The organism is Nocardioides sp. Z21_20, from assembly GCF_059766585.1.
On sequence record NZ_JCBAJX010000010.1, the window covers coordinates 57418 to 110964 of the forward strand.

General features: G+C 71.9%; 59 protein-coding genes and 4 tRNA genes (2 of these 63 cut by a window edge). 26 read left to right on the forward strand and 37 right to left on the reverse strand.

Annotated features, from left to right (window positions below; genetic code table 11):
* Positions 1-450 carry the 3' portion of a potassium channel family protein gene (locus AC6EH9_RS15155; RefSeq protein ID WP_498424259.1) on the forward strand. The gene continues 183 nt to the left of window position 1, outside the view, so the window shows 450 of its 633 coding nt (coding positions 184-633); the start codon falls outside the window, past its left edge; it ends in the stop codon at positions 448-450.
* A 145-nt stretch (positions 451-595) separates the two neighbouring features.
* On the opposite strand, the gene AC6EH9_RS15160 is transcribed toward AC6EH9_RS15155, so the two are convergent.
* Together AC6EH9_RS15160 and AC6EH9_RS15165 are read right to left on the reverse strand one after the other, a co-directional pair.
* Positions 596-1198: a hypothetical protein gene (locus AC6EH9_RS15160; RefSeq protein ID WP_498424260.1), complete on the reverse strand. Its 603-nt coding sequence runs from the start codon at positions 1196-1198 to the stop codon at positions 596-598.
* Entirely contained in the window at positions 1195-2280 is a 1086-nt protein-coding gene (locus AC6EH9_RS15165; protein ID WP_498424262.1) for a hypothetical protein, read from the reverse strand. Before AC6EH9_RS15165 ends, AC6EH9_RS15160 begins: the two co-directional genes overlap by 4 nt.
* 756 nt (positions 2281-3036) lie before the next feature.
* On the opposite strand from AC6EH9_RS15165, the gene AC6EH9_RS15170 reads away from it, so the two are divergent.
* From AC6EH9_RS15170 to AC6EH9_RS15190, 5 genes are all read left to right on the forward strand, one after another.
* Positions 3037-3110: transfer RNA gene (locus tag AC6EH9_RS15170), tRNA-Arg, on the forward strand.
* 66 nt (positions 3111-3176) lie between these two features.
* A complete protein-coding gene (locus tag AC6EH9_RS15175; RefSeq protein WP_498424264.1) occupies positions 3177-3407 on the forward strand; it encodes a hypothetical protein in 231 nt (76 codons plus the stop codon).
* A gap of 65 nt (positions 3408-3472) precedes the next feature.
* Positions 3473-4573 (forward strand): YihY/virulence factor BrkB family protein, encoded by a 1101-nt coding sequence (locus tag AC6EH9_RS15180; RefSeq protein ID WP_498424266.1) that lies wholly within the window; start codon positions 3473-3475, stop codon positions 4571-4573.
* Positions 4574-4575: 2 nt separating this feature from the next.
* Complete coding sequence (locus tag AC6EH9_RS15185; RefSeq protein WP_498424369.1) at positions 4576-6081, forward strand: FAD-dependent oxidoreductase; 1506 nt, start codon at positions 4576-4578, stop codon at positions 6079-6081.
* A 78-nt stretch (positions 6082-6159) separates the two neighbouring features.
* Positions 6160-6351, forward strand: coding sequence for a DUF6767 domain-containing protein (locus AC6EH9_RS15190; protein ID WP_498424267.1), 192 nt, complete (start codon positions 6160-6162; stop codon positions 6349-6351).
* Positions 6352-6415: 64 nt separating this feature from the next.
* Here AC6EH9_RS15190 and AC6EH9_RS15195 read toward each other — a convergent pair whose 3' ends face one another.
* The 4 genes from AC6EH9_RS15195 to AC6EH9_RS15210 all read right to left on the reverse strand — a co-directional run bounded on the left by AC6EH9_RS15195 (position 6416) and on the right by AC6EH9_RS15210 (position 11103).
* A complete protein-coding gene (locus tag AC6EH9_RS15195; protein WP_498424269.1) occupies positions 6416-8677 on the reverse strand; it encodes a catalase in 2262 nt (753 codons plus the stop codon).
* 182 nt (positions 8678-8859) lie between these two features.
* On the reverse strand, positions 8860-9885 hold the full coding sequence (locus tag AC6EH9_RS15200) for an adenosine deaminase (RefSeq protein WP_498424370.1): 1026 nt from the start codon (positions 9883-9885) through the stop codon (positions 8860-8862).
* The gene (locus AC6EH9_RS15205) at positions 9882-10625 is read right to left on the reverse strand and encodes a DsbA family protein (protein WP_498424270.1); all 744 of its coding nucleotides are present in this window, start codon (positions 10623-10625) and stop codon (positions 9882-9884) included. The genes AC6EH9_RS15200 and AC6EH9_RS15205 overlap by 4 nt, the downstream gene beginning before the upstream one ends.
* Positions 10609-11103, reverse strand: a complete 495-nt coding sequence (locus AC6EH9_RS15210; RefSeq protein ID WP_498424272.1) for a MauE/DoxX family redox-associated membrane protein — start codon at positions 11101-11103, stop codon at positions 10609-10611. The genes AC6EH9_RS15205 and AC6EH9_RS15210 overlap by 17 nt, the downstream gene beginning before the upstream one ends.
* An 86-nt stretch (positions 11104-11189) precedes the next feature.
* Between AC6EH9_RS15210 and orn the strand changes: the two genes are divergently transcribed.
* Entirely contained in the window at positions 11190-11837 is a 648-nt protein-coding gene (gene orn / locus AC6EH9_RS15215) for an oligoribonuclease (RefSeq protein WP_498424273.1), read from the forward strand.
* Between the two features lie 46 nt (positions 11838-11883).
* Positions 11884-11959, forward strand: a tRNA-His gene (locus tag AC6EH9_RS15220).
* A 54-nt stretch (positions 11960-12013) separates the two neighbouring features.
* Here AC6EH9_RS15220 and AC6EH9_RS15225 read toward each other — a convergent pair.
* The 3 genes from AC6EH9_RS15225 to AC6EH9_RS15235 all read right to left on the reverse strand — a co-directional run bounded on the left by AC6EH9_RS15225 (position 12014) and on the right by AC6EH9_RS15235 (position 15020).
* Positions 12014-12328 (reverse strand): STAS domain-containing protein, encoded by a 315-nt coding sequence (locus tag AC6EH9_RS15225; RefSeq protein WP_498424275.1) that lies wholly within the window; start codon positions 12326-12328, stop codon positions 12014-12016.
* Between the two features lie 95 nt (positions 12329-12423).
* Positions 12424-12966 (reverse strand): GNAT family N-acetyltransferase, encoded by a 543-nt coding sequence (locus AC6EH9_RS15230; protein WP_498424276.1) that lies wholly within the window; start codon positions 12964-12966, stop codon positions 12424-12426.
* Positions 12963-15020: a penicillin acylase family protein gene (locus AC6EH9_RS15235; protein ID WP_498424277.1), complete on the reverse strand. Its 2058-nt coding sequence runs from the start codon at positions 15018-15020 to the stop codon at positions 12963-12965. The genes AC6EH9_RS15230 and AC6EH9_RS15235 overlap by 4 nt, the downstream gene beginning before the upstream one ends.
* Positions 15021-15091: 71 nt before the next feature.
* Between AC6EH9_RS15235 and AC6EH9_RS15240 the strand changes: the two genes are divergently transcribed.
* The 4 genes from AC6EH9_RS15240 to AC6EH9_RS15255 all read left to right on the forward strand — a co-directional run bounded on the left by AC6EH9_RS15240 (position 15092) and on the right by AC6EH9_RS15255 (position 19095).
* Positions 15092-16666, forward strand: coding sequence for a phytoene desaturase family protein (locus AC6EH9_RS15240; protein WP_498424278.1), 1575 nt, complete (start codon positions 15092-15094; stop codon positions 16664-16666).
* A 95-nt stretch (positions 16667-16761) separates the two neighbouring features.
* Positions 16762-16837 (forward strand) — tRNA-Lys (locus tag AC6EH9_RS15245).
* A 118-nt stretch (positions 16838-16955) separates the two neighbouring features.
* Complete coding sequence (locus AC6EH9_RS15250; protein ID WP_498424280.1) at positions 16956-18479, forward strand: MFS transporter; 1524 nt, start codon at positions 16956-16958, stop codon at positions 18477-18479.
* Positions 18480-18612: 133 nt separating this feature from the next.
* Positions 18613-19095: a hypothetical protein gene (locus AC6EH9_RS15255; protein WP_498424282.1), complete on the forward strand. Its 483-nt coding sequence runs from the start codon at positions 18613-18615 to the stop codon at positions 19093-19095.
* A 115-nt stretch (positions 19096-19210) separates the two neighbouring features.
* Here the strand turns inward: AC6EH9_RS15255 and AC6EH9_RS15260 are convergent, their stop codons facing one another.
* The 6 genes from AC6EH9_RS15260 to AC6EH9_RS15285 are packed head-to-tail and all read right to left on the reverse strand — an operon-like array spanning position 19211 to position 22320.
* The gene (locus AC6EH9_RS15260; RefSeq protein WP_498424371.1) at positions 19211-19510 is read right to left on the reverse strand and encodes a GroES family chaperonin; all 300 of its coding nucleotides are present in this window, start codon (positions 19508-19510) and stop codon (positions 19211-19213) included.
* Between the two features lie 35 nt (positions 19511-19545).
* Positions 19546-19794 (reverse strand): DUF3618 domain-containing protein, encoded by a 249-nt coding sequence (locus AC6EH9_RS15265; protein ID WP_498424283.1) that lies wholly within the window; start codon positions 19792-19794, stop codon positions 19546-19548.
* Positions 19795-19843: 49 nt separating this feature from the next.
* On the reverse strand, positions 19844-20608 hold the full coding sequence (locus tag AC6EH9_RS15270) for an energy-coupling factor ABC transporter ATP-binding protein (protein WP_498424284.1): 765 nt from the start codon (positions 20606-20608) through the stop codon (positions 19844-19846).
* On the reverse strand, positions 20605-21288 hold the full coding sequence (cbiQ, locus tag AC6EH9_RS15275) for a cobalt ECF transporter T component CbiQ (RefSeq protein WP_498424285.1): 684 nt from the start codon (positions 21286-21288) through the stop codon (positions 20605-20607). The genes AC6EH9_RS15270 and cbiQ overlap by 4 nt, the downstream gene beginning before the upstream one ends.
* Position 21289: 1 nt before the next feature.
* Positions 21290-21634: a PDGLE domain-containing protein gene (locus tag AC6EH9_RS15280; RefSeq protein ID WP_498424286.1), complete on the reverse strand. Its 345-nt coding sequence runs from the start codon at positions 21632-21634 to the stop codon at positions 21290-21292.
* Entirely contained in the window at positions 21631-22320 is a 690-nt protein-coding gene (locus AC6EH9_RS15285; protein WP_498424287.1) for an energy-coupling factor ABC transporter permease, read from the reverse strand. Before AC6EH9_RS15285 ends, AC6EH9_RS15280 begins: the two co-directional genes overlap by 4 nt.
* Before the next feature lie 90 nt (positions 22321-22410).
* Here AC6EH9_RS15285 and bcp point away from each other — a divergent pair, with 90 nt between their 5' ends.
* The gene (gene bcp / locus AC6EH9_RS15290) at positions 22411-22911 is read left to right on the forward strand and encodes a thioredoxin-dependent thiol peroxidase (RefSeq protein WP_498424288.1); all 501 of its coding nucleotides are present in this window, start codon (positions 22411-22413) and stop codon (positions 22909-22911) included.
* Positions 22912-22930: 19 nt separating this feature from the next.
* Positions 22931-23003: transfer RNA gene (locus AC6EH9_RS15295), tRNA-Leu, on the forward strand.
* A 97-nt stretch (positions 23004-23100) separates the two neighbouring features.
* On the opposite strand, the gene AC6EH9_RS15300 is transcribed toward AC6EH9_RS15295, so the two are convergent.
* The 6 genes from AC6EH9_RS15300 to AC6EH9_RS15325 all read right to left on the reverse strand — a co-directional run bounded on the left by AC6EH9_RS15300 (position 23101) and on the right by AC6EH9_RS15325 (position 27283).
* On the reverse strand, positions 23101-23685 hold the full coding sequence (locus AC6EH9_RS15300) for a 1-acyl-sn-glycerol-3-phosphate acyltransferase (RefSeq protein WP_498424289.1): 585 nt from the start codon (positions 23683-23685) through the stop codon (positions 23101-23103).
* Positions 23682-24314: an RdgB/HAM1 family non-canonical purine NTP pyrophosphatase gene (gene rdgB, locus AC6EH9_RS15305; RefSeq protein ID WP_498424290.1), complete on the reverse strand. Its 633-nt coding sequence runs from the start codon at positions 24312-24314 to the stop codon at positions 23682-23684. The genes AC6EH9_RS15300 and rdgB overlap by 4 nt, the downstream gene beginning before the upstream one ends.
* Entirely contained in the window at positions 24311-25060 is a 750-nt protein-coding gene (gene rph / locus AC6EH9_RS15310) for a ribonuclease PH (protein WP_498424292.1), read from the reverse strand. Before rph ends, rdgB begins: the two co-directional genes overlap by 4 nt.
* Before the next feature lie 36 nt (positions 25061-25096).
* Positions 25097-25438 (reverse strand): cupin domain-containing protein, encoded by a 342-nt coding sequence (locus tag AC6EH9_RS15315; RefSeq protein ID WP_498424293.1) that lies wholly within the window; start codon positions 25436-25438, stop codon positions 25097-25099.
* Between the two features lie 85 nt (positions 25439-25523).
* The gene (locus tag AC6EH9_RS15320) at positions 25524-26357 is read right to left on the reverse strand and encodes an ABC transporter permease (protein ID WP_498424294.1); all 834 of its coding nucleotides are present in this window, start codon (positions 26355-26357) and stop codon (positions 25524-25526) included.
* A complete protein-coding gene (locus AC6EH9_RS15325; protein ID WP_498424296.1) occupies positions 26354-27283 on the reverse strand; it encodes an ABC transporter ATP-binding protein in 930 nt (309 codons plus the stop codon). Before AC6EH9_RS15325 ends, AC6EH9_RS15320 begins: the two co-directional genes overlap by 4 nt.
* 131 nt (positions 27284-27414) lie before the next feature.
* Here AC6EH9_RS15325 and AC6EH9_RS15330 point away from each other — a divergent pair, with 131 nt between their 5' ends.
* On the forward strand, positions 27415-28581 hold the full coding sequence (locus tag AC6EH9_RS15330) for a sensor histidine kinase (RefSeq protein WP_498424298.1): 1167 nt from the start codon (positions 27415-27417) through the stop codon (positions 28579-28581).
* Positions 28578-29228 carry a response regulator gene (locus AC6EH9_RS15335; protein ID WP_498424299.1) on the forward strand — a complete coding sequence of 217 codons (651 nt, stop codon included), beginning with the start codon at positions 28578-28580 and terminating at the stop codon, positions 29226-29228. The genes AC6EH9_RS15330 and AC6EH9_RS15335 overlap by 4 nt, the downstream gene beginning before the upstream one ends.
* Positions 29229-29232: 4 nt before the next feature.
* On the opposite strand, the gene AC6EH9_RS15340 is transcribed toward AC6EH9_RS15335, so the two are convergent.
* Positions 29233-29988: an MBL fold metallo-hydrolase gene (locus AC6EH9_RS15340; RefSeq protein WP_498424302.1), complete on the reverse strand. Its 756-nt coding sequence runs from the start codon at positions 29986-29988 to the stop codon at positions 29233-29235.
* 140 nt (positions 29989-30128) lie between these two features.
* On the opposite strand from AC6EH9_RS15340, the gene AC6EH9_RS15345 reads away from it, so the two are divergent.
* A complete protein-coding gene (locus AC6EH9_RS15345) occupies positions 30129-31178 on the forward strand; it encodes an alkaline phosphatase family protein (RefSeq protein ID WP_498424304.1) in 1050 nt (349 codons plus the stop codon).
* 2 nt (positions 31179-31180) lie between these two features.
* On the opposite strand, the gene AC6EH9_RS15350 is transcribed toward AC6EH9_RS15345, so the two are convergent.
* The 10 genes from AC6EH9_RS15350 to AC6EH9_RS15395 all read right to left on the reverse strand — a co-directional run bounded on the left by AC6EH9_RS15350 (position 31181) and on the right by AC6EH9_RS15395 (position 40408).
* On the reverse strand, positions 31181-32008 hold the full coding sequence (locus AC6EH9_RS15350; protein ID WP_498424306.1) for a CheR family methyltransferase: 828 nt from the start codon (positions 32006-32008) through the stop codon (positions 31181-31183).
* Positions 32005-33093 (reverse strand): protein-glutamate methylesterase/protein-glutamine glutaminase, encoded by a 1089-nt coding sequence (locus tag AC6EH9_RS15355; RefSeq protein ID WP_498424308.1) that lies wholly within the window; start codon positions 33091-33093, stop codon positions 32005-32007. The genes AC6EH9_RS15350 and AC6EH9_RS15355 overlap by 4 nt, the downstream gene beginning before the upstream one ends.
* Positions 33094-33169: 76 nt before the next feature.
* Entirely contained in the window at positions 33170-34765 is a 1596-nt protein-coding gene (locus tag AC6EH9_RS15360; RefSeq protein WP_498424310.1) for a methyl-accepting chemotaxis protein, read from the reverse strand.
* Positions 34766-34832: 67 nt separating this feature from the next.
* Positions 34833-35276, reverse strand: coding sequence for a chemotaxis protein CheW (locus AC6EH9_RS15365; protein WP_498424313.1), 444 nt, complete (start codon positions 35274-35276; stop codon positions 34833-34835).
* 1 nt (position 35277) lies between these two features.
* Entirely contained in the window at positions 35278-37410 is a 2133-nt protein-coding gene (locus AC6EH9_RS15370; RefSeq protein WP_498424315.1) for a chemotaxis protein CheW, read from the reverse strand.
* Positions 37411-37511: 101 nt separating this feature from the next.
* A complete protein-coding gene (locus AC6EH9_RS15375; protein WP_498424316.1) occupies positions 37512-38105 on the reverse strand; it encodes a DUF3152 domain-containing protein in 594 nt (197 codons plus the stop codon).
* Between the two features lie 41 nt (positions 38106-38146).
* Positions 38147-39094, reverse strand: coding sequence for a PLP-dependent cysteine synthase family protein (locus AC6EH9_RS15380; protein WP_498424317.1), 948 nt, complete (start codon positions 39092-39094; stop codon positions 38147-38149).
* Positions 39095-39109: 15 nt separating this feature from the next.
* On the reverse strand, positions 39110-39667 hold the full coding sequence (locus AC6EH9_RS15385; protein WP_498424319.1) for an NYN domain-containing protein: 558 nt from the start codon (positions 39665-39667) through the stop codon (positions 39110-39112).
* A gap of 19 nt (positions 39668-39686) precedes the next feature.
* Positions 39687-39965, reverse strand: coding sequence for a MoaD family protein (locus tag AC6EH9_RS15390; protein WP_498424320.1), 279 nt, complete (start codon positions 39963-39965; stop codon positions 39687-39689).
* Complete coding sequence (locus AC6EH9_RS15395; protein ID WP_498424322.1) at positions 39965-40408, reverse strand: M67 family metallopeptidase; 444 nt, start codon at positions 40406-40408, stop codon at positions 39965-39967. The genes AC6EH9_RS15390 and AC6EH9_RS15395 overlap by 1 nt, the downstream gene beginning before the upstream one ends.
* Before the next feature lie 95 nt (positions 40409-40503).
* Here AC6EH9_RS15395 and gdhA point away from each other — a divergent pair, with 95 nt between their 5' ends.
* Positions 40504-41850, forward strand: coding sequence for an NADP-specific glutamate dehydrogenase (gdhA, locus tag AC6EH9_RS15400; protein WP_498424324.1), 1347 nt, complete (start codon positions 40504-40506; stop codon positions 41848-41850).
* 18 nt (positions 41851-41868) lie between these two features.
* Here gdhA and AC6EH9_RS15405 read toward each other — a convergent pair whose 3' ends face one another.
* Together AC6EH9_RS15405 and clpS are read right to left on the reverse strand one after the other, a co-directional pair.
* Complete coding sequence (locus AC6EH9_RS15405) at positions 41869-42453, reverse strand: DUF2017 domain-containing protein (RefSeq protein WP_498424325.1); 585 nt, start codon at positions 42451-42453, stop codon at positions 41869-41871.
* Entirely contained in the window at positions 42450-42695 is a 246-nt protein-coding gene (gene clpS, locus AC6EH9_RS15410; RefSeq protein ID WP_498424374.1) for an ATP-dependent Clp protease adapter ClpS, read from the reverse strand. Before clpS ends, AC6EH9_RS15405 begins: the two co-directional genes overlap by 4 nt.
* Before the next feature lie 187 nt (positions 42696-42882).
* On the opposite strand from clpS, the gene AC6EH9_RS15415 reads away from it, so the two are divergent.
* From AC6EH9_RS15415 to AC6EH9_RS15425, 3 genes are read left to right on the forward strand one after another with little or no spacing between them, the layout of a single operon-like run.
* Positions 42883-44121: a nicotinate phosphoribosyltransferase gene (locus tag AC6EH9_RS15415; RefSeq protein ID WP_498424375.1), complete on the forward strand. Its 1239-nt coding sequence runs from the start codon at positions 42883-42885 to the stop codon at positions 44119-44121.
* Between the two features lie 34 nt (positions 44122-44155).
* The gene (locus AC6EH9_RS15420; protein WP_498424328.1) at positions 44156-44731 is read left to right on the forward strand and encodes an isochorismatase family protein; all 576 of its coding nucleotides are present in this window, start codon (positions 44156-44158) and stop codon (positions 44729-44731) included.
* Entirely contained in the window at positions 44715-45494 is a 780-nt protein-coding gene (locus tag AC6EH9_RS15425; protein ID WP_498424331.1) for an enoyl-CoA hydratase-related protein, read from the forward strand. Before AC6EH9_RS15420 ends, AC6EH9_RS15425 begins: the two co-directional genes overlap by 17 nt.
* Before the next feature lie 24 nt (positions 45495-45518).
* Here AC6EH9_RS15425 and AC6EH9_RS15430 read toward each other — a convergent pair whose 3' ends face one another.
* Positions 45519-47417 carry a bifunctional metallophosphatase/5'-nucleotidase gene (locus AC6EH9_RS15430; RefSeq protein ID WP_498424334.1) on the reverse strand — a complete coding sequence of 633 codons (1899 nt, stop codon included), beginning with the start codon at positions 47415-47417 and terminating at the stop codon, positions 45519-45521.
* A gap of 186 nt (positions 47418-47603) precedes the next feature.
* Here AC6EH9_RS15430 and AC6EH9_RS15435 point away from each other — a divergent pair, with 186 nt between their 5' ends.
* Positions 47604-48833: an MFS transporter gene (locus tag AC6EH9_RS15435; RefSeq protein ID WP_498424335.1), complete on the forward strand. Its 1230-nt coding sequence runs from the start codon at positions 47604-47606 to the stop codon at positions 48831-48833.
* Here the strand turns inward: AC6EH9_RS15435 and AC6EH9_RS15440 are convergent.
* Complete coding sequence (locus tag AC6EH9_RS15440) at positions 48799-49341, reverse strand: DUF1697 domain-containing protein (RefSeq protein WP_498424337.1); 543 nt, start codon at positions 49339-49341, stop codon at positions 48799-48801. The two genes, AC6EH9_RS15435 and AC6EH9_RS15440, sit on opposite strands and share 35 nt — an antisense overlap.
* Before the next feature lie 79 nt (positions 49342-49420).
* Here AC6EH9_RS15440 and AC6EH9_RS15445 point away from each other — a divergent pair, with 79 nt between their 5' ends.
* The 3 genes from AC6EH9_RS15445 to AC6EH9_RS15455 are packed head-to-tail and all read left to right on the forward strand — an operon-like array spanning position 49421 to position 51785.
* Complete coding sequence (locus AC6EH9_RS15445; protein WP_498424339.1) at positions 49421-50221, forward strand: basic amino acid ABC transporter substrate-binding protein; 801 nt, start codon at positions 49421-49423, stop codon at positions 50219-50221.
* 5 nt (positions 50222-50226) lie between these two features.
* Positions 50227-51015, forward strand: a complete 789-nt coding sequence (locus tag AC6EH9_RS15450) for an amino acid ABC transporter permease (protein WP_498424340.1) — start codon at positions 50227-50229, stop codon at positions 51013-51015.
* Entirely contained in the window at positions 51015-51785 is a 771-nt protein-coding gene (locus AC6EH9_RS15455; RefSeq protein ID WP_498424341.1) for an amino acid ABC transporter ATP-binding protein, read from the forward strand. Before AC6EH9_RS15450 ends, AC6EH9_RS15455 begins: the two co-directional genes overlap by 1 nt.
* 4 nt (positions 51786-51789) lie before the next feature.
* Here the strand turns inward: AC6EH9_RS15455 and hppD are convergent, their stop codons facing one another.
* Positions 51790-53031, reverse strand: coding sequence for a 4-hydroxyphenylpyruvate dioxygenase (gene hppD, locus AC6EH9_RS15460; RefSeq protein ID WP_498424343.1), 1242 nt, complete (start codon positions 53029-53031; stop codon positions 51790-51792).
* Between the two features lie 130 nt (positions 53032-53161).
* Between hppD and AC6EH9_RS15465 the strand changes: the two genes are divergently transcribed.
* On the forward strand, positions 53162-53547 hold the 5' portion of the coding sequence (locus AC6EH9_RS15465; protein WP_498424346.1) for an Lrp/AsnC family transcriptional regulator. 100 nt of this gene lie beyond the right edge of the window; only the first 386 of its 486 coding nucleotides appear in the window; the start codon lies at positions 53162-53164; its stop codon lies beyond the right edge, outside the window.

Sequence of the window (53547 nt, forward strand, 5' to 3'; positions counted from 1 at the left end):
GTCAACATTGCCGAGGCGCGCGCGTCCTATCTCCGGCAACACTGGTACGACGTCGCGCTGATCGTGCTGCCCATGCTCCGCCCCCTGCGGCTTCTGCGGCTGTTGGCTCTTGCTCGGATGTTGAACCGCTCGGCCAGCAGCTCCCTTGTCGGGAGAGTGATGACCTACGTCGTGGGGACAAGCGTCATGGCCCTGGTGCTGGGGGCCATCGCCGTCCTCGACGCCGAGCAGGAGGCTGAAGGAGCGAACATCACGACGTTCGGCGACGCCCTGTGGTGGGCGGCCTCGACGGTGACCACCGTCGGATACGGGGACCGCTTTCCAGTCACCACCGAAGGGCGGCTCATCGCCGTCGCGCTCATGGTCGTGGGGATCGCTCTCGTAGGCGCGATCACCGCCTCTGTCGCCACCTGGATGGTCGCCCAGGTCCAGCAGGACCGAACTGTCTAAGCGCGCGGTCAGGCCCGCCAAGCGATGGGGCTCTGTCGAAGGCTGGAGCAGAACCACGGGACTGCTGAAAGGTTCGGTTCAGCCGCGTCCGCCACGAAAGGAGTAGCCACATCAGGGCATGGTGCTGCGGCTGCGCAGGCCGCAGTCAGTCGTTGAAGAACATGTCTGTCAGCTTCCCCGCACACGCCTCGTCGGTCACCGTCGAGGGGCAGAGCACCAACCGTGCCGGCCGGCGCACCTCGTACTCCTCGCCGTCGACCTCGTAGCGGATCACGATCTCGTGGCGCGCAGCAACCTTCGAAGCGTCGGTGACGCGGTAGCCGATCAGCAGGTTGTACCCGCGGTAGTCCTCCTCACCGCGGTCAGGCTCGATCGTCGCCCCCTCGGCCTCAACGAGCTCACCGAACGCTGCCTGCCGAGGCGGCCACGTGGGCAGGTATGTGACCGCCGCATGCCGACGCTTCGGCCCAGCCAGCAGAGCACCGGTCTGCTCAAGTGCATCACCGGCGCCGACCGAACGGACCTCCAGCAGCTTCGCTGACTGGTCGCCGCCGAGCTTGAGGATCTCCGCGCCATCCATGAACACGTGCCCGTCGGTGGTCGAGAACGACTGCCCGTGCTCGCCGCCGGCGTCGAGCAGACCCCCCGGGGTGGGGGCGCCGACGCCACCAGGCGCTAGAACCGCCCACCCGACTCCGACCAGGACAGCGACGATCACGGCTACGAGAGACTGGGACTTCCGGCTCAACCGACCTCCTTGACCCGGTTCGCGCTGTACGGGTCATCGTTGTCACCGCAGTAGCGGGGCGCGCGCTCGCGCGCGTCGGGGACGATTCTGAGCGTGTGCTTCGACGAGTTCTCCTGCCTGGCGTCGACCCCTACCCCGGCGAGGGTGAAGTAGCCGTTCCAGTTCACCGCGGACTCCTTCGCGATGACCGTGGTGTTCCCGATGATGGTGCCTGTGCCTGGCTTACACGTCCACGTTGCCGGGTTATTGGACTTCTTCTTCGGCAGCGATCCGCCCGTGGGAGCGTAGGGCCACCACATGTAGTTGCCCGTGCCCTTCCCGTGGCACACGTGTTCGTACTTGCGGAGGCGCCACTGTGGTTTCAGCAGCTTCGAGACGTTGTTCCCCACGGACATATCGACGTCGAGCTCGGTGCCTACTGAGAGACCTCCTGTCATACCGCCCAGGTACTCGCTGGCGCCGAAGTCCATGACGTAGGCAATCTCCGTCTTCCTCCCCGTCTCCCACAAGTACGTCGCCGAGCTGTGCTTCGCCGTGGTAAGCCGCTGTGCGGGCACGTACCGCTTGGCCGAGATGCCTGTGTACTTCCACGACCCCAGCGCACGCCCACAGTGAGTCAGCGGCAGCTGCCCCCGGGCCAGTGACTGCGTGGTTCGCCTTGCATGAGGGCCCCACTCGATAGAGGCGCCTGCACCGCTGGAGCCACGCCCCGAGAACGCGGACGAGTCCTCGACACGGCCGACACCGAGCTGGATCCGCATGCCGCGCCCATCGCCAGTGGCCGACGTCGCTGTGCGAGTTGACGCGGACACCTTTGCCTTGGGGTCGACGCTGACGCGGTAGACCACCTCGTGCCTCTCGTTGTTCAACAGCCCGGTGAATTCCGGCTCTACCTGGCCGTCGGACTTGCGGAACTTCCGCCCCGTGGGGATCTTCCCGCCCAAGGAGAACCGCCCGGCCGCATCCGTCTTCGCCTGGTCCACCAACACCGGCTTGATCAACTTCGTTCGCGGCGTCTGCGGGACCGCAGTGACACGCACGTACGCGTGCGGCTCAGGCTTGCCGTCCTCGTCGAGAAGCACCCCTTCCACCAGCGGAACCGCCTGCGGAGCGGCGCCCGCTATCGGAACGTGCCCCCCCTCGTGCCCCCGAGACCAATTCGCTTCGGCGACCCACACCTACTCGGCGCAGAAGGATGGGTCTCCTCCAGTCGTGGGTCTCTACGCGGGCTGGCAGCGGGCGGGTGGTAGCCGCCTCCTGAGTGAAACCCAGCACCCGGCCAGTCGTCGCGACGGGAGTCCCGTCGGCGGCATGGTCACGAACCAGCGGGAACGTCATTCTGGGGGATGGGCGAGCATCAGGTTTTGTCTGGAAGAGCTGGGCGGCGGCGCGGCGCAGGACCTCGTTTTCATGCTCGATTACCGAATATTCTTGCGGGTCATCGCGTAGTCCGGCATTCTCGGCGTGCGTCACCGGGCCTTCACGCCGTCCTCGACTTCGGCTTTCGTGAGCAGTTATGCAGGCAGGAGTCGCTGATCCCGAAATCTTTCGCGATCTGCGCGATCGGTAACTCATCGAGTCGGACGACCGCGACGACGTCGTCGCGGAACTCCTTGGGGTGTGGAGCAGGCATGGTCGACATCCCTCCAGCCGAGACAGATGGCCCAAGAAGTCAGGTGACAACCTGGACCTCCAGCAGTGCACTCTCTCCAAGGAGCGACTCCGTGCAACGCTGCGCAACGAGTGCTACATACTGATCCACGGGTGCACTGGTCCGGACGACGTGAACCACAGGGATGGATTCCCAGGGTTATTGTCGACTGTACTGTCTACCCCCCGCCCCCGTAGCTCAGCTGGATAGAGCAGCGGCCTTCTAATCCGCCGGTCGCAGGTTCGAATCCTGCCGGGGGCGCACCGACCACCCGCAAGCGGCGCACCGCCCGCGCCGTTCTTGCCCGGGCATGCCAGAGTGTCCGCCATGATGCATCAGATCAATGCCTCCGTGCAGGCCGCCATCGACGCCACCTCGATCTTCCGCGATCAGGGCCACAGTGACACCGCCGAGCTCGTCAAGCGCCTCACCGACGAGCTCGAGCAGCGTGACATCCAGACCAAGGACCAGCCCTGGCTCGAGAAGACGGTCGCGCACATCCTCGAGGACCCCAACTTCATGACCGACGACTCCCCCTCGGACGTCGGCAACCCCTGAGCACTCCCGCAGGTGACCCACCGGCCGCGGCATGAGCCCGTGGCCGGGTGGGTACCCGTGCTCGCATGAAGCTGCGCTCTGAGTCCCGCGATCACGACAACCGGGCCAACGACCCCCAGGACCGCGAGCACCTCGACCCCGATCACCCGGACAAGGTGGACTCCCCCACCGACCTGACCAAGCGGTCGTGGGTCTACGTCCTGCGCAAGACGATGCGCGAGTTCTCCAAGGACCAGTGCACCGATCTCGCCGCCGCGCTGACGTACTACGCCGTCCTGGCGCTCTTCCCCGCGGCGATCGCGCTGCTCTCGCTGGTGGGGCTGGTCGGGCAGGGCCCGCGCATCATCAAGGAGATGATGAGCATCCTGCGCGACCTCGGCGCCGGCTCGATGGCCAAGACCATCGAGCCCACGCTGATGGAGCTCTCCAACACCCCCGGCGTCGGGTTCGCCCTGATCCTGGGTCTCGCCGGCGCGCTGTGGTCCGCCAGCGGGTACGTCGGGGCGTTCGGGCGGGCTCTGAACCGGATGTACGAGACCGACGAGGGGCGCCCGATCTGGAAGCTGCGGCCCGCGAACCTGGTGCTGACGCTGCTCCTGGTCGTGCTCGCGGCGGTCGCGCTGCTCGCGCTCGTGCTGACCGGCCCGGTCGCCGACTCCGTGGGCTCGGCCATCGGGGTGGGCGACGCCGCCGTGCTGGTCTGGCAGATCGCCAAGTGGCCCGTGCTGGCCGTGGTCGTCGTGGTGATCGTGGCGCTGCTCTACTGGGGCACGCCGAACGTCAAGCAGCCGAAGTTCCGCTGGATCAGTGTCGGCGCCGCCCTGGCCATCGTGACCTGGGCGCTGCTCTCGGCCGCGTTCGGCTTCTACGTCGCCAACTTCTCCTCCTACGACAAGACCTACGGCTCGCTGGCCGGCATCATCGCGTTCCTGCTGTGGCTGTGGCTGACCAACATCGCCCTGCTCTTCGGTGCCGAGCTCGACTCCGAGCTCGAGCGCGGCCGCGAGCTGCAGGCCGGGATGGAGGCCGAGGAGACCGTGCAGCTGCCGCCGCGCGACACCCGCAACATCGACAAGAAGCGCGAGAAGGACGAGCAGGACATCGCGAAGGGCCGGGCGATCCGGCTCGAGGCGGCCTCCGCGCAGAAGGACGAGAAGAACTCGTGACGATGACCTCGCTGTGGCGCGAGGGCCGTCCCCTCCCCGCGCCCGTCCAGTCCACCGTCGATGGCGAGTGGGACGTCGTCGTGGTCGGCGCGGGCATCACCGGGCTGACCACCGCCCTGCTGCTGGCCCGCGCCGGCCGCTCGGTCGCCGTGATCGAGGCGCGCCACGTCGGTGCCGGCACCACCGGCGCGAGCACCGCGAAGCTGAGCCTGCTGCAGGGCACGACGCTGTCGCGGATCAGGCGGCGCCACACCGAGCGGATGGTCGAGCAGTACGTCCAGGGCAACCACGAGGCTCAGGCCTGGGTCGAGCAGTACTGCGCCCAGCACGGGGTCGCCGTCCAGCACCGCGCGGCGTACACCTACGCCCACGGGGCCTCCGGGCGCCGCTCCGCGCGCCGCGAGTACGACGTCGCCTCCAGCGCCGGGCTGCCCGTCACCTGGGTCGACGACCTGGACCTGCCCTTTCACACCCAGGGCGCGGTGCGCCTCGACGACCAGCTGCAGCTCGACCCGATGGAGCTGCTCGACGCGCTGGCCGCGGACGCGGTGCGCCACGGCGCGACGCTGATCGAGGGCGCCCGGGTCCGGCGGGTGACCGGACGCTCCCCGCTGCGGGTGTCCACCACCGCGGGCGAGGCGCGCGCCGGCCACGTGGTGGTCGCGACCAACATGCCGATCCTCGATCGCGGCGGCTTCTTCGCCCGGGCCAGCCCGGAGCGCTCCTACCTGCTCGCCTTCCGCACGCCCACGCCCGCGGTCGATGCCATGTACCTCTCCGCGGACTCCCCCAGCCGCTCGCTGCGCGACGTACCGGACAGCGGGTCGGACGGCACCGGGAGCCTGCTCCTGGTGGGAGGCAACGGCCACACCGTCGGACGCGCACGCTCCGAGCAGGCGTTGGTCGAGGACCTGCGCCGCTGGACCCACGTCCACTACCCCGGCGCCCACGAGACGCACGCGTGGTCGGCGCAGGACTACGTCAGCGCGAGCGCCCTGCCCTACGTCGGTCCGGTGCTGCCGGGTCGCGACGACCTCCTGGTCGCGGGGGGCTACGCCAAGTGGGGCATGACCAACGGCGTGGCGGCGGCGCTCGCGCTGAGCAGCCGGATCCTCGGTGGCCACACCGAGTGGGCGGAGACCTTCGAGACATGGACCCCCAGCGTCCTGCGGGGCACCGTGGACGCGGCCCGGATCAACGCCGAGGTCGGCTTCGAGATGGCCCGCGGCTGGCTGCGACCGGTAGCGGGGCTCGGCCCGTGGAGCCAGGCGGAGGACCCGGCCGAGGGCCAAGGCGCGGTCCGCTACGACCACGCGGGCGCTCCCACCGCGGTCTCCCGGGTGGACGGCGAGCTGCATCGCGTCTCCGCGGTCTGCCCGCACCTCGGCGGCATCCTGCGCTGGAACGACGCCGAGACCAGCTGGGACTGCCCGCTGCACGGCTCCCGTTTCGCCGCCGACGGCGATCTCCTCGAGGGGCCCGCGACCTGCGGCCTGCGTGCCCACTGACCCACCGGGCAGGAGAGCCCCCGCCACCCTGCTGGCCCCCGTGCGCCAGGGCTAATCTGGGAGTGGAGGTGATGGGCGATGAGCGACCTGCACCGGACGAAGGTGCGCCCCAACCCGAAGTGCCCGATCCGCCCGGGTGAGGACTGCCTGCTGTGCTTCCCCGGCGCCGCCGGCCCCGAGGACTGCGGACTGGTCTACCTGGTGATGGAGGACCCCGAGCTCCGCGAGCGGCTCGCCGAGCTCCGCGCCGAGCAGCGCTCAACGGCCTGACCCGAACGACGACGTGCCGGCCACCCCAGGCGGGGTGACCGGCACGTATCGCCGTTCGTAGGCATCACGCCACGGTGGCGGGGAACCTCTCCCACACGCGGTGCGAGCCCATCAGCTGCTGCACCTCGGCAAAGACGCTCGCGGCGTCCTCACCGGTGACCACGCCGGGCGAGCCCACGACGCCGGTCGTGGTGAGCACGTCGACGCCGGCACCCCAGGCGCCGATGACCTTCGCGTGGCGCCAGGACTCCTCGATCATCATCACGACACGCGGGTCCAGCGACGTCGTGCTCGCGGCAGCAGCCTCGGCCTCACGCGCCGGCAGCGCGTCGGGGGCCGGGACCGGGGAGCCGGCGAGCAGCAGCACGTCGAACTCGACCGAGCGACCGGTGGAGAAGCTGCGCTGCATCGGCATCTCGCCGACCATCCCGCCGTGCGGCCCGATCAGCAGCGGCACCATGCCCGCGGCGAAGACCGCCTGGCGCAGGGCGCGGACGCCGTCGAGGTCACCGTCGGGGTCGACCACGATGCCGACCATCCGGCCGTCGGGCGGCCAGACCTGGCCGACCTGGGAGAGCGCCGGGCTCGGGTCGGAGTCGACGAGCTCGACGGTGGGGTTGGGCACCGGCAGGCCGAGGCCCGTGGCCACCTCCGAGCAGAGCACCGGGTCGATGTTGGCCAGGCACTGGAGCTGGCGCTCCTTGATGGCCTGCTCGTAGCACTTGCCCAGCTCGAAGGTGTAGGCCCGGATGATGTGCTCCTTCTCGACCGGGCTCATGCTGCGCCAGAACAGACGCACCTGGCTGTAGTGGTCGTCGAAGGTCGCCGGGTTCTCCCGCACCTTGGTCGCCTCGGGCACCCGCACCGGCACGTCGATGAACGCGCCTTCCTCGGTGCTCGCCGGCGAGGGGTTCCCGCCGTCCAGCGAGTTCGGCTTGTACGCCGCCACCCCGCCGTGCACGGCGTGCTGGTGGAACCCCTCCCGGTTCAGATCGTTGACCGGCGCGTGCGGCCGGTTGATCGGGATCTGGACGAAGTTCGGCCCGCCCAGGCGGGTGAGCTGAGTGTCGAGGTACGAGAACAGACGGGCCTGCAGCAGCGGGTCGTTGGTGACGTCGATCCCGGGCGGCAGGTGCCCCACGTGGAACGCGACCTGCTCGGTCTCGGCGAAGAAGTTCGTGGTGTTGCGGTTCAGGGTCAGCTTGCCGACGGCCTGCACCGGCGCGAGCTCCTCGGGCACGAACTTCGTCGGGTCCAGCAGGTCGATGCCCTCGAACATCTCCTCGGGGGTGTCCGGGAAGACCTGGATGCCCAGCTCCCACTCGGGGTAGGCGCCCGACTCGATCGCGTCGAAGAGGTCGCGGCGGTGGTAGTCCGGATCCAGACCACCGATCAGCTGCGCCTCCTCCCAGGTCAGCGAGTGCACGCCGAGCTTGGGCTTCCAGTGGAACTTGGCCAGCGCCGTCTCCCCCGCCTCGTTGACGAGGCGGAAGGTGTGCACGCCGAAGCCCTCCATCATCCGGTAGGAGCGCGGGATGCCCCGGTCGGACATGTTCCACATGGTGTGGTGCTGCGCCTCGGTGTGCAGCGAGACGAAGTCCCAGAACGTGTCGTGCGCGCTCTGGGCCTGCGGGATCTCCCGGTCAGGGTGCGGCTTGCCCGCGTGGATGACATCGGGGAACTTGATGCCGTCCTGGATGAAGAAGACCGGGATGTTGTTGGCGACCAGGTCGAAGGTGCCCTCGTCGGTGTAGAACTTCGTCGCGAAGCCACGGGTGTCGCGCACCGTGTCCGCGGAGCCGCGCGAGCCGAGCACGGTGGAGAACCGGACGAACACGTCGGTCTTCTTGCCCTTGGCCAGGAAGCCGGCCTTGGTCACGTTCTCGGCCGTCCCGTAGCCCTCGAAGGAGCCGTGCACGCCGGCGCCGCGGGCGTGCACCACGCGCTCCGGGATGCGCTCGTGGTCGAAGTGCATGATCTTCTCGCGCAGGTGGTGGTCCTGCAGCAGCGTCGGGCCGCGCGGCCCCGCCTTCAGCGAGTGGTCGGTGTCGCGCAGGCGCGCGCCGTTCGCGGTGGTCAGGTAGGCGCCCTGCTGGGCGACCGCGGTGGGCGGTGCCCCGGTCTCGGCACCCGTGGGGGTGCGCGTCTCGGGTGTGCCCTGGTCGTCCTTGGGCGGCAGCGGAGGCGTGGGCTCCGTCGGCTCCTCGAGGGTCGCCGGGGCGGCTCCCGGCGTACCGGGAACTCTGGGGGTGACCATGTCGGCCGCCTTCTCGGCGGTCGCCTCGAGTGCTTCCTTGACGGCCTTGGCCGGCTTGCTCGGATCCATTCCTGTCTCCTTCTCGTGCCTCTGGCTGCGTTCGGTCAACGCGGTTCGCAGTACCCGATGGGGCCTCGAACACACCCCGCGAAGCAGACAAGAAATGGAACGACTCCAGACAAGGCGGCGCCATCAGGAGAGGCACGCCGGGGACGACGTGCGCCTGGCCCTGGGGCCGGGCATGACCCCCCTCAGACGCTCGCCGCGTACGCCGCGATCTCGGCGCGCAGGCCTGCCTTGCCCGCCTCGTCGAGGAACGACGCGTCGACGGCCGCGACCGCGAGGGCCGCGACGCCCGCCCGGTCGAGCTCGAGCAGGCCCGCGGCCAGCTGGTACTCACGGTTCAGCGTGGTCGCGAACATGGGCGGGTCGTCGCTGTTCACGGTGACCACGACGCCGGCCTCGTGCAGCGCGCGCAGCGGGTGCTCCGCGAGGCTCGGCACCGCCCGGGTGGCGAGGTTGGAGGTCGGGCAGACCTCCAGCGGGATCCGGTGCTCGGCCAGGTGCGCGACCAGGGCCGGGTCGCGCACCGCGGAGGTGCCGTGCCCGATCCGCTCGGCGCCGAGCAGGCGCAGCGCGTCCCAGATCGTCTCCGGGCCGGTGGTCTCGCCGGCGTGCGGCACGCTGTGCAGCTCGGCCGCGCGGGCGGCGTCGAAGTGCGGCTGGAACTGCGCGCGCGGGACGCCGATCTCGGGACCGCCCAGCCCGAACCCGACGAGCGCCTCGGTGCGGTGCCTCAGCGCGTACTCCAGGGTCGCCTCCGCCGCGGGCAGGCCGAGCTCCCCGGGGATGTCGTAGATCCAGCGCAGGCTGATCCCGAAGTCGCGCTCGGCGTGCACGCGGGCGTCCTCGATGGCCTCGGTGTAGGCCTCGATCGGCACCCCCGCCAGCACCGAGGTGTACGGCGTGCAGGTGAGCTCGGCGTAGCGGACCTGCTGGCCCTGGGCCATCTCCCGGGCCACCTCGTAGGTCAGCAGCCGGATGTCCTCGGGGGTCCGGATCAGGTCGACGACAGCGACGTAGACCTCGATGAAGTGCGCGAAGTCGCGGAAGGTCATGAACTCGCGCAGCGCCTCGGGGTCGGCGGGCACCGTGCCGGGATGCCGGGCGGCCAGCTCGGAGACGATCCGGGGCGAGGCCGAGCCCACCTGGTGCACGTGGAGCTCGGCCTTCGGCAGCCCGGCGATGAACTCCGAGAGGTCGCCCGGCGCGCTCAGGAGATGGCCTCGTTGAGCTTGTCCGCCATCTCCTGCAGCGTCTCGCCCTCGAGCACCTCGCCGTCCACCAGCGTGGTCGGGGTGCCGTTGACGCCGTTCTTCGACATCTCGTCGGTGGCGTTGGCACCCCACTGCTCGAAGACCTTGTCCTCGATCGGCTTGCGGATCGCGTCTTCGTCGGCGCCGGCCTCGACCGCCATCTCGATCAGCTCGTCGTCGCTCTGGCCGGGGCCGCCCTCGGCGGGCTGCTGGTCCATCAGCATGTCGTGGAAGTCCCAGAAGACGTCCTTGCCGGAGGTGTCCAGGACGACCAGCGCGGCGTTGAGCGCACGCGAGGAGTACTCGTTGGTGGAGGCCTGGTCCAGGAAGGACACCAGCCGGAACTCCAGCTTGATCTTGCCCGCCTCGACCGCCTCGCGCAGGTCGTCGCTGACGACCTCCTCGAACATCGCGCAGTTGGGGCAGAGCAGGTCCTCGTAGATGGTGACGGTCTTGGGCGCGGACTCCTCGCCCAGCACGATGCCGTAGTCGTCGGTGGTGCCGGCGGGCGCCGCGGAGGGCTCGCTGCCGGTGCTGTCGCGTGAGGCGTTCCACCACACCCCACCCCCCACGATCACCACGAGCACGGCGATCACGGCACCGACGATGGCCAACCGGGAGTTGCGCTCACGCGCCCTCTGCTCCTGCAACGCCGCCGCCGCACGCTCCGCGCGGGACTGCTGGCTAGCCTTCTTCGACATTCGTCATTCCTCTCGTGACCGGGCGGGAGAGCCCGAACAGCCAATTGTCGAGCGCAAGCCTGGTGCGGGGGCGCCAGGCGAGCGCGAGGGAGACCAGCATCAGCACGACGTCGCGGGCGATCTCCCCGGGGTACTTGTCCTCGGCCCCTGCCTGCACGCCACCGCCGCCGAAGCACCCGCAGTCGATGGACATCCCGCGCGCCCAGGCCGCGGAGATGCCCACGATGAACGCCGCGTTGAGCAGCGCCGAGATCAGCGCGTTGAAGCGCACCAGCAGTCCGAGGACCAGGCACACGCCGACGACGACCTCGAGCACCGGCAGCAGGTAGCCCACCGCCGGGACGATCGCCTCGGGGAGCAGGTCGTAGGCCCGCACCGCGCGGACGCTGGCCGCGGGATCGGGGATCTTCAGCGCCCCGGCGACGATCCAGATGCCACCGACGACGACGCGCCCCAGGAGTCCCAGCCAGTGCCACACGCCTCGACCCTAGACGGCTCGGCTGAGGGCTTGCTGAGCAACACCCTGCAAGCAGGCCATAAGTCCCGTGGGTAGTGTGGTTGATCGTGAACGAACGACTTGTCTGGATCGACTGCGAGATGACCGGCCTCGACCTGCGCGCCGACGCCCTCATCGAGGTCGCCGCCCTGGTTACCGACTTCGACCTGAACGTGCTGGGCGAGGGTGTCGACCTGATCATCAAGCCCCCCGCCGAGGCGATCGACCAGATGGGTGACTTCGTGCGCGACATGCACGAGAAGTCCGGTCTGCTCACCGAGCTGGAGCGCGGCCTCACCCTGGGCGAGGCGGAGGAGCAGGTGCTCGGCTACATCCGCGAGCACTGCCCCGACGGCAGCCGCCCGCCGCTGGCCGGGAACACGGTGGCCACCGACCGGGCCTTCCTGGCGCGCGACATGGTGACGCTCGAGTCGTTCCTGCACTACCGGATCGTGGACGTCTCCTCGATCAAGGAGCTCTCCCGCCGGTGGTTCCCCCGGGCCTACTTCCAGGCCCCGGCCAAGCGCGGCAACCACCGCGCCCTGGCCGACATCCAGGAGAGCATCGAGGAGCTTCGCTACTACCGCGAGGCCGTCTTCGTGCCGCCGCCGGGCCCCGACAGCGAGACCGCCCGCGCGATCGCCGCCCGCCACGGCGGGGCGCTGACCGGGCTCGCCGATCCCGCTCCGACCCCCGGTGGTCAACCCGGCGTCTGACACCCGTTACACTTCTTCTGCGTTCCGGCCCTGCGCCGGAACCATGGTGGGCGTAGCTCAGTTGGTAGAGCGCCGCGTTGTGGTCGCGGATGTCGCGGGTTCAAGTCCCGTCGTTCACCCCAAGCAAAAGACCCCCTCTCCCCTGCACGCAGGAGGGAGGGGGTCTTTTCTCGTTCTCAGGCCGCGATCAGCGGGTCCAGGATCCGCTCCACCCGGGCGAGCGCGACGATGCGCCGTACGGCGGGGCTCACCGGCCCCACCCGCAGCCGGGTGGGCGCCCCGCGGAACTGGCGGTGCGCCGCGATCAGCACGCTCAGCCCCGCGCAGTCGGCGAACGTGACGCCGGCCAGGTCGAGCTGGAGCCGGCGACACGAGGCCCGGTCGACGTCCTGCAGCGCCAGGGTGAGCCGGGCGGCGGCCGGGAGGTCGAGCGCACCGGTGACGCGGATCGTGGTGGTCGGGCCGGAGACCGTGGTGATGCTGGTGTTCATGACTCTTCTCTTCTGCGCGTGCCCGAGACGGGGACAGGGACGACGCACCGACAACCCTGCGCCGCCGCGCAGGTTACGGGCCGCGCTGCGGTGGTCTAGGCCCCGGCGGCGTCCGGCTCCCGGAAGAGCAGCTGGGCGGTCTTCTGGGGCAGCTCGACGACCGGCCCGCGGGAGAAGCCGAGCCGCGCGAAGCGGGCCAGCGCGGCGCCGTTGCGCACGTCGGGGTCGGCGACCAGGCGTCGTACGCCGGGCGCCGCCAGGGACCTCGCCAGCAGCGCGGCGACCACCGCGGAGGTGAACCCGGGGCGAGGGTTCCGGGCCTCGGCAAGGAAGAGGTGGATGCCGAGGTCGCCCTCGCGGACCGGGTAGGTCTCCCCCACCGCCTCGGCGCGCGGGTCGTAGTCCTGGAACAGCGCCACCGGCTCACCCTCGAGGCGGACCAGCCAGGCGTGGTGCGTGGGCTGGCGGTCGATCCAGGCGTACACCTCGCCCACCTCCTCGACGGTGTGGTCCGACATCATCCAGAAGCGGGCCCGCTCCTGGGTCACCCAGGCGTGCAGCAGCGCGGCGTCGGCCTGCGGGTCCACCGGCGCGACGTCCAGGCGGCCCAGGTCGGGCAGCCGGGTGCTCCAGGTCATGCGTGCTCCTCGCTCAGTTGGTCCCAATCGGTGACGACCGGCACCAGTCGGGCCTCCAGCCAGGCCCGTTGCTGGTCGTCGTGGTGCGGGCTGCGTGGGTCGCCGGCGGCGCCGAGCGGCACCACCCAGAGGCTGGCCGCCGGGTCGGCGAGGTCCCAGACGTAGCGCGCGGCCGATCCGCGCCAGCACTCGTCGGTGAGGCCGGGCAGCGACGAGGTGCACCGGACGGTGTCGTTGTCCCCGGACAGCGGCGCGGAGGCCAGCGCGGGCGGGTGCAGATCCTCGTCGGCGACCTCGAAGGCGTGCACCGGGGTCAGCACGTGCCTGGCTCCCCAGGGGTCGAGGCGCTCCGCCGCGTCGTCGAGGGCCTGCGTCGCGGCCCGCGCCACGTCGAGCCCGAACGGCCGGTCCGCGGCGAGCAGCGCCTCCAGGGCCAGGCCCACCCGGGCCTGCACATCCAGCCAGGGCCGGAACGCCTCGTCGTAGGGGGCGGGGGTGGCGGCGAGCTCGGCGAGCGGGCCCTGGGCCACGAGCCGCTGCGTCAGGGCCGAGCGCCAGGCGGTGAACGCCGCCGCCCCGGGCGAGTCGGCGTCCATCCGGCCGTCCCACGCCAGGATCAGGGCCCGGACGCCCTGTCCGGGGCCGTCCGGGCGCAGCCCGCGCACGTGGTCCTGGAAGGCCGGCGCCGCCAGCAGCAGGGTGTCGCCGTGCATGGCGGCGAGATCCTCGGCGCACAGCCCGGTGCGCCCCTCGAGCAGCTGGGTGAGCCGGCGGGCCCGGTGCGGTGGCGCGAACTCCACGCCGAGGCGCGCGCTGTGCGGGCCGCGGCGCTCGTTGGCGGTGACCACGTGCCCGGCCGGCGCCACGTCCTCGCGGTGGTCCTCGCCCAGCCAGCCGGTCCACTCGCCCCCGGGCGCGTCGGCGGGCACCACCGTGTGCCGGTTCGCCTCCGCCCGGACCGGCACCCGGCCGGCGATCCGGTAGCGCACCGTGCCCGCGGTGTCGGCGACCAGCACGTTGTTCACCGGCTCCACCCAGTGCTCGAGGGCGGCGTCGACGTCGTCGGCGGTGCGCGCTCGCAGCAGCGGCAGCAGCGCGTCGAAGCCGCACTGGCCGAGCACGTCGGGCGGGGTGCGCAGGCTGATCGGCCGGCCGTCGCCCACCTCGCCGGAGATCACCGGGCCACGCGCGGTGAGCACCACCTCCACCGTGGCCGGCTCCGCGCCGCGCACCAGGATCGTCTCGGTGTGGCTGCGGGCGGGCTCCCAGCCCTGCGGCCCCCGGGCCTCGACCCGGCCCTCGCCGTCGCGGCGCAGCCGCTCGGCGTACAGGTCCTGGGTCTCCGCCATCGCGTTGGTGATCGCCCAGGCCACCGAGCCGGCGTGGCCGAAGTGCTGGATGCCCGGCACCCCGGGGAAGGCGAACCCCACGACGTCGAACTCCGGGCACGCCAGCCGGACCTGTGCGTACACCCCGGGGGCCTCGATCACCCGGTGCGGGTCGCCGGCCAGCAGGGGGCTCCCGCTGGCGGTGCGCTGCCCGCCCACCGCCCACGCGTTGCTCCCGCTGCTGCTCGGCCCCTCGTGCGAGAGCAGGTCGGCCTCCTCGCCCAACACGCTGCGGGCATGGGTGCGCCACAGCTTGGCGGTGAGGTTGGCGAACAGCAGGTGCTGGGAGAGGAACACCGCCACCGGGGTCCACGGCTCCCAGGCGAGGGGCTGCGCGCCGAGCGCCGCGAACTCGGGGGTGTCGGCGTGCAGGGCGTCGTTGACGCCCCGCACGTACGACGCGACGAAGGCGCGCGTCTCCTCCCCCAGCGCGGCATGGGCACGCTCGGCGGCGGCGGCGATCCCGGCGCGCCGTGCCAGCCGGTCCCAGGCGAGTGCCGGGGCGCCGAGGAGCTCGGCGCTGGTCCCGGTGGCGCGTCGGCGCTGGTGCTCGAGCTGCCAGGAGCGGTCCCGCGCCATCGCCACGCCCTGCCCGTGCGCGGTGTCGTTCGCGTCGCGGCCCAGCACGTGCGCGATGCCCCGGGCATCACGGAAGATCCGGGCCACGCCGCCCCCCCTGTCGATGAAGTTAGGACACCCTAACCCCCCGGTCGGTCACCGGCGGCTAGGTTGGCTCAATGCCGACATCTCGCAGCCACTATGACGTCGTGATCGTCGGAGGAGGGCACAACGGGCTCGTCTCGGCGGCCTACCTGGCCCGGGCCGGGCTCTCGGTCCTGCTCCTGGAGAGGCTGGCGCGCACCGGCGGCGCCGCCGTCTCCACGCCGGCCTTCCCCGGCCTCGCGGCCCGGATGTCGCGCTACTCCTACCTGGTCAGCCTGATGCCCGACGAGCTGATGGCCGACCTCGACCTCGATGTCCGGCTCACCTCGCGCTCCACCGCGTCGTACACCCCGACGCTGCGCGAGGGACGACCCGGCGGCCTGCTGGTCGAGCGCCCCGAGGGCGAGGCGACCCGTGCCTCCTTCCGCGCCCTGACCGGCTCCGACGACGAGTACGACGCGTGGCGCGCGCTCTACGCCGACGTCGCGGCCCTGGCCCGGGTGGTGGCCCCCACCCTGCTGCAGCCGCTGCCCCATGAGCGCGCGGTGCGCGGGCAGGTCGACCCCGGGGTGTGGCGCGACTTCGTCACCGAGCCGCTCGGAGTGGCGATCGAGTCACGGCTGCGCGACGACACCGTGCGCGGCGTGGTCGCCACCGACGCCCTGATCGGCACCTTCGCCTCGCTGCACGACCCCTCGCTGATCCAGAACCGGTGCTTCCTCTACCACCTGATCGGCAACGGCACCGGCGAGTGGCGGGTGCCCGTGGGCGGGATGGGCGCCCTCACCGACGCCCTGCGCGCCCGCGCCGCCGAGGCCGGGGCGGAGATCCTCACCGGGGCGGGCGTCAGCTCCATCCGCGCCGACGCGGCGGGTGCCGAGGTGACCTGGGACGGCGACGAGGGGCGCCGCTCGGTCACCGGGCGGCGGGTGCTGGCAGGCGTCGCCCCGTGGGTGCTGCAGATCCTGATGGGCGAGCCGGAGGACCCCGCCACCAAGCCGGAGGGCTCCCAGCTGAAGGTCAACATGCTGCTGGACCGGCTGCCGCGGCTGAAGTCGGGCGTGGACCCGGCGGTGGCCTTCGCCGGCACCCTGCACCTCGGCGAGGGCTACGCCGACCTCGAGGCGGCGTACCGCACGGCAGCCGAGGGGCGGCTGCCCGAGCGGCTGCCCGGGGAGGTCTACTGCCACTCGATCAGCGACCCCTCGATCCTCGGCGACCCGCAGGACGCGGGCCGGCAGACCCTCACCTACTTCGGGCTGCACACGCCGGCCTCGGTGTTCGCGCGCGACCCCGAGGGCGTCAAGGCCGACGCGCTTCGGCGCGCCCTGGTCTCCCTCGACGAGCACCTCGCCGAGCCCATCGACGGCTGCCTCACCCGGGACGCGCACGGGGAGCCGTGCATCGAGGTCAAGATCCCCCAGGACATCGAGCGCGAGCTGGCCATGCCCGGCGGGCACATCTTCCACGGCGACCTCGACTGGCCGTGGGCGCCGACCCGCTCCCGGCTGGAGACCCCGGCCCAGCAGTGGGGCGTGCAGACGCCCGTCGACTCGGTGCTGCTGTGCGGCTCCGGGGCGCGACGCGGCGGCGCGGTCAGCGGGATCGCGGGCCACAACGCCGCGCAGGCGGTGCTCGCGCAGGCCTGAATGCGGCCGTGCGGCGCCCCCAGGGGCCGGTTCACCCCCCCTCGATTTCCCCTCTCGGAGAAGGCGCTGTTAGAGTTCATCTCGCTTCACGGCGTGCGCCATTAGCTCAATTGGCAGAGCAGCTGACTCTTAATCAGCGGGTTCGCGGTTCGAGTCCGCGATGGCGTACCACCCAGCAGGCCCTCGTCCGACACAGTCGGCCGGGGGCCTGCTGCGTTGGGTCGCGAGGCCGGGGCCTAGTCTCACGCCCGAGATGGGTAGACACGGGTTGGCCAGACATCGGGCGGAGATGACGCCCTCATTGTCCAAGCCCCAGCGCTGGGCGGCCCTGGCCGTGCTGTCGGCGAGCCTGCTCGTGGTGTCGATGGACATGACCGTGCTCATCGTCGCCCTGCCCGACCTGGCGGCCGATCTGGCGCCCAGTGCGGACGAGGAGCTGTGGGTGGTCGACGCCTACTCGCTGGTCCTGGCCGGGCTGCTGGTCTCGATGAGCGCGCTGGCCGACAGGTGGGGCCGCAAGCGGATGCTGCTGGCCGGGTTCGTCGTCTTCGGCGCCACCTCCGCGCTGGTCGGGCTGGCCGACAGCCCGGGGGCCGTGATCGCGGTGCGTGCCCTGCTCGGGGTGGGGGGCGCGATGATCATGCCCACCACGCTGTCGCTGATCCGCAGCGTCTTCACCGACCCCGGGGAGCGGGCGAGCGCCCTCGGCGTCTGGGCGGCCACCTCAGCCCTCGGGATCGCGGTCGGGCCGATCGTCGGGGGCCTGCTGCTGGAGCACTTCAGCTGGCAGGCGGCCTTCCTCGTCAACGTGCCGCTGATGGTGGCCGCGATCGTGGCCGGAGCCGTCATCCTGCCGGAGGCCCGCGACCCCGACCCGGGACGCTGGGACTACGTCGCGGCCGTGCTCTCCGTGGCCGGCATGAGCACCCTGGTCTGGGCCGTGAAGCGCTTCGGCAAGGAGGAGAGCCTGACCGACCCGGCGGGGTGGGCGGCGGCCGGTCTCGCCGTCCTCCTGCTCGGCTGGTTCGTGCTGCGCTGCCTGCGCCGCCCCGACCCGCTGCTCGAGGTCCGGCTCTTCGCGAGGGCCCCCTTCGCCGCCGGCACCCTCGCCGCGCTGACGTCGATGTTCGCGATGGTCGCGGCGCTGCTGTTGATCACCCAGTGGCTCCAGCTGGTCGAGGGGCACTCGCCGCTCGCCGCCGGCGTGCACCTGCTGCCGCTGGCCGCAGGCGCCGCTGTCGCCTCGGCGGCGGCGCCGTCGCTGGCCGCCCTGATCGGGGCCCGGAGCACGCTGGCCGGCGGCCTGGGCGTGGCCGGTGTCGGCCTCCTCTCGCTGTCGCTGGTCCCCGGAGAGCTGACCTACCCGGCGGTGGCCCTCGCGCTGACGCTGGTCGGCGCGGGCGGAGGATCCCTGGCGATCGCCTCGGCCATCATCATGGCGAGCACCCCCACCGAGAAGGCGGGCAACGCCGCCGCCATCGAGGAGACCTCCTACGACCTGGGCACGGTGCTCGGCGTCGCCGTGCTGGGCAGCATCGCGTCGGTGACCTACGGCGCCCGCCTCGACCTGGGCGCGCTCGTCTCGCAGGGCCTGGACCCGGCCCTGGCGGCTGCCGCCGAGGACTCGCTGGGCGCCGCCGGCGCGATCGCCTCGAGCGCCGGGCTCCCCCAGCTGGCCCACCTCGCCAGCGCGGCGTTCGCCGAGGCCCTGACCCAGACCGGGCTCATCGGCGGGGTCACGCTGCTGGTCGTCGGGCTGCTCGTCTTCGCCCTGGTCCCCCGCGGGTTCGACCTGAGCGAGCAGCGCGACTGAGCCGGGCCCGACCGAACGCTCCGGCCGCGGCAGCTGTCGGCGCAAGCACCTCGCCGCCCACTGACGCGCCAGGGCCAGGTTTGGCCGCTCCCGATCGGGTTACCGGACCTCGGTCACCGAGCTAGGAGGAACCATGCCTGAGTGGGGCTGGATCATCATCGCCGTCATCGTCGTGCTCGCGCTCGCCGCGATCGCCGTGGCGATGAGCAAGAAGTCCAAGGCCAAGAAGCGTGAGCAGGCCGCCCGACTACGACACGAGGCCGCACGCCGCGAGCCCGAGTTGAACAAGCGCACCGCCGAGGCACGCGAGATCGACGCCGAGGCGGCCCGGATGCGCGCCGAGGCCGACCGCAAGGCGGCCGAGGCCCAGCAGCTCGAGGCAGCGGCGCGCGAGCACCAGCAGCGCGTCGAGGCCGACCGCGCCCAGCACGCCGAGCAGCTGCGTCGCGCCGAGCAGCTCGACCCCCGCGGCACGGCCGCGGCCGACGAGCAGGCGGCCGCCGCCCACGTCGACCCCGCCACGACCGGCACCGGGTCGACCAGCGCAGGCACCACCGGCACCGGCGTCGATGGGAGCGTGGACGACAGCAGCACCCGCGGCAAGCACAGCATCTGAATCAGCACCGCATCTGAGTCAGCACAGCATCTGAGGCAGCATCAGACCGGCCCGGAAGAAGTCACGCTTCTGCCGGGCCGGTCGTGTGTGTGCCCACCTGGGTCGGTGGGCTACCTCAGAGGTAGAGCCCGGTGGCGGTGTCGCCCAGGCGGTCCGCGGCCACCGCATGCACGTCGCGCTCACGCATCACGACGTACAGCTCGCCGTTGACCTCGACCTCCGCCTTGTCCTCGGGGTCGAAGAGCACGCGGTCCTCCTTCTCGACCGAGCGTGCCTGCGGTCCGACCGCGACGACCCGCGACCACGCCAGGCGCCGAGCGCCCATCGCGGCAGTGGCCGGGATGACGATCCCGCCCGAGGAGCGCCGCTCCCCCGCGTCGGTGTCGACCTCCACGAGGATCCGGTCGTGGAGCATCTTGATCGGAGTCTTGTCCGTCACGAGGCCGGCGTTCAGCGGGTGATCTTGCGGGCGAGCACGAAGAACGCGATCGTGCCCAGCACGCCGCCCGCGACCTTGATGATGTTGTCGGTGCGGGGAGCACCGGTGGCCTCGTCGACGAAGTAGGCCTTCACGGTCGTGATCTCGCGTCGCACGATCGTCTTGGGGCTGGCGCGGTAGACCAGCTGGTCGATGGTGGAGGCGAGACGCTCGCGGGTCTCCTCAATCTCGTGCTCGAGGGAGGACATCTCCTGGCTCACTTCTCACTGCTCCTGGGGACGTGGGGACGGACGGGTGGGTCGAAGGCTATCAACCCTTGGCCCTCTGCGGCGGCCCCGTGCTGCGCGGGTCGAAGCCGAACGGCAGCTCGAGCCGGTTGGCCCTCATCAGCGCGTCGTCGGTGAGCACGTCGTACGTCGCCCCGTCGGCCACCACGACGCCGTCGTGCAGCACCACCGAGCGGGCACAGAGCTCGAGGGCGTAGGGCAGGTCGTGGGTGACCATCAGCACCGTCACGTCCAGCGAACGGAGCACGTCGGCGAGCTCGCGGCGCGAGGCGGGGTCGAGGTTGGAGGACGGTTCGTCGAGCACCAGGATCTCCGGCTCCATCACCAGCACCGTGGCCACCGCCACCCGGCGCCGCTGGCCGAAGGAGAGGTGGTGCGGCGGACGGTCGGCGAAGTCCGCCATCCCGACCCGGTCCAGGGCCGCCATCACCCGGCGCTCCAGCTCCGCGCCGCGCACCCCGGCGTTCGCCGGCCCGAACGCGACGTCCTGGCGCACGCTCGCCATGAACAGCTGGTCGTCGGGGTCCTGGAAGACGATCCCGACCCGGCGGCGGATCTCGGCGAGGTTGCGCTTCTCCACCGGCAGCCCGCTGACCGCCACCGAGCCCGCTTGGGCGCTCAGGATCCCGTTGAGGTGCAGCACCAGCGTGGTCTTGCCGGCGCCGTTGGGCCCGAGCAGCGCGACCCGCTCCCCCGCGTGCACGTGCAGGTCGACGCCGTAGAGCGCCTGGTGGCCGTCGGGATAGGCGTAGGCGAGACCTCGTACGTCGAGCACCGGCACGCTCATCGACGTCCTCCGAGGTCGGGCAGGGTGCCGGTGTAGCCGCGCGAGATCATCGCCAGGTGGACCCGCTCGCCGCGCTCGTAGGAGCGGATGAACAGCGCCCCCAGCGAGCGGGCCAGCACCGGCCAGTAGCGCGGCGAGCGCGGATCGCAGCCCCGTGACCTCATCGAGGTCACCATCCGGCCCAGCTCCGCGGTGACCACGTCGAGGTAGCGGATCATGAAGCCCATGATCTGCACGATCAGGTCCGGCATCCGCAGCCGCTGCAGGCCGCGCAGCAGGTCGACCGGCTCGGTGGTGGCGGCCAGGGTCAGCGAGGCCATCACCCCGAGCGTCGCCTTGGCGAGGAAGCCGAAGGCCGCCACCAGTCCCGGCTCGGACAGCGCGATCCCGGCGACCTCGACCCGCGGGCCGGTGGCGATGAACGGCATCAGCACCGCGAACACCACGAACGGGACCTCGACGATCATCCGCTTGGCGACGTAGCCGACGGGCACCTGCGAGGCGGCGATCACCGCGAGCACGACGAGCAGGTAGCCGCCGAAGACGGCGTACCAGTCGTGCGGCGTCGCCACCACCAGCAGCATGAACGCCACCAGCGTCACCAGCTTGAGGTGCGCCGGGGCCCGGTGGACCCGGCTGTGTCCGTGGTAGTGGAGCCGGTGGCCGTGACCGGCGCCCACCTCAGGCGTCCCGGTCCGGGTCGCGGCGCCGGCGCAGCCCGTAGGCGAGGCCCCCGGTCACCACCAGCACGACGGCCGCCCCGACGACGCCGGCGACCGCGCCGCTGAGCCGCTCGTCCTCGACGCCCTTGGTCTGGTAGTCCGAGAGCGGGCTGTCCGCGGCCGGGGAGTCCTCGGCCTGCTCGAGGAACCCGGCCTTCTCGGCGACCGACTCGAGCCCGTCGGGGTGGCTGCTGGCGTAGAAGCTCAACACCGCGGCGATCACCAGGGACACCAGCAGCCCGGTCCACCACAGGGCGCGGGTGGAGACGCGCCTCCTGGCCGGGGTGTCGGGCCGGGTGCTCATGCACGCTCCGCGGTGCGGATCTCGAGGGTGCGCCGGGCCAGCGCCCGGCGCGCGCCGTACACGAGGTCGGGGCGCACCGAGACCACGCTGCCCACGACCAGGCCGGTGATCAGGGCCTCGCCGACGCCGATCAGGCTGTGCCAGCCGATCATCGCGGTCGCCAGCGTGCCCACGTCGACCGGCGCCGTACCCCCGACGGCGAAGAGGCCGGTGAACACCAGCGCCGCGACCGGCACGCTCACGAACGCCGCCAGCGCCGCGGCGGGTGGCACGCAGGCGATCCGGCGCGGAAGGACCGCGAGCAGCGCCCGGAAGATGAGCCAGCCGACGCCGACCCCGACCAGGGCCAGCAGCGTCACGTTGGTGCCGAGCGCGGTGATCCCGCCGTCGGCCATCAGCAGCGCCTGGACCAGGAGGACCACGCTGACGCACAGCACCCCCACCCAGGGGCCGACCAGGACCGCGGCGAGGGCACCGCCCATCAGGTGCCCGCTGGTGCCGGCGCCGACCGGGAAGTTGATCATCTGGCCGGCGAAGATGAACGTAGCGACCAGCCCGGCCATCGGGGCGGTCCGGTCGTCGAGCTCGTTGCGCGCCTGGCGCAGGGCGACCGCGACGCCGACCGCGGCGACGACGCCGGTGGTCACCGAGGTCGGTGCGTCCAGGAAGCCATCGGGGACGTGCATGCGGGTACCTCCTGGCGCCGTCGGTAGGTTTGGTGCGGCCGCCGTGACGGTCATGTCATACCCACACTACAGATCTGCACATTACGTGCGGTGACCGTTCGACAGGAGAGCACCGTGCCCGAGTCCGTCCGCCTCGCTCCCGGCGACCCCGCCCCCGACTTCACGCTGCCCGACGACACCGGGCAGCCGGTGAGCCTGGCCGACCTGCGCGGGCGCAAGGTGATCGTCTACTTCTACCCCGCCGCGATGACGCCCGGGTGCACCAAGCAGGCCTGCGACTTCACCGAGAACATCGCCTCCCTGCAGGCGGCCGGCTACGAGGTGCTCGGCATCTCGCCGGACAAGCCGGAGAAGCTGGCGAAGTTCCGTGAGCGGGACGCGCTCACGTTCCCGCTGCTCTCGGACCCCGACAAGGCCGTGCTCACGGCGTACGGCGCGTTCGGCGAGAAGAAGCTCTACGGCAAGGTCGTGCAGGGCGTGATCCGCTCGACGTTCGTGATCGACGCCGAGGGCCGCGTCGAGGTCGCGCAGTACAACGTGAAGGCCACCGGGCATGTCGCCAAGCTGCGTCGCGACCTGGGCCTCGCCTGACCCCTAGACTGCAGCCCGAGCGCCCGTAGCCCAATGGCAGAGGCAACGGCTTTAGGTGCCGTCAAGTGAGAGTTCGAATCTCTCCGGGCGCACTGGCCACGCGAAACCCGCACTTACCACGTGTTCCTACGCGTGGTAAGTGCGGGTTTCACGAGTTAACTCGTGAAACCCGCGAGCCACCGGCGCCCCTCACAAGCCACCCTCCTCCCGCAGCCGCGGCTCGGTGCGCCCCTCGGGCCGCACGCCCTGCTTGTCGGCGTAGAACGCACGCACCAGGTCCATGTCGGCGCGGACGTCGCCGGTGGGGGTGAAGGTGGGGCCCATCCCGAGCGTGCGGGTGGGGCCGTCGACGAAGCCGAGGCTGATCGGCAGGCCGGTCTGCTGGGAGATCCGGTAGAACCCCGACTTCCAGTACTCCCCCTTGCTGCGGGTGCCCTCGGCGGCCAGGCAGAGCAGGAACGAGTCCTGGGTGGCGGCGGCCTCGAGCAGCTCGCGCACGGTGGCGCCGGGGTTGTCGCGGTCCAGCGGCACCCCACCGGTGGCGCGCAGCAGCCAGCCGACGGGGCCCTTGAAGAAGGACTGCTTGATCAGCAGCTGCGGCTGTACGCCGTTGCTCCAGGCGATCAGCAGGGTCAGCACCCAGTCCCAGTTCGAGGTGTGCGGCGCGCCGACCAGGATGCCCTTGGCCGGCACCGTGCCCACCAGGCGCCAGCCGATCAGCCGGATCACCGCCCGGGCGAAGGTGCGGCGCAGCCCGAAGGGGTGCCGCCTCACGAGCGGCCACCGGCCAGCGCGGCAGCCACGGCGGGCGCGATCTCGCGCAGCGCCCGGCCCCGGTGGGAGACCGCGTCCTTCTCGGCCGGGCTCAGCTCGGCCGAGGTCCGCTCGGGGTCGACGTGCTCGTCGGCCACGAAGAGCACGTCGTAGCCGAAGCCGCCCTCGCCACGCATCTCGCGGATCACCCGGCCGGTCATCCGGCCCTCGACGACCTGCTCGCTGCCGTCGGGCAGGCAGAACGCCACCGCGCAGGTGAAGTGCGCGCCGCGCCGCTCGTCGGGTACGTCGCGCAGCTGGGCGAGCAGCAGCCGGTTGTTGGCCAGGTCCTTGTCGGTCGCGTCGGCGTCGCCGCTCCACCGCGCGGAGAGCACCCCGGGCATCTCGTTCAGCGCGTCCACGCACAGTCCGCTGTCGTCGGCCAGCGACGGCAGCCCGGTGGCGGCGACCCCGGCCCGAGCCTTGAGCAGCGCGTTGCCCGCGAACGTCGGCTGGTCCTCGACCGGCTCGTCGTACCCCTCGACGTCGTCGATGCCGAGCACCTCGACGTCCGGGGCGTGCTCGCGCAGCAGCCGCTGCATCTCGACGATCTTCTTGCGGTTGCGCGAGGCCAGGAAGACGCGGCTCACGCGCCGATCTCCCGGGCCAGAGCCTCGTGCTGCATCAGGGTGAGGTCGGCGCAGCCCTTCTCCGCGAGCGCGAGCAGCGCGTCGAGCTCGGCGCGGTCGAACGCCGCGCCCTCGGCGGTGCCCTGCACCTCGACGAACTTGCCCTCGCCGGTCATCACCACGTTCATGTCGGTCTCGGCGCGCACGTCCTCGACGTAGGGCAGGTCCAGGCGCGGCACCCCGTCGATGATGCCGACGCTGACCGCGGCCACCGACCCGGTCAGCGGCTGCCCCTTGAGGGCGCCCTTGGCGCGCAGGTGGCTGACCGCGTCGGCCAGCGCCACGTAGGCGCCGGTGATCGCCGCGGTGCGGGTGCCGCCGTCGGCCTGCAGGACGTCGCAGTCGAGCACGATGGTGTTCTCGCCCAGCGCCTTGTAGTCGATCACCGCGCGCAGGGAGCGGCCGATCAGCCGCGAGATCTCGTGGGTGCGCCCACCGATCTTGCCGCGCACCGACTCCCGGTCGGAGCGGGTGTTGGTCGCCGCGGGGAGCATCGCGTACTCCGCGGTGACCCAGCCCAGCCCGGAGCCCTTGCGCCAGCGCGGGACTCCCTCGGAGGCCGACGCGGCGCACAGCACCCGGGTCTTGCCGAACTCCACCAGCACCGATCCGGCGGCGTGGTCGAGCCAGTTGCGGGTGATCGTGATCGGGCGCAGCTCGTCGTCGGCGCGGCCGTCCACGCGGGGTGCAGGAGCAGAGGAGGTCATGCGCAGGACCCTATCCGGCGACCGCCCCCACGCGTCTCAGCGGAGGGCGACCGTCAGCAGGATCGCGGAGTCCTCGTCGGCGTGCACCGAGTGGCGCTGCTGCGGGATCGGGATGAGCTGGCCGGCGCTCAGCGTCCAGCTCTCGTCCCCCGCGACCAGGCGCACCTGTCCGGCGAGCACCTGGAGCACGGCGGCCGGCGGTGCGTCGTGCTCGGCCAGCTCGTGCTCGGCGGCCAGGGCGATCACCACGGCCCGCATCGTCGAGCCGGACATCACCGTGCGCGCCGTCCGCCCGGCCGGGTGGTCGGGCAGGGTGCCGATCAGCTCGGTGGCCAGGTCGCTCAGCAGCAGCGGGTCTCGGGTGGTCGGCTGGGTCATGCGGGTTCCCTTCGTGGACGGACCCCGAGTGTCGCGCAGGCCGCCGCTGGGCGGAAGCCGCGACACCCGGGGTCCCCCGCTGGTGCTACTTGGGCTCGGAGCGGAGCACCCGCCGCCCGCCGATGACCATCGGGAGCACGATCCAGATCACGGTGGCGACGAGGACCCGGGCGATGTCGAGCCCGCCGATGTCGCCGGACTCCAGGAACGGAGCGGTGGCGTACTGCAGGTCGATCCACGGGATCAGGTCCTGGGCCCAGTCGAAGACGAAGTAGAGCGTCGAGTAGACCATCAGCGGCAGGAGCAGGGCCACCACGTAGAAGACCGTGATCGATCCCGGGGTGTTGAGGATCACCGTGGCCAGCCCGAAGGCCATCAGGAAGTACAGCAGCTGCACCAGCACCAGCCCGATCAGGGAGCGGGCCCCCAGGTCCCACTCGGCCTCCCGGCCGACGAGCGCCGCACCGACCAGGTTGGTGATCGCGCCGAGGATGATGGCGACCGCCAGGGTCGCCAGGGCGAGCGCGACGACCGCGGCCGCCTTGGCCAGCAGCACCCGCAGCCGGTTCGGCTCCAGCGCGAAGGTGACCAGGCCGGTGCGCTGGCTCCACTCGCTGGTGACCGCGAGGATCGGGAAGACCGGGAGCAGCAGGGAGAGCGGGATCGTCAGGATCTGCGACAGATCGTTGGCGGTGACCTGCGCGTCCTCGAGCGCCACCACCAGGAGCGTCAGCCCGATCGTGCCCAACAGCATCAGCAGCGTGATCAGCAACAGCCAGAACCCGCCGCGGGTGTCGAACATCTTGCGCCACTCCACCGCGGCCAGGCGGGCGAACGGCACCCGGGCGGTGCCGGAGACGTCGAGGCCTCCCCAGCCGGAGCGGGGTGTCTGGACGGAGATCGGATCGGTGGTGCTCATGCGTGGACTCCTTGCTGGGTCGCGGCGTCGGGGTGGCCCTCGCGCTGGGTGCCGGCGGTGAGCTCGAGGAAGAGATCCTCCAGGCCCGCGCTGCCGGTGCGCAGGTCGGTCAGCACGACGCCGGCCTCCAGCGCGGCGCGGCCGACGGTCTCCGGGCTGGCCTCGACGCGCAGCTCGGAGCCGGAGGCGGTGACCGCCACCCCCTGGGCCGACAGGGTCCGGCCCAGCGCCTCGTTGTCCAGCGAGGTCACCAGCGCGGACTCGGTGCCCGCGCCGGAGAGCAGCGAGTCGCGGTCGCCCTGGGCGACGATCTTGCCGCGGCCGATCAGGATCATCTCGTCGGCGATCTGCTCCACCTCGTTGAGCAGGTGGCTGGAGAGCAGCACGGTGCCGCCGCGCTCGGCGTACCCGCGCAGCAGCCCGCGCATCCAGCGGATGCCGGCCGGGTCGAGTCCGTTGGCCGGCTCGTCGAGGATCAGCACCGACGGGTCACCGAGCAGGGCGTGCGCGATGCCCAGGCGCTGGCGCATGCCGAGGGAGTAGTTGCGGATGCGCCGCTTGGCCTCCGTGGGCGAGAGGCTGACCAGCTCGAGCATCTCGTCGACGCGCGAGGACGGCAGTCCCATCGTCTTCGCGCCCAGGCTCAGCACCTCGCGGCCGGTCCGGCCGGCGTGCTGGGCGGAGGCGTCCAGCAGGACTCCCACGTGCCGGCCGGGGTTGGGGATGTCGCGGTAGTCCATCCCCCCGATCGTCGCGGTGCCGCGGGTGGGGGCGGTGAGCCCGACGAGGATGCGCATCGTGGTGGTCTTGCCGGCCCCGTTGGGACCGAGGAAGCCGGTGACCTGTCCCGGCTGGCACACGAAGCTGACATCGTCGACGGCGTTGAAGTCGCCGTAGCGTCTGGTGAGTCCTTCGACCTTGATCATGGCCCCTACCCTGCCGTGCGCGGCCCGCTCTGGCCATCCGACACGAGGCGAGGGCCGCGAGACCAAAGTAGGGGGTGGCCCACTCCCCGCGCCGCTGCCGGCTCACCGCCCGGGGCACCTAGCCTGTCCGCGTGGAGTCACCCGTGCCCGAGGAGTACCAGCCGCCCCTGCGGGCCTGGCAGCACCTGTGGCGCCTGCTGGTCTGTGCCGCGTTCTGGGCGCTGGTGATGCTGCCGGTCTCCAGCGAGCAGCTATCCCTGCACCCGACCCTGTTCTGGGTCGACCTCGCCGTGGGGATCCCCTGCTTCGCGCTCGTCCTGGGCCGTCGTCGGTGGCCGGTCCCGGTCGCCGTCGTCACCGCGGTCGCCAGCGCCGTCTCCGGCCTCGCCGCCGGCCCGGCGACCCTGGCCGCGGTCTCCCTGGCGACCCATCGCCGCTTCGCGCAGATCGCGATCGTCGCCGCGATCAGCCTGGTCGCGGCCCAGATCTGGACCGCGACCCGGGAGAACATCGGCACCACTCCCCTGTGGGTGATGCTGCTGCTGAACGCCACGGTGATCGGCGGGGCACTGGGCTGGGGGATGTTCATCGGCTCGCGCCGCGAGCTGATCTGGACCCTGCAGCGCCGCGCCGAGCGGGCCGAGGCCGAGCAGGCGCTGCACGTGAGCAGGGCGCGCGACACCGAGCGGGCCCGCATCGCGCGCGAGATGCACGACGTGCTGGCCCACCGGATCTCCCAGGTGTCGATGCACGCCGGCGCGCTGGCCTTCCGTGAGGACCTGGGCGTCGACGAGATGCGCCGGGGCGCCGCCCAGGTGCAGCAGACCGCCCACCGGGCGCTGGACGACCTGCGCGGCGTCCTGGGGGTGCTGCGCGGTCACGAGCCGGCTGCCGGGCTCGACCGCCCGCAGCCGACGTACGCCGCGGTGGCCGACCTGATCGCGGAGGCCCGCGCCGGCGGGGTCCGGGTGGACTTCGCCGACGACCTGGCCGGTCCGCGTGAGGAGGTGCCCCAGACGGCGGGGCGCACGGTCTACCGGATCGTGCAGGAGGGGCTCACCAACGCCGCCAAGCATGCCCCCGGGGCCCTCGTCCAGGTCCGGCTCAGCGGCTCCCCCGAGCAGGGGCTGGACGTGGTGCTGCGCAACCCGATCGGCTTCCGCCGCGGCTCCACCCCCGGCGCCGGCCTGGGCCTGATCGGGCTGCAGGAGCGGGCCGAGCTCAGCGGTGGCCGCCTCGAGCACCACCGCGACGGTGACGCGTTCGTGCTGCGCGGATGGATACCGTGGGCGCCGTGACCCGAGTCCTGATCGTCGACGACGACCCGCTGGTGCGCTCGGCGCTGACGCTGATGCTCGGTGGCCGTGCGGACCTCCACCTGGTCGGCGAGGCCGGCGACGGACGCGAGGCCCTCGACGCCGCCGCCCGGCTCAGCCCCGACGTGGTGCTGATGGACGTGCGGATGCCGGTGCTCAACGGCCTCCAGGCGACCCGGGCGCTGTGCGCGGCGCCCGACCCGCCCAAGGTCATCGTGCTGACCACCTTCGACGCCGACGAGTACGTCGTGGAGGCGGTCGCCGCCGGGGCCGACGGGTTCCTGCTCAAGGACACCGAGCCGGCCCAGATCGTCGCAGCGATCAGCCGCGTCGCCCAAGGCGAGCCGATCCTGTCGGCCTCGGCCACCCGGACCCTGATCAGCCGGGTGCGCAGCGAGACCGTCCCCGAGCGCGACGAGCGCGCCGACGAGCGGCTCGCCTCCCTCACCGAGCGCGAGCGCGAGGTGGCCGTCTGCGTGGGCCGTGGCCTCAGCAACGCCGACATCGCCCGGGAGCTCTACCTCTCGGTGCCCACGGTCAAGGCGCACGTGTCGCGGACCTTCGAGAAGCTGCAGGCGACCAACCGGGTCCAGGTGGCGATGTGCGTGCACGCCGCCGGCCTGGTGTGAGGGCTCAGACCTCGACGACCGCGCCGGCGACCGCCAGGGACAGCGGCCCCGCCCAGGTCTCGCGCGCGTCGGCGAGCACGTCGCGCCCGTCGTACCAGGGCGGGATGTGGGTCAGCATCAGCCGGCCGACGCCGTTGCGCGTGGCCACCTCTCCGCAGTCGGCGCCGGTCAGGTGCAGGTCCTCGGGGTTCTCGACCCCGCTGCGGAACGACGCCTCGGCCAGCAGCAGGTCGACCCCCTTGGCGGCCCGGTCCAGCGCCTCGCACGGCCCGGTGTCCCCGGTGTAGGTGAGCGTGCGCCCGGCCCCGGTGACCCGCAGCGCGTAGGCCGGCACCGGGTGGACCACCGGGACCGGGTCGATCCGGAACGGCCCGACGGTGAAGGGGCCGTCGTAGGTGCGGAAGTCGAACTCCTCGCCCATGCCCGGCTCCTCGGGCAGGTCGTAGGCCCGGGCCAGGCGCGCCGCGGTGCCGCTGGGTCCCCACACCGGGATCCGCGGCTGCGCGCCGGTCGGGTGGTACTTGCGCATCACGTAGTAGCCGCACAGGTCCAGGCAGTGGTCGGCGTGCAGGTGGCTGAGCACGACCGCGTCGACGGCGAGCGGGTCGACGTGGCGGTGCAGCGCCCCCAGCGCCCCGTTGCCCAGGTCGAGCAGCACCCGCCACGTGCGGCCCTCGTGCGGGGCCTCGAGCAGGTAGCAGCTCGCCGCCGAGTCCGGCCCGGGATAGGAGCCGGAGCAGCCGACGACCGTGAGCCTCATCCGGCCTCCCCAAAGCACGCGCAGTGACAACGACTGCCCAATGTAGGGCCACCGCACGTCCGAGGGTTAGCAAAGCGAGCCACCTCACGCCGAGATCGCGGTCACGTGCGTGAACGCCGCCGGCGTCGTAGCGTGGTGCGATGACGCCGCGGAGGTCACCGGCCCGCCGCCGCCTCACCGCGCTGGCCCTCGTGCTGGTCACCGTCGTGGTGGCGGCGCTGGTCTCGGCCAGCGCCCCGCCGCCGCGCGAGTGCCACGGGCGCACCGTGGCGCGCGGCGCCGTGCGCGCCGTGGTGGTGGTCTCCCTGGACGGGCTCACCCCGGTCGCGATCCGCAGGCTCGGGCGGGCGGGCACGCCGGTCCTGCACCGGCTGGTCGCCCGCGGCGCCTCCACGATGAACGCCCGCACCGAGGTCGAGCAGACGATCACGCTGCCCAACCACACCGGCATGATGACCTCGCGCCGCGTCGACGCGCGCCGCGGCGGCCACGGCATCGACTTCAACGAGGACCGTGGCGGCACCGTCCACGACCGGGCCGGTGGCCGGGTGCAGTCGGTCTTCGACGTGGTCCGGGCCGCCGGCGGGTGCGGCGCGCTCTTCGCCACCAAGCCGAAGTTCGACCTGCTGGCGCGCTCGTGGCCGAGCATCGCGCGCTACGCCCGGCGCGAGGACGACACCGCGCTGGCCCGACTGGCTGCCGCCGACCTGCGCCGCACCCACCGGGCGTTCACCTTCGTCCACCTCGCGGGACCCGACTCGGCCGGCCACCGCGCGGGCTGGCTCTCACGTCCCTACCTGCGCGCCGTGCGCCACGCCGACCGGGATCTGGGTCGGGTGGTCGCCGCGATGCGAAGGGACCGGTGGCTGCGCGCCCACGCCGCGCTGGTGGTGACCGCCGACCACGGCGGCCGGGGCACCGGGCACTACGACACCGCCGACCCGCGCAGCTTCCGCGTCCCGTTCATCGCCCGGGGCCCGCGGGTGGCCGCTGGGGCGGACCTCTACGCGCTGAACCGCGACTACGCCCGCCCGGGCTCGCGGCAGCCCTCGTACGGCGCGCGACGCCAGCCGGTGCGCAACGCGGACGTGGCCAACCTCGCCACGGACCTGCTCGGGCTGCCGGCCCTGGCGCACAGCGAGCTCAACGCCCGCCAGAACCTCGACGTGCGCGCGCCGAGACGGCGCTGAGCTCAGCGGGCGCGCAGCCGGTAGGCCGGCGCACGTCCGATCTGGACGCGCTCGAAGCCCGCGTCGAGGTTCAGGGTGGTCTCGGCGCCGCCGAGGAAGAGGTACGAGCCGGGCCCCATCACGCCGCGCAGCCGGCGCAGGATCCGCTGCTTGGTGGGGACGTCGAAGTAGATGAGCACGTTGCGCAGGAAGACCACGTCCATCTGCGGCAGCGCCGGCCACGGGGCGTCGAGGTTGACCAGCCGGGTCTCGACCATCCGGCGCAGCGGCTCGGCGACCTGCCAGTGCGTCCCGACCCGGGTGAAGTGCCGGGCCAGGTGCTGGTCCGGCAGACCGCGGTCGACCTCCAGCTGGCTGTAGCGCCCGGCCCGGGTCCGCTCGAGCATCTCCTCGGAGATGTCGCTGGCCACCAGGTGGGCGCGCCATCCGGGAGCCTGGGCGAACGCCGCGGCCAGGAGCATCGCGATGCTGTACGGCTCCTGCCCACTGGAGGCGGCGGCGCACCAGATGTTCAGCGTGCGCTGCGCGCGTGGCTTGTCCATCAGCTCGGGCAGCACCGTCTCGGCGAGCGCGGTGAACGGGTGCACGTCCCGGAAGAAGGAGGTCTCGTTGGTGGTCATCGCCTCCACGACCCTGGCCCGCAGCGGGCCGGCGGGGCTGCGGCGCAGCTCGCGCACGAGCGCGGAGATGGTCTCGCTGCCGGTGACGCGGGCCACCGGCAGCAGCCGCGACTCCACGAGGTACTCCTTGCCCCGCTCCAGGACGATGGCCGAGTCGGTGCGGACCACGGAGCTGATGAAGTCGAAGTCCGCCGGCGACATGGTGCTCATCGCGTCCCCCAGGTGACTCGCCCGGCCATGATCCGCCGGGTCAGCGTGGCCGCGATCGCGTCCAGCGCGACGACCTCCGCGACCACCCCGGCCGCCACCGCGGCCCCGGGCATCCCCCAGACCACCGAGCTGGCCTGGTCCTGGGCGACGACCTGACCTCCCGCCTCGCGGATCGCGTGGGCTCCCTTGACGCCGTCGGAGCCCATCCCGGTGAGAACGGCGGCCAGCAGGCCCCCGCCGTACACCTCGACCGCGGAGCGGAAGAGCACGTCGACGGCGGGACGACAGAAGCTCTCCGGGGTGCCCTGGTCCAGCGCCACGGTCGTGGCCAGGCCCCGGCGGCGCACCCGCAGGTGCCAGTCCCCCGGCGCGATCAGGACCCGTCCCGGCTCGACGACGTCGCCCTCGTGGGCCTCCGCGACGCTCAGCGCGCACGTGGCGTCGAGGCGCGCGGCGAGCAGCCGGGTGAAGGTGGCGGGCATGTGCTGGACCACCAGCACGGGCACCGGCAGCGAGGCGGGCAGCGCGGGCAGGATGGTGGCCAGCGCGTCGGGTCCCCCGGTGGACACGCCGATGACCAGCGCCTCGACCGGCCGGGGCGGCCCGCCGGCGGCGACCGGTGCCGCGGCCCCCGGCGCCGGGGCCGGGGCCGGGGCCGTCGGCACCGCCGGCACCCGGGCACCGCACAGCGACCTGATCCGGGGCACCAGCTGCTCGCGCACACTGGCCAGGGACGCGGTCACGCTGCCGACGTTGGCGGGCTTGGTCACGTAGTCGCTCGCACCGAGCTCCAGGGCGTTCAGGGTGGCCTGTGCCCCGTCCTCGGTGGGCGTGCTGAACATGATCACCGGGGTGCCCGGGTAGTCCCGGCGCAGGTGGCGCAGGGTCTCCAGCCCGTCCATCACCGGCATCTCGACGTCGAGGGTGATCAGGTCCGGGTTCAGCTGGGGCATCTTGGCGAGCGCGATCCGGCCGTTGGCCGCGACGCCGACCACCTGGATCCCCCCGGCGGCGTTCAGGACGTCGGTCACCAGCCGGCGGACGACCACGGAGTCGTCGACGACCAGGACCGAGATGGGTGTCATGAGGTGCTGGGCCTGCCTGTTCGGGTCGGTCGGCAGCGTCGAGTGCTCGGCGCTCGGAGGGGTGACGGCGTGGCGCTCAGCAGCGGAACTGGCCGACCAGGTGCTGCATCTGCGCCGCCATCCGCGACAGCTCCTGCGCCGCCGCCGCCGTGTCGTGGGCGCCGCTGGTGGTGTCCGAGGCAGCGCGGGCGACCGAGGTGATGTTGGCCGCGATCTGCGCGGACCCCGTCGCCGCCTCGCTCACGTTGCGCCCCATCTCGTTGGTGGTCGCGGTCTGCTCCTCCACCGCGGAGGCGATCGTGGTCTGGGTGTCGTTGATCGAGGCGATGATCGACCCGATCTCGGCGATCGCGGAGATCGCCGCCGCCGTGTCGACCTGGATCGCCTCGATCCGGGCGCCGATGTCCTCGGTCGCCTTCCCGGTCTCCTGGGCCAGCTCCTTGACCTCGTTGGCCACCACTGCGAAGCCCTTGCCGGCCTCGCCGGCACGGGCCGCCTCGATCGTCGCGTTCAGCGCCAGCAGGTTCGTCTGCTGCGCGATCGAGTTGATCGCCTTGACCGAGTTGCCGATCTCGGTCGACGAGGCCCCCAGCTTGGCCACCGTCGCGTTGGTCGCCTCCGCCACCGTGACCGCCCGGGCCGCCACGCCCGCGGCATCGGAGGCGTTCTTGGCGATCTCCCGGATCGAGGCCGACATCTCCTCGGTCCCGGTCGCCACCGTCTGCACGTTGTGCGAGACCTGCTCGGCCGCCGCCGAGACCAGGTTCGCCTGCTGCGCGGACTCCCCGGCCGCCCCGGTCATCTGCGCCGACACCGCCGAGAGCTCCTCCGAGGCCGACGACAGCGCCTCGGCGTTGCCGCCCATCGCGCTCATCGACTCCCGCAGCCGGCCCAGGGCGGTGTTCAGCGCGATCCCCATCCGGCCGACCTCGTCGGCGGAGTCCACCATCAGGTCCTGCGACAGGTCGCCGGCCGCCACCGCCTCCAGCACGGCCACCGTCCGGCGCAGCGGACGGGTCAGCGTCCGGGCGATCAGCAAGGTGAGCAGGCAGGCGATCGCGATGCCCGCCACCAGGGCGATCACCACGATGACGTTGAGCTCGGACTCGAGCTGCGCCGCCTCGTCCTCCTTCTCCGCCACGGCCTCGGTGATGCCGGTCCTCATCCCCTCCAGGACCTGGTCGAGCCCGGCGTTGGACTGCACCACCCGGGGCTTCAGCCGCTCTGCGGCGGCGCGGTCGCCCAGCGCAGCCTGCACCATCTCGTCCACCAGCGCGTTGTTCGCGTCGAGGCTGCGCCGCAGGTCTGCGAACGCGCCCGTCAGGTCCTCGCCGGACACCTCGATGCCGGCCAGCGCGGTGAACACCTCGTCGACGGAGGCGATGTCGTCGGCGGCGTCCTGGGCGACGGCCGTCACGTCGTCCTCGAGGAGCGAGCGGTAGGCGGTCCCCTTCAGCTCGCTGTTGCGCAGGTCGAGATGGAAGAGCGCGGCCTCGATCCTCCCCATCGAGAGCGCGGCCTCGTCGGCCGCGGTCACTCCCCGCATCAGGTACACCGACAGCGAGCCCACCAGCACGGCGGGCAGCAGGCAGGCCGCCGCCAGCGTGAACATCTTGCGGTCGGCCTTGAGGTTGCGGAAATAGGCACCGAGGGACGTGGCCGGAGAGCTCATCGAAGGTCCTTGCAGTCGAGCGCCCCGAGCGCGCAACAGGTGGAGGTGGGGGGCACGTGAGGGGGTCTCACGCGGGGGCGGGGACGACGTCCCCGACCGTGGCGGCGAGCTCGGTGTCGAGCACGAGCATCAGCTGGCCGTCGAGCTTGCAGACCCGTTCCACCAGGGCGCGGATCCCCGCCGGGACGGTGGCCGGGACGGCCTCGAAGCTGGCCGCCGGCGGCTCGAGGACGTCGCCGATCTGGTCCACGAGGAGGCTGACGGCACCCTCGGCGGTGCGCACCACCACGTGCACCCGGGCGGCGCCGCCGGTGCCCGGCGGCATGGCCAGGCGCACCCGCAGGTCGATGGTCGTGACGATCTGGCCTCGCAGGTTCAGCAGGCCGCAGACCGCGGCGGGGGCCAGCGGGACGACGGTCATCTCCTGCTGGCGCAGCACCTCCTGGACGGTCTCGACCGGGATCGCGAAGAGCTGGCCGTCGAGCAGGAACGTGCAGAGCTTCTCGGACATGTCACACCCCCACGAGGTCGCGGGAGGCGGCGGGGGCGAACAGCGACGGGTCGAGACCGGTGACCGCCCGGGCCACGTCGACCAGCTCGGCGACCCGGCCGCTGACCACCGCCGAGCCGCGGTGGCCGCCGGTGTCGAGCGGGCTGCGCACGTCGAGCCGGGCGTCGACGATGTCGAGGATCTGGGTGACCACGAAGCCGACCAGGACCCCCTCGTGCAGGCAGACCACCACCTTCGCCGACTCGGCGTCCGGCTCGCCGTAGGCACCGAACACGGCGTCGAGGTGGACCAACGGCAGCACGGTGTCGCGGTACTGCACCACCGGGTGCGGTCCTACCCGCTCGATGCGGCCCGTGGGGAACACCTCGAGCCGGTCGACGACGGCCAGCGGGAGCCCGACCCGGCGTCCGTCGCAGAGGCCCACCAGCAGCAGCTGCACCTGGTCGGCGTCGGGCGTGGCGCTGGCCTCCTGCTCGCGCTCACCGCGCCCGGCGGTCGCCTCGCTCAGCACGCCGGAGCGCTGCGCCAGCGACATCGCGTCGAGGATCAGCGCCACCTGGCCGTCGCCCATGATGGTGGCCCCGGCGTAGAGCGGGACGTGGCGCAGCTGCCGGCCGAGCGGTTTGACCACGATCTCCTCGGTGTCGTTGATGTCGTCGACGATCAGGCCGAACTGCCGCTCGTCGGCCTGCAGCACCGCGATGAACGTCGTCTGCGCGGGCGACGGGTCGAGACCGAGCTGCTCGCGCAGGCTGACCAGCGGCAGCAGCCGGCCGCGCAGCCGGTAGACCGGCGTGCCCTGGATGCTCTCGATCCCGGGGCCGTTCGCGCCGTGGCCGCCGTTCTCCAGGCGCACCAGCTCCAGCAGGCTCACCTGTGGGATCGCGTAGCGCTGCTGGCCGGTGGTGACCACGAGAGCGGGGATGATGGCCAGCGTCAGCGGGATCTTGATCCGGATCGTGGTGCCCTCGCCGAGCACGCTCTGGACGTCGACCAGTCCGCCGATCCTCTCGATGTTGGTCTTCACCACGTCCATCCCGACGCCTCGCCCGGAGACGTGGGTGACCTTCTGCGCCGTGGAGAACCCGGGGGCGAAGATCAGCCCGAGCGCCTCGCGCTCCCCCATCCGGGCGGCCGCCTCGGCGCTGAGGATCCCCCGGGAGACCGCTCGCGCACGCAGCCGGTCGGGGTCGATGCCGGCGCCGTCGTCGGAGATCTCGATGTTGACCTGGCCGCCCTCGTGGAAGGCCCTGAGCACCAGCACGCCCTCCGCGGGCTTGCCGGCGGCCAGTCGCTGCTCGGGGGTCTCCACCCCGTGGTCGACCGCGTTGCGCACCAGATGGGTCAGCGGGTCCTTGACGGACTCCAGGATGGTCTTGTCGAGCTCGGTGTCGCGCCCCTCCATCGTCACCCGCATCTGCTTGCCGAGCGCGAGCGACAGGTCCCGGACCACCCTCGGCAGCTTGCTCCACACCGTGTCGATGGGCTGCATCCGCGTCCTCATCACGCCCTCCTGCAGCTCCCCGGCGATCAGGTTCAGCCGGTGCGAGGTGCGCAGCAGCTCGGTGTCCTGGCGGCTGGCGGCGCGCTGCATGATCTGGTTGCGGGTCAGCACCAGCTCCCCGACCAGGTTCATCAGCGAGTCCAGGAGCTCCACGTCGACCCGGATCGTGCTCTCGGTGACCGAGCGACGCTCCGGCTCAGACTCCACCACCGGCTCCGCCGTCGGCGCTGCCTGCACGCTCGCCGGCGCCTCCTGCAGCGCGGTCAGCCGGCGCACCAGCTCGGTGTGGTCGCCCTCGCCCTCCGTGCCGGTCGCCTCGATCTGGGCCAGGATGCGACGTACCGCGTCCACCATGTCCAGCAGCGCGCTGGTGATCTCGGGGGTCAGCTCCAGCAGGCCGTCGCGCAGCCGGCTGAGCAGGCTCTCGCCGACGTGTGTGACCGTCTCGAGCTGGCCCAGCGCGAGGAAGCCGCTGGTGCCCTTGATGGTGTGGATGGTGCGGAACACGCTCGAGAGCAGCGCCTGGGAGCCCGGGGCCTGCTCGAGCTCGACGAGGTCGTGGTCGAGCTGGTCCAGGTTCTCGTGGCTCTCCACCAGGAACTCCTGGATGATCTCGTCCAGGTCATCCATCTGCGTGCCTGTCTCGGGGGGGCTGCACGAGAGGACAGATCGGCCGTCGGCGGGCGTTGCTTAGCCAACTGGGCGGAGAATCTCCCGCGGGCGACGTCGCGTCAGCGTACGGCGCGCACCTCCGAGGCGACCGGCCACGCGTTGAAGCGACAGCCGGCGAGACCCTTGGACTGCGGCATCATCACCGGCGCCGGGTTGCGCCGGCCGGTGCAGCCGCGGTGGCCCAGCCCGAGCCAGTGGCCGGTCTCGTGGTTGACGACCATGTGCCGGTAGTCGCGCAGGCTGCCGCCCCCCGCGCGCCAGGCCCGGCTGGCGTGCTTCCACCGGTCCTGGTTGATGATCACGTAGCGGCCCACCCGGCAGCTCCACTGCGCGCTGCACCCGGGCGAGAAGTCGGGCACCCGGCGGGCCGCGCTGAGCACGAGCGTGAAGTCGCCACCGCGGCGCACCGCGCGGAAGGCGATGCCGCCCCTGCGCCAGCCGCGCGCGTCGTCGTAGGTCTCCTGGGCCAGCCGGCGGAAGCCGGCGAGGCTCGTGCTGATCCGCCCCCGCGTCTCGACGTGATAGGTGACCGTGCGGGTGGGGCGCCTCGCCCCGGAGTCCGACGCGGGCTCCACGAGCGTGAGCTGCGCCGGTGCCTGGCGCGCCGGCCCCGGGCCCTGGCCCAGGCCGGAGGCGGCCGGGCCGAGCAGCACGGCGGCGAGGAGAACCGCGAGGGCGAGCGCGCCGTTGCCGCTCAGGCCCAGAGCTGGCCCTCGAGCCGGTCCTCGGCGTCGTCGACGGTGCCCTCGTAGGCCCCTGTCGACAGGTACTTCCAGCCGCCGTCGCATACCACGAAGGCTATATCGGCGCTCTCCTGCGCCTTGACCGCCTTGGCGGCCTGCCCGAGCGCGGCGTGCAGGATCGCGCCGGTGGAGACCCCGGCGAAGATGCCCTCGAGCTCGAGCAGCTCGCGGACCCGGCGCACGGCGTCACGTGGGCCCACCGAGAAGCGCGAGTCGATGAGGGAGGCGTCGTAGAGCTCGGGGACGAAGCCCTCGTCGAGGTTGCGCAGCCCGTAGACCAGCTCGCCGTAGCGGGGCTCCGCGGCCACGATCCGCACGTCCGGCTTGGCGGCCCGGAAGAACCGCGAGACGCCCATCAGGGTGCCGGTGGTGCCGAGGCCGGCCACGAAGTGGGTGATCGAGGGAAGATCGGCCAGCAGCTCGGGGCCGGTCCCCTGCTCGTGCGCGAGCGCGTTCGCCTCGTTGCCGTACTGGTAGAGCATCACCCAGTCGGGGTGCTCCGCGGCGACCTGCTTGGCGACCCGGACGGCCTCGTTGGAGCCGCCGGCGGCCGGCGAGGAGACGATCTCGGCGCCCCACATCCGCAGCAGCTGACGGCGCTCCTGGGAGGTGTTCTCCGGCATCACGCAGACGATGCGGTAGCCCTTGAGCTTCGCCGCCATGGCCAGCGAGATCCCGGTGTTGCCCGAGGTCGGCTCCAGGATCGTGCAGCCGGGACGCAGGGTGCCGTCCTTCTCCGCCTCCTCGATCATCCTCAGGGCCGGGCGGTCCTTGATCGAGCCGGTCGGGTTGCGGTCCTCCAGCTTCGCCCACAGGCGCACCTCGGGGCTCGGGGACAGCCGCGGCAGACCGACCAGCGGAGTGCCGCCCACCGAGGCGAGGAGGTTGTCGAAGCGCATGCGCGCACCTTCCAGTCAGCGCAGGAAGCGCTCGGGGTCGAAGTCGTCGAGCGGGATGATCCGCACCCGCGGGAGCGGCACGTTGAAGGCGGCCACGTCGTCCTCGAGGTCGTGGATCTGGACCCCGAGCGCGGTGAAGCGCTGGTTGACGAACTCGCGCAGCGCCAGCACCCCGACGCGGCGGCGGCCGTCGAGCAGCGCCTCCACCTGCGGCACGAAGTCACCGTCGTGGCTGACCAGCAGCACGTCGGCGTCGCGTTCGACCAGCGCCGTCAGCGTGCGCTGCAGACCGATGTCGACGACCTTCTCGTCCGAGCGCCCCGACAGCGGCACCGGCCGGTAGTCCATCGCCAGCAGCGCCTGCACGAAGCTCGTCGGCAGGGTGCCGTTGGAGGCGTTGAGGAAGAACAGCCCGGTGACCGGCTGGCCCCACAGCTTCTCCGCGTAGGCGGTGACCCGCTCCCAGCGCGGCCGCTCCTCGGGCTCGGGTCGCCGGTTGAGGACCGTCAGCCCGAGGGTCGCGTCGATGTTCTCGCCGTCGACGAGGACGAACGTGCGACGCGAGGCGCTCACCGGCTCCATGCCGGGTCGCTCAGCGAGCGCCGCCGGCGACCGCCGGCAGCACGACGACCTGGTCGCCGTCGGAGAGGGGGGCCTCGAGGCCACCGATGAAGCGGACGTCCTCGTCGTTGATGTAGACGTTGACGAAGCGGCGCAGGTCCTCGCCCTCGATCAGCCGCGCGCGGATGCCGGGGTGGTTGGCCTCGAGGCTCTCGATCACCGCCGAGAGGGTCGCGCCCTCGGCGGGGACGGCCTTCTCGCCGCCGGTGTACGTGCGAAGGATCGTGGGGATCCGGACCTCGATGGCCATCAGCTGGGGCTCCTTGCCGGTAGGTGCTCGACGACGTTGACCTCTTCTTCGGTCACCTCGCCGTCGACGATTCTGTAGGACCTGAACTCCACAGGGCCCTCGTTATTCCCGTGCTCACGGGTGCTGAGCAGCACATAGTGCGCGCCGGGCTCGCTGGCGAGCCCGATGTCGGTGCGCGAGGGGTAGGCCTCGGTGGCGGTGTGCGAGTGGTAGACCACCACCGGCTCCTCGTCGCGCGCCCACATCTGCTTGTAGAGGGCGAGCAGCTCGGTGGAGTCGAACTCGTAGAACGTCGGGCTGCCCGCGGCGTTCACCATCTCGACCAGCCGCTCGGGGCGGTCGCTGCCCTCCGGGCCGGCGACGATCCCGCATGCCTCGTCGGGGTGGTCGCGCTTGGCGTGGGCGACGATCGCGTCGTACGTCGCCTGGTCGATGGTCAGCACCGCGCCAGCCTAGGCGAGCCCGTTCGGCGTTCGCGCCACCGGCCCAGCAGGCGGTCGATGGTGAGGCGTGTGTAACCCCTCCGTAGCCTTGAGGCATGAGCACTCTCGCCCCCGACCTGCAATCCGCCTACGACACGGTGCTCGAACGGAACCGCGGCGAGCGCGAGTTCCACCAGGCGGTGCACGAGGTCCTCGAGTCTCTCGGCCCCGTCATCGCCAAGCACCCCGAGTACGCGCGCGGGTCCGTCATCGAGCGGATCTGCGAGCCCGAGCGGCAGATCATCTTCCGGGTGCCGTGGACCGACGACATGGGCCGCGTCCAGATCAACCGCGCCTTCCGGGTGGAGTTCAACTCCGCGCTCGGCCCGTACAAGGGCGGCCTGCGCTTCCACCCGACGGTCAACCTCGGCATCGTGAAGTTCCTCGGCTTCGAGCAGATCTTCAAGAACGCGCTCACCGGGCTGCCGATCGGCGGCGGCAAGGGCGGCTCGGACTTCGACCCCAAGGGCCGCAGCGACGCCGAGGTGATGCGCTTCTGCCAGTCGATGATGACCGAGATGTACCGCCACCTCGGCGAGTACACCGACGTCCCCGCCGGTGACATCGGCGTGGGGCACCGCGAGATCGGCTACCTCTTCGGCCAGTACAAGCGGATCACCAACCGCTACGAGTCCGGCGTGCTCACCGGCAAGGGCCTGTCCTACGGCGGGTCCCAGGTGCGCACCGAGGCCACCGGTTACGGCACCGTCTTCTTCACCCGCGAGATGCTCGCCACCCGCAACCTCGACCTCTCCGGGCGGCGCGTCGTGGTCTCCGGCTCCGGCAACGTGGCGATCTACGCCGCGCTGAAGGCCCAGCAGCTCGGCGCCCAGGTCGTCGCCTGCTCCGACTCCGGCGGCTACGTCGTCGACGAGGACGGCCTGGACATCGACCTGCTGCGCCAGGTCAAGGAGGTCGACCGCGGCCGGGTCTCCGACTACGCCGCCCAGCGCCCCAAGGCCACCCACCACGCCGGCGCGTCGGTGTGGAGCGTGCCCTGCGAGGTGGCGCTGCCCTGCGCCACCCAGAACGAGCTCGACGCGGACGCCGCCCGGGCCCTGGTCGCCAACGGCGTGCTGGCCGTGGCCGAGGGCGCCAACATGCCCTGCACCCCCGAGGCCACCGACGTGCTCACCGGGGCCGGGGTGCTCTTCGCCCCCGGCAAGGCCGCCAACGCCGGCGGGGTGGCCACCAGCGCCCTGGAGATGCAGCAGAACGCCTCGCGCGACTCCTGGCACTTCGACCACACCGAGGCCCGCCTGGACCAGATCATGGTCGACGTGCACGAGCGCTGCGCGGCCGCGGCGGACGCCTACGGCGCCCCCGGCAACTACGTGGCCGGCGCCAACATCTCCAGCTTCATGAAGGTCGCCGACGCGATGCTCGCGATGGGCGTCATCTGAGGTCGCGGGTCGCCGCCGTCACCCGGTGACGGCGGCGATCAGGGTCTCCTGCAGGTAGCCGATCCACTCGTAGATGTCGTGGGCCTGGGTCCGCGGGTCGTCGTCGGGCAGGGAGTACCAGTACTCCTCGTCGCCCTCGGTGACCTCGAGGCGGGTGGCGAGCGCCAGCCGGAGGTCGGTGAACGACCGCATCCACGCGAGCGCCGTCTCCGGGTCGAGCTCCACGTCGATGTGCAGCCCCTCCTCGGTCAGCTCCGGCGGGAGCCCGGCCTCCTCGAGGGTGTCGATGATCGTGCAGGCAGCGGCCGCCTTGCCGTCGCGCAGCGCGCCCTCGGTGAACCGGCGGAACTCGCCGGCCGCCTCCTCGTCGTCGGCGTAGGCGGTGGGGAACAGCCGCGCCAGCACCGGGTCCTCGGGGGCCGTGGTCGGGCCGGAGAAGTCCATCATCGCCTCGAACGGGTCGAGGCCGTCCTGCGGGACCGCCCGCTCGTTGCGCAGCAGCTCGACGAGCTGGGAGGCCAGCGAGCGCAGCAGGTCCGCCTCGAAGCCGGTGAAGTTCGCGATCACCCGGCCGCTGCGGCGGTGGCGCTGGAACCCGCTCATCCCTGACGCTCCATCGTGGCCCACAGCCCGTACTCGTGCATCGCCTGCACGTCGCGCTCCATCTCCTCGCGGGTGCCGCTGCTGACCACCGAGCGCCCGTCCTCGTGCACCTCCATCATCAGCCGCTCCGCCTTGGCCTTGTCGTAGCCGAAGTAGGTGCGGAAGACGTAGGTGACGTAGGACATCAGGTTGACCGGGTCGTTCCACACGATGGTGACCCATGGCGTGGACAGGACGGTCATCTCGTCCGGGATGGTCGTCGGGTCGACCTCGACGGAGCTTGCGGCAGACACCAACACAGACACGGCTCCATCGTGGCACACCCCGGACAGGTGCTCGGCGGAGGCACCGCGGCCCCCTAGGCTGGCGCGCGTGAAGTCTCCTGTGAGCGACTCGACTGCGCTGCTGACCGACCACTACGAGCTGACCATGCTGCAGGCGGCCCTGCACGCGGGCACGGCCGAGCGACGCTCGGTCTTCGAGCTCTTCGCCCGCCGTCTGCCCGAGGGCCGGCGCTACGGCGTGGTGGCCGGCGTCGGCCGCGCGCTCGACGCGTTCGAGCGCTTCCGCTTCGACGAGGAGTCGCTGGCGGTGCTGGCCGACATCGTCGACGAGCGGACGCTCGAGTGGCTGGCCGGCTTCCGGTTCTCCGGCGACATCTGGGGCTACGCCGAGGGCGAGGTCTACTTCCCCTACTCCCCCGTCCTGGTCGTCGAGTCGACCTTCGCCGAGGCGGTCCTGCTGGAGACCCTGCTGCTGTCGATCTACAACCACGACTCCGCCATCGCCGGCGCCGCCTCGCGGATGACCTGCGCCGCCGGCGAGCGGCCCTGCATCGAGATGGGCTCGCGGCGCACCCACGAGGAGGCGGCCGTCGCGGCGGCGCGCGCGGCGTACGTGGCGGGCTTCCGCAGCACCTCCAACCTCGCCGCGCGCCAGCGCTACGGCGTGCCGAGCACCGGCACCAGCGCGCACAGCTTCACGCTGCTGCACGACACCGAGCGCGACGCCTTCCGGGCCCAGGTCGACAGCTGCGGGGCCGGCACCACCCTGCTGGTCGACACCTACGACATCGCCGAGGCGGTCCGGCTCGGGATCGAGGTGGCCGGCACCGGACTCGGCGCGGTGCGCATCGACTCCGGCGACCTCGGGGTGCTCGCCCGCGACGTACGCCGCCAGCTCGACGACCTCGGCGCGCACGACACCCGGATCATCGTCACCAGCGACCTCGACGAGTATGCGATCGCCGCGCTGGCCGCCGCCCCGGTGGACGGGTACGGCGTCGGCACCCAGCTGGTCACCGGGAGCGGGCACCCCACCTCCGGCTTCGTCTACAAGCTGGTCGCACGCGAGGGCGACGACGGCGAGATGGTGCCGGTGGCCAAGAAGAGCAAGGACAAGGCGTCCCTGGGCGGGCGCAAGTCCGCGCTGCGCCGGCTCAGCGCGGCAGGCGTTGCGGAGGCCGAGGTCGTCGGCATCGGCGTGGTCCCCGCCGACGACGGCGACGACCGACCGCTGATGACCGAGCTGGTGCGCAAGGGCGAGGTCGTCGGCCGCGAGCCGCTCGAGCGGGCGCGGGAGCGGCACCAGGCCGCGCGGGCCGAGCTGCCGGTCCCCGCGCAGTCGATGTCGCGTGGGGAGCCGGTGATCGAGACCCTGCATGTCTGAGTGCGGGCGCCCCGCGACGTACTAGGGTCCCCCCATGGTGCGCGCCCTGATCATCGTCGACGTCCAGAACGACTTCTGCGAGGGCGGCTCGCTGCCCGTCGCCGGCGGCGCCCAGGTGGCCGCCGACATCTCCTCGCTGCTGCATCGACGCCGCGACGGGCTGCCCGGCGTCGAGGACTACGCCTACGTCGTGGCCACCAAGGACCACCACGTCGACCCGGGCCACCACTGGTCGAGCGAGCCCGACTACGAGAGCTCCTGGCCGGTGCACTGCGAGGTCGGCACCGACGGCGAGGCGTTCCACCCCAACCTCGACCCCGAGCCCTTGGACGCGATCTTCCGCAAGGGCGAGCACGCGGCCGCCTACTCCGGCTTCGAGGGGCGTACGGCGCAGGGGGCGCCGCTGACGGACTGGCTGCGCGAGCGGGGCGTGCGCGACGTCGACGTGTGCGGGATCGCCACCGACCACTGCGTGCGCGCGACCGCGCTGGACGCCGCGGAGGCCGGCTTCGACACCCGGGTGCTCCTCCACCTGTGCGCGGGGGTGGCGCCCGAGACCACCGAGCGGGCGATCACCCGGATGCGCGAGGCCGGTGTCCACGTTGGCTGACCTGGAGACCCGCGTCACCGACGGCGCCCTGTGGATCACCCTCAACCGGCCCGAGCAGTTCAACGCGCTGAACGACACGATGGCCGACGGCCTCGCCGAGCTCGTCGAGCAGGCGACCTCGCGCGAGGAGGTGCGGGTGGTGGTGCTGAGCGGCACCGGGGCCGCGTTCAGCGCCGGGGCCGACCTCTCCGGCGAGGACGCCCACGAGCACTTCGACGTCACCGCCCTGGACCGCGCCAACCGGATCATCCGGGCGATCGTCTCGATCGACAAGCCCGTGGTGGCGGCCGTCAACGGGGTGGCCGCCGGGGTCGGCTGCTCCGCCGCGCTGGCCTGCGACCTCGCGGTGGCGAGCGAGTCGGCGTCGTTCCTGCTCGCCTTCGCCCGGGTCGGGCTGATGCCCGACGGAGGCGCCAGCGCCACGGTCGCGGCGAGCATCGGCCGGGCCCGGGCGATGCGGATGGCGCTGCTGGCCGAGCCCCTGACCGCCCGCGAGGCCTACCAGGCGGGGCTGGTCAGCCACCTGGCCTCCGACGAGGAGTTCCCCGCGGTCGTCGACACGATCGTGCGGCGGCTGGTCGCCGGCCCGCCGCTCGCCTTCGCCGCGACCAAGCGCGCGGTCAACGCCGCCACCCTGCACCGACTCGAGAGCGCGCTGGAGAACGAGCGGCGCGGCCAGAGCCTGCTGCTGCGCACCGGCGACGTCGCCGAGGGGATGCGTGCGTTCGGCGAGAAGCGCCGGCCGGTGTTCCGCGGAGAGTGACCCCGCCCCGGCCGGCGCGTCTGCCTAGCCGGTGATCGTCACCGCAGTGGTGCCCGCGACCAGGCGCCAGTCGACCGACTCGAACAGGGCCGGGTCGATCACCTCGTTCTCGATGACCCAGTCGATGAGCAGCTGGCGGATCTCCACCTGGGCGTTGTAGAGCACCTCGGCGTCCCGCACGTGCGGGAAGTTGCCGCCCCCGGACTGGCGGTAGTTGTTCACCGCCAGCACGAACTCCTGCTCGGGTCGCACCGCCTCCCCGGCGTAGGTGAGGTTCCTGATCCGCGCCCCGGGCGCCGCGCTGATGTCGATGTCGTAGCCCAGGTCGGCGTCCAGGCCCGCGACCATGTCGTAGTTGTAGTCCGGGGTGCCGTTGGGCGCGGTGTCGGTGACGGCGTTGGTCACCTCGGCGATCGTGAAGGGCCCCGCGCCGGAGACCTGCTTGAAGTAGCGCGCCGAGAACTCCAGGTAGTCGGTCAGCTGCGCGCCGGTGATCCGAACGCCGAGCAGGGTGTTGTCGAAGACGTAGAGGCCGGCCACGTCGCGCACGGTCACGTCCCCGGCCGGGAACCGCGCGGTCCGGCTGAACGGCGCCGCGATCGACAGCACCGGCAGCGCGGCGGCGGCGCTGCCGGCCAGGGCCTTCTTCACCGCGTCGGCCTGGACGTAGTTGATGAAGTCGATGATGGCGACGTCCTCGACCATCGCCCGGCTGGCCAGCAGCTCGGTCGTGGAGGACCCGACCACCGAGTTCACGTACTCCACGACGGTGGCGTGCTGCTCGCGCACGGCCGCGGCCACCGCGGGGTGGGCGTCGACGGTGTTGGAGTTCAGGGTCTGCGCGTGCGCCGAGTCGACCCGCCAGCCGCCCTTGCGCCACTCGAGCCGGAAGTCCATCACCGCCAGCCGCATGCCCCAGTACAGCGGCTCGCACAGCAGCACCTCGCGGCCCGTCGCCTTGTTGGTGACGAAGCGCTCGCCGATCTCCTTGTGCGCGTGGCCCACCAGGATCGCGTCGACCCCCGGCACCTGCTCGGCCACCAGGCTCGCGGCGTTCTCGGGGAACGGCAGCGCGTCGCCGTACGACGAGCTGGTGTCGGCGCCGGAGTGGGCGGAGATCACCACGACGTCGCAGCCCATCCGCTTGAGCCGCGGCACGAACCGCTTGGCCTGCTCGACCAGCCCGGGGAACTCGATCCGGCCCTCCACGATCGCCTTGTCCCAGATCGCCACCCCCGGGTTGGTCAGGCCGAGCACCCCGACCTTGAGCGGGTAGCCCCAGGAGGTCTTGAACCGCTTGATCAGGTACGGCGCGAAGACCGGGCGCTTGGTGGCCGGGTCGACCGCGTTCGCGGCCAGCAGCGGGAAGTTCAGCTGCGACTCGAAGGTGCGCAGCGTGTCGATGCCGTAGTTGAACTCGTGGTTGCCCAGGGCGGCGGCGTCGTAGCCGACCAGGTTCATCGCCCGCGCCATCGGGTGGACGGCCCCCTGGGTGATGGGGTCGATCCGGGCGTAGTAGTAGGCCAGCGGGGTGCCCTGGATGGTGTCCCCGGCGTCCAGGGTGAGCAGGGGCTCGCCCCGGCGCTCCTCCTTGAGGGCCTCGACCAGCGTCGCGATCTTCGCCAGCCCGATCTGGTCCCCGGCCTGGTTGGAGAAGTCGGTGTCCTTGAAGTAGTCCCAGTTCAGGACGTTGCCGTGCAGGTCGGTGGTGCCGAGCACGGTGAGCCGGGTGCGCGGGCGGATCGTCCGGCCGCGCAGTCGCGGCCGGGCCTCGGCGCTCGCGGGCCACGCCACCATCCCGGCGGCAGCCAGCGCCGCGCCGCCGGACAGCACCGTGCGCCGCGTCGCCGGGGCGGACCCCGCCGGCTGCGGGGAGGACGAGGGGACGGACGCCGGCGGGCCGGCCTGGTGCTGCTCAGACATGGGACTCCCGAGATCGAGGGGTGAGGAGGTCTCATTACCCCCTGCGCCCCAGCGGGGGTCAAGCAGCAATCGCGCCGCAGTCGGGTCACGGATCGATAACCTCCTGCACGGCGCGGCCCCGTCTGTAGTGTCATCACACCCTGGCCCGTCGAGCGGGCCGTTCTCGGGCGCCGACGGGGGGCGATGATGCTGGGCCGATCCGCCCTTGCCCTTGGCCAACCCAATTTCCGTCGCTTCGTCGCCGCCCGCGCGGTCAACCTCGCGGGCACGACGATGGCCCCGGTCGCGCTCGCATTCGCGGTGCTGAGCATCGACGACTCCCCCAGCGCCCTCGGGGTCGTGCTCGCCGCCCACAGCATTCCGCTGGTCGCCCTGCTGCTGGCCGGCGGCGTGCTCGCCGACCGGGTCGGCCAGGCCACGGTGCTGCGGGTCAGCAACCTCCTCGCCGGGCTCAGCCAGGCGACGACGGCCACGCTGGTCATCACCGACAGCGCCCAGCTATGGCAGCTCGTCGCGCTCGCGGCGATCAACGGCACCGTCGCGGCCGCGGCCATCCCGGCGATGTCGAGCGTGGTGCCACAGCTGGTGACGTCGTCGCTGTTGCAGGAGGCGAACGTGGTGCTGGGGATGACCCGCGCCGCGATCGCGGTCCTGGGCCCCTCGATGGCCGGCGTCCTCGTGGTCGCACTCGGTCCGGGCTGGGCGCTGGCGGTGGACGCCTCGGCCTGGCTGGTCTCCGCAGCGCTGCTCACCCGGGTCCGGCTCCCCAGTCGGGCTCCGGGTCGCCGGTCCGCCTCGGTGGGAGCCGAGCTCCGCGAGGGGTGGGCGGTGGTGCGGAGCACGAGCTGGCTGTGGGTCGTCGTGCTGGCGCTGACCGTGCTGAACGCCATCCAGAGCGGGGCCTGGTCCACCCTGGGCCCCGGCCTCGCCGGCGCCACCCTCGGCCCCCAGGGCTGGGGCCTGGCGCTCTCGGCCTTCGCTGCGGGCCTGCTCGTCACGACGCTCGCGCTGAGCCGGATCAGCCTGCGCCGGCCGCTGCGCGCCGGCATGCTCGGCTGTGCCGTCTCCGGGCTGCCCATCGTGGCGCTGGGCTCGGGCCCCGACCTCGTGATGCTGGTGGTGGCCGCCTTCCTCGGTGGCGCCGGCATCGAGCTGTTCAGCATCGGCTGGCACCTGGCGATGCAGGAGAACGTCGCCGAGGAGGTGCTCGCCCGCGCGTACTCCTTCGACGCCCTGGGCTCCTTCGCCGCCCTCCCGGTGGGCCAGCTGCTCTTCGGCCCGCTCGGGCACGCGTTCGGGGTCCGGCGGGTGATCCTGCTCGGTGGGCTCCTCTACGTCGCGATCGCGCTGCTCACCCTGGCCAGCGCCTCGGTGCGCCACCTCAGCCGACGCCCCATTTCTGTGCCAGTGCCCTGATCACCCGCTCGTTGCGCGCCGTCGCGGGCCCGAGCAGCCGCTCCACCCGTGCCGCGTCCAGCCCGCTGCCCAGGTAGGTCGCCCCGACGAGGAGGTGCACCGCCCGCCCTCGCACGACCGCGCGGTGCTCGTCGTAGCGCAGCGCCTCGAGGGCAGCGACGCCGTCGGGGTCCGGGTCGTGCTTGAGCAGGCACACGTAGTGTCCGCCGCCCTCGGGCCCCGACGCGGCCAGCTCGGCGGCGTCCGCGGCGACGGTCGCGAGCTCGTCCGGGCGCAGGACGATGGTCGGCACCTCAAACCCGCGGTCGGCCAGGAAGACCCCCTCCAGCGCCTCCTCGACCCTGGTCCGCGAGCGCATCCGGGTGCTCAGCCGGACGTTGCCGGTCTGGATGTGCGTCTCGACGTCGCCGAAGCCAGCAGCGCCCAACGCCGCCCGGAGCTCGGCCATCGGGTACTTGCGCCGGGCACCGAGATTGATAGCCCGCAGGAACGCCAGATAGGTTGCCATCGGGTCATCGCCTCCGCCACGCGTTGATCTGGTCACTTCGCCGCGCCGCTGCGCGCCGGTTGGTCTAGGGTTATGCGCCATGACACCCCGCGCAATCACCTCCGCCTTCGCCATCACCGCACTCGCGACCGTGCTTGCGGGCTGCGCGAGCGACACCGACAAGGTCACCACCGACGCCGGCGTCGAGCTGATCAAGGACGGCAAGCTCACCGTCTGCACCCACATGCCCTACGAGCCCTTCCAGTACCAGGAGGGCGGCAAGGTGGTCGGCTTCGACGTCGACCTGATGAACCTGGTCGCCGAGGAGCTCGACCTCGAGCAGGACATCTTCGACACCCCGTTCGAGGGCATCGAGACCGGTCAGGCCATGTCGACGGGCAAGTGCGACATCGCCGCCGCCGGCATGACCATCACCGATGAGCGCTCCAAGGTGATGGACTTCGCGGACCCCTATTTCGACGCCACCCAGGCCCTGCTGGTGCCGGCCGGCTCCGACATCAAGTCCCTCGACGACCTCAAGGGCAAGTCGCTGGCGGTGCAGGTGGGCACCACCGGCCAGAAGTACGCGACCGAGAACGCCCCCGACGGCGTCGAGATCCGCGACTTCGAGGACCTGGCACTGCTCACCCAGGCGGTGAAGAACGGCCAGGTCGACGCGGGCATCAACGACAACACCGTGCTCTACGACTACGTCTCCAAGAACCCCCAGGTCGAGGTGGCCGCGGAGTTCGACACCGGCGAGCAGTACGGCTTCGCGGTGGCCAAGGACGGCAACGACGAGCTCATCGACGCCGTCAACGAGGTGCTCGCCAAGGCCAAGGACGACGGCACGTACGACAAGATCTACAAGAAGTACTTCGGCGACGCCCCGGCCAAGTGATGGCGATGAGCCCGCGCAAGCGCGCGCAGATCGTCCGGTGGATCCAGTACGCCATCCTGCTGGCGGTCCTGGGCGGCTTCGCACTGGTCGCCAACTGGGGCGAGCTGCAGCGCGCGTTCTTCGACGTCGACGTGATCCGGGAGATGTTCCCCGAGATCATCACGACGGCGCTGAAGAACACGCTGCTCTACACCGCGTGCGCGTTCGCGTTCGGGCTCGTCGTCGGCCTGCTGCTCGCGCTGATGCGGCTCTCCTCGGTGGGGCCCTACCGCTGGATCGCCACCGCGGTGATCGAACTCTTCCGCGGCGTCCCGGCGCTGGTGGTCTTCATCGCGTTCTACTACGGCATCCCGATCGCGTTCCCGGGTCGTGAGGTCCCCGGCGGCATCCTCGGCACGGTCACCGTGTCCCTCGGCCTGGTGGGCGCGGCGTACATGGCCGAGACGATCCGGGCCGGCATCCAGGCCGTGCCGAAGGGGCAGACCGAGGCGGCCCGCTCGCTGGGCATGTCGCACACCCGCTCGATGATCTCGATCGTGGTCCCGCAGGCGTTCCGGATCGTGCTGCCCCCGCTGACCAACGAGCTGATCCTGCTGACCAAGGACTCCTCGCTGGTCTACCTGCTGGGGCTGAGCACGACGACCCTGGAGCTGACCAAGTTCGGTCGCGACACGCTCAACCAGGAGAAGAGCATGACCGCCCTCCTCGCGGTCGGCGTCTGCTACCTCCTGATCACCGTCCCGTTGGCGATACTGGTGCGTCGCCTCGAAGCCCGCGCAGAGAAGGCCCGCTGATGAGTCATCCGACCACGAGCCCCATGCGCGAGGCGCACGCCGGCTCGGCGATCGACGTGATCGACCTGCACAAGTCGTTCGGTCTCAACGAGGTGCTCAAGGGCATCGACTTCCACGTCGACCAGAGCGACGTGGTGTGCGTGATCGGCCCCTCGGGCTCGGGCAAGTCCACGCTGCTGCGTTGCGTGAACCTGCTCGAGCAGCCCACCTCGGGACGGATCTTCGTCGAAGGCGTGGAGATCACCGACCCCGACGTCGACGTGGACGAGATCCGCAGCCGCATCGGCATGGTCTTCCAGTCCTTCAACCTCTTCCCGCACCTGTCGGTGCTCAGCAACCTCACCATCGCCCAGCGGCGCGTGAAGAAGCGCGGCAAGGAGGAGGCCGTCGCTATCGCCCGGCGCAACCTGGCCAAGGTCGGGCTCGCCGAGAAGGAGGACGCCTACCCGGCGCACCTCTCCGGCGGCCAGCAGCAGCGCGTCGCGATCGCTCGGGCGCTCGCGATGGACCCGGACATGATGCTCTTCGACGAGCCCACCTCGGCGCTGGACCCCGAGCTGGTCGGCGACGTGCTGGCGGTGATGAAGGACCTGGCCACCGAGGGGATGACGATGATGGTCGTCACCCACGAGATGGGCTTCGCCCGCGAGGTGGGCGACAAGCTGGTCTTCATGGACGGCGGCGTGATCCTCGAGCAGGGCGACCCCGCGGCGGTGCTGGCCGACCCCCAGCACGAGCGCACCCGGTCGTTCCTGTCCAAGGTGCTCTGAGCGCTCACAGGTTGCCGCGGGCCTCCTGCTCGCGCTCGATCGCCTCGAACAGGGCCTTGAAGTTGCCCTTGCCGAAGCCGAGCGAGCCGTGGCGCTCGATGAGCTCGTAGAAGACCGTCGGGCGGTCCCCCATCGGGCGGGTGAAGATCTGCAGCAGGTAGCCGTCCTCGTCGCGGTCGACGAGGATCCGGCGCCTGCGCAGCTCCTCGATGGGGACCCGCACCTCCCCGATCCGGGCGCGCAGCTCGGGGTCCTCGTAGTAGGAGTTGGGGGTGTCGAGGAACTCGATGCCGTTGCCGCGCAGGACGTCGACGCTGCGCAGGATGTCGTTGGTGGCCAGCGCGATGTGCTGGCACCCGGCGCCGTCGTAGAACTCCAGGTACTCGTCGATCTGCGACCTCTTCTTGGCCACGGCCGGCTCGTTGAGCGGGAACTTCACCCGGTGGTTGCCGCTGGCCACCACCTTGCTCATCAGCGCCGAGTAGTCGGTGGCGATGTCGTCGCCGATGAACTCGGCCATGTTGGTGAAGCCCATCACCCGGTTGTAGAAGGCCACCCACTCGTCCATCCGGCCGAGCTCGACGTTGCCGACGCAGTGGTCGACAGCCTGGAAGAGCCGCTTGGGGTGGCCCTCGCGGCGCTCCACCCGGGTACCGGCCGCGACGTAGCCGGGCAGATACGGACCCGAGTAGGCGGACCGGTCGACGAGCGTGTGCCGGGTCTCGCCGTACGTCGCGATCGCGGCGAGCCGGACCGTGCCGTGCTCGTCGGACTCCTCGTGCGGCTCGACGAGCACCGTCGCCCCGTGGGCGCGGGCATGGGCGATGCAGCGATCCACGTCGGGCACCTCGAGGGCGAGGTCTACGACGCCGTCGCCGTGCCGGCGGTGGTGGTCGAGCAGCGCGCTGTCGGGGGTGACGCCGCCGGTGAAGACGAAACGGGCCGAGCCCGAGCGCAGCACGTAGCTCTTGGAGTCCCGTACCCCGGTCTCCGGCCCGCGGTAGGCCTCGAGCTCCATGCCCAGCGCGAGCTGGTAGAAGGTGGCGCTCTGGGTCGCGTTGCCCACCACGAACCCGATCGCGTCCAGGGCGGAGACCGGGAACGGGTCCTGCGCCGGGTCATGCTCGACCAGGCCCACCAGCTCGCGCAGCTGCTCGAGGGTGAGCCCGGCGCGCAGCTCGTCCGCGGTCAGCTCGTGGTGCTCGGGCCGGTCCTGGCCGGGGCCGGTGTGCCGTGTCGTGGTCATGCGCGCCACCCTGACCGCGCCGCGCAGGCTGCGCAACAGTGCGTGCGGAGAGTGGGCAGTCTGCCCAGCCAGCGCCGGTTTCACTGCGCATCGGGTTGTCACCGTGCCCCGCCGGCACGAGGATGCCTGCATGGACGACCTCGACCACCGGCTGCTGGTGCTGCTCTGCGACGAGCCGCGGATCCCGATCCTCGAGGCGGCCCGGCGCCTCGGCGTCGCCCGCGGCACGGCGCAGGCCCGGCTGGACAAGCTCGTCGCCCGCGGCGTGGTGACCAGCTGGGGGCCTCAGCTGTCCACCGAGGCGCTCGGCTTCCCGGTCAGCGCGTTCCTCACCCTGGAGATCCGCCAGGACCCCACCCACGAGGGCGGCCACGACCGGGTCACCGCGCACCTGGCCCGCATCCCCGAGGTGCTGGAGGCGCACACGATCACCGGGGCGGGCGACCTGTGGTGCCGGGTCGTGGCGCGTTCGAACGCGGACCTGCAGCGCGTCATCGACCTCGTGCTCTCCGACGC

Excerpts from the sequence above, each read along its gene's own strand:
- AC6EH9_RS15250 (WP_498424280.1), top strand. The coding sequence starts at position 16,956 with ATGACGCCCTCATTGTCCAAGCCCCAGCGCTGGGCGGCCCTGGCCGTG.
- rph (WP_498424292.1), bottom strand. The coding sequence starts at position 25,060 with ATGACCTCCTCTGCTCCTGCACCCCGCGTGGACGGCCGCGCCGACGAC.
- AC6EH9_RS15420 (WP_498424328.1), top strand. The coding sequence starts at position 44,156 with ATGGTGCGCGCCCTGATCATCGTCGACGTCCAGAACGACTTCTGCGAG.
- AC6EH9_RS15190 (WP_498424267.1), top strand. The coding sequence starts at position 6,160 with ATGAGCGACCTGCACCGGACGAAGGTGCGCCCCAACCCGAAGTGCCCG.
- AC6EH9_RS15325 (WP_498424296.1), bottom strand. The coding sequence starts at position 27,283 with ATGATCAAGGTCGAAGGACTCACCAGACGCTACGGCGACTTCAACGCC.
- AC6EH9_RS15260 (WP_498424371.1), bottom strand. The coding sequence starts at position 19,510 with ATGCTCCACGACCGGATCCTCGTGGAGGTCGACACCGACGCGGGGGAG.
- AC6EH9_RS15455 (WP_498424341.1), top strand. The coding sequence starts at position 51,015 with ATGAGTCATCCGACCACGAGCCCCATGCGCGAGGCGCACGCCGGCTCG.
- AC6EH9_RS15270 (WP_498424284.1), bottom strand. The coding sequence starts at position 20,608 with ATGAGCGTGCCGGTGCTCGACGTACGAGGTCTCGCCTACGCCTATCCC.
- AC6EH9_RS15205 (WP_498424270.1), bottom strand. The coding sequence starts at position 10,625 with ATGTCGAAGAAGGCTAGCCAGCAGTCCCGCGCGGAGCGTGCGGCGGCG.
- AC6EH9_RS15390 (WP_498424320.1), bottom strand. The coding sequence starts at position 39,965 with ATGGCCATCGAGGTCCGGATCCCCACGATCCTTCGCACGTACACCGGC.
- AC6EH9_RS15350 (WP_498424306.1), bottom strand. The coding sequence starts at position 32,008 with ATGAGCACCATGTCGCCGGCGGACTTCGACTTCATCAGCTCCGTGGTC.
- AC6EH9_RS15230 (WP_498424276.1), bottom strand. The coding sequence starts at position 12,966 with ATGACCTGGAGCACCCGGCTGCCCGACCTGGGCCGCCTGGACGTCGCG.
- AC6EH9_RS15415 (WP_498424375.1), top strand. The coding sequence starts at position 42,883 with ATGCTGCAGGCGGCCCTGCACGCGGGCACGGCCGAGCGACGCTCGGTC.
- AC6EH9_RS15180 (WP_498424266.1), top strand. The coding sequence starts at position 3,473 with ATGAAGCTGCGCTCTGAGTCCCGCGATCACGACAACCGGGCCAACGAC.
- AC6EH9_RS15240 (WP_498424278.1), top strand. The coding sequence starts at position 15,092 with ATGCCGACATCTCGCAGCCACTATGACGTCGTGATCGTCGGAGGAGGG.
- gdhA (WP_498424324.1), top strand. The coding sequence starts at position 40,504 with ATGAGCACTCTCGCCCCCGACCTGCAATCCGCCTACGACACGGTGCTC.
- AC6EH9_RS15365 (WP_498424313.1), bottom strand. The coding sequence starts at position 35,276 with ATGTCCGAGAAGCTCTGCACGTTCCTGCTCGACGGCCAGCTCTTCGCG.
- AC6EH9_RS15185 (WP_498424369.1), top strand. The coding sequence starts at position 4,576 with ATGACCTCGCTGTGGCGCGAGGGCCGTCCCCTCCCCGCGCCCGTCCAG.
- AC6EH9_RS15280 (WP_498424286.1), bottom strand. The coding sequence starts at position 21,634 with ATGAGCACCCGGCCCGACACCCCGGCCAGGAGGCGCGTCTCCACCCGC.
- AC6EH9_RS15255 (WP_498424282.1), top strand. The coding sequence starts at position 18,613 with ATGCCTGAGTGGGGCTGGATCATCATCGCCGTCATCGTCGTGCTCGCG.
- AC6EH9_RS15340 (WP_498424302.1), bottom strand. The coding sequence starts at position 29,988 with ATGAGGCTCACGGTCGTCGGCTGCTCCGGCTCCTATCCCGGGCCGGAC.
- AC6EH9_RS15405 (WP_498424325.1), bottom strand. The coding sequence starts at position 42,453 with ATGAGCGGGTTCCAGCGCCACCGCCGCAGCGGCCGGGTGATCGCGAAC.
- AC6EH9_RS15445 (WP_498424339.1), top strand. The coding sequence starts at position 49,421 with ATGACACCCCGCGCAATCACCTCCGCCTTCGCCATCACCGCACTCGCG.
- AC6EH9_RS15175 (WP_498424264.1), top strand. The coding sequence starts at position 3,177 with ATGATGCATCAGATCAATGCCTCCGTGCAGGCCGCCATCGACGCCACC.
- AC6EH9_RS15315 (WP_498424293.1), bottom strand. The coding sequence starts at position 25,438 with ATGACCCAGCCGACCACCCGAGACCCGCTGCTGCTGAGCGACCTGGCC.
- hppD (WP_498424343.1), bottom strand. The coding sequence starts at position 53,031 with ATGACCACGACACGGCACACCGGCCCCGGCCAGGACCGGCCCGAGCAC.
- AC6EH9_RS15355 (WP_498424308.1), bottom strand. The coding sequence starts at position 33,093 with ATGACACCCATCTCGGTCCTGGTCGTCGACGACTCCGTGGTCGTCCGC.
- AC6EH9_RS15450 (WP_498424340.1), top strand. The coding sequence starts at position 50,227 with ATGAGCCCGCGCAAGCGCGCGCAGATCGTCCGGTGGATCCAGTACGCC.
- clpS (WP_498424374.1), bottom strand. The coding sequence starts at position 42,695 with ATGACCGTCCTGTCCACGCCATGGGTCACCATCGTGTGGAACGACCCG.
- AC6EH9_RS15345 (WP_498424304.1), top strand. The coding sequence starts at position 30,129 with ATGACGCCGCGGAGGTCACCGGCCCGCCGCCGCCTCACCGCGCTGGCC.
- AC6EH9_RS15225 (WP_498424275.1), bottom strand. The coding sequence starts at position 12,328 with ATGAACACCAGCATCACCACGGTCTCCGGCCCGACCACCACGATCCGC.
- AC6EH9_RS15380 (WP_498424317.1), bottom strand. The coding sequence starts at position 39,094 with ATGCGCTTCGACAACCTCCTCGCCTCGGTGGGCGGCACTCCGCTGGTC.
- AC6EH9_RS15370 (WP_498424315.1), bottom strand. The coding sequence starts at position 37,410 with ATGGATGACCTGGACGAGATCATCCAGGAGTTCCTGGTGGAGAGCCAC.
- AC6EH9_RS15320 (WP_498424294.1), bottom strand. The coding sequence starts at position 26,357 with ATGAGCACCACCGATCCGATCTCCGTCCAGACACCCCGCTCCGGCTGG.
- AC6EH9_RS15435 (WP_498424335.1), top strand. The coding sequence starts at position 47,604 with ATGCTGGGCCGATCCGCCCTTGCCCTTGGCCAACCCAATTTCCGTCGC.
- AC6EH9_RS15430 (WP_498424334.1), bottom strand. The coding sequence starts at position 47,417 with ATGTCTGAGCAGCACCAGGCCGGCCCGCCGGCGTCCGTCCCCTCGTCC.
- AC6EH9_RS15195 (WP_498424269.1), bottom strand. The coding sequence starts at position 8,677 with ATGGATCCGAGCAAGCCGGCCAAGGCCGTCAAGGAAGCACTCGAGGCG.
- AC6EH9_RS15440 (WP_498424337.1), bottom strand. The coding sequence starts at position 49,341 with ATGGCAACCTATCTGGCGTTCCTGCGGGCTATCAATCTCGGTGCCCGG.
- AC6EH9_RS15285 (WP_498424287.1), bottom strand. The coding sequence starts at position 22,320 with ATGCACGTCCCCGATGGCTTCCTGGACGCACCGACCTCGGTGACCACC.
- AC6EH9_RS15360 (WP_498424310.1), bottom strand. The coding sequence starts at position 34,765 with ATGAGCTCTCCGGCCACGTCCCTCGGTGCCTATTTCCGCAACCTCAAG.